Raw genomic sequence first — 43232 nt, forward strand, 5'->3', positions numbered from 1 at the left:
GCGCAAAAAAACATATCAGACTGGCAATGCCCCTCCGCATAGGGGGATTCACCACGCCAGAAATTTAACATCTTGATTATCTGATTTCAACACGCCCTTCCCGGGCGTGGCCTGCTGATTTGCAATCATTTGCAGGTCTTCAGTTGCCGCTATGTAGCGACATATCACCACATCTGATATGGTCAGATCGCCAGAAGTAACCACATCAAACTCGGTGATAAACATGGATAAATTCGACAGAAGCATTCAACGGGAAACGCTGCAACTTCTTTATGCTGTATACCCAAACGAACTAACTAACGAGCAGGTCAATGAAATCACCAATCTGTACCCTGACACTGATAGTTTCATGGCAAATTTACTTTACCTCCACCAGCAGCAGTTGATAGTGAGTGGTTTAAAACCAAGCTCAGAAGGCTACGTCCTGGTCAATAGGCCCGCCATCACTCACCGTGGTATTGATTTCATCCGCGACGATGGCGGACTAGGCGCTATTCTGAATGTGCAAACTGTTAAGCTGCACGACAGCACGATCATTGCCCTGGAAGACATAATCCGCGTTGCAAACATTCCTGAAGAGCAGCGGAAGGGACTGATTTCAAAACTTCGTGAGCTTCCGGCAGACGCCATAAAACATTTGACGCTTCAATTACTGACTCCGGCGGTTCTGCATCCGCAGGCCGTAATTCAGTCAATTGAAAAATTCCTCCAGACTTTGTGAACTCCTCGTCGGGGCGGATCATTGAGAAACGCCCCCAGCCTACCAACGGACTTAAAAGCACCCAAAAGTCAGCTTGATGGTCACATGTCAGGAAAAAGCCTTTCGGGTGAAAGTGGCATGCGCAGATTTTCATAGCTTCCCCCAGAAAAGCAAAAACCCCGCCGAGTGGCAGGGTTGATAGTCAGTTTCATTTGGATGTACGTATCTATGATTAGAAGCATACACGACAACTTCGGACAAAATCAAGTCTTATGCACCGAAAAAGCAAAATATTGTCGCCATTGTTTTAAAAATCGGTCGCTTTTTGAAATTCCTTATCAGCATGGCGCTCTTCCTTCCAGCATACGTCCACCAGCGCATCACAGAAGGGTTTCCAGTTACGGGTCCATGTTCTGACGTGCAGGTCTGGAATGAGCGTCAGAATCGCTTTGTACGCAGCCGTAGACGGCATCGTTGAAAAACCATTTCCCGAACAGCGCTCACAGGTTTTATAAACCGGCACCCCCTGCTCTTTGGTCTCTTTTCGATCCAGAACCTGTCCAGAGCCACCGCAGCGGCAGCGGGCGTTAATGGCCCCCTTCCCACCGCATACAACGCACTGCCGTAATACTATCTCCTGCCTGATAATCGGGGCGACAATTTCCTCGCCGTCGCTTTTGTATATTCCGGGGTGCTTAACAACCTCCTCAACTGATTTGGTTAAACCAGCCCCCTCGCATACCCTGCAGGCTCCCGTGGTTTCCGCTGAACGGGAATACTCTGCAAAGGCAAACTGCGCCAGAATCAGGCAGCAGCGCCCCAGTGATTTACCCGCGGCCTTCCGCACGTTCTTTGGTGCTGAATCTATGGCATACCGCGCCAGCGCCTGAACTGCCATCTGCTCATCGGACTTACTGATGCCGGCCTTACCGAAGAACGCCGCCAGCCCGAACCGCGCCCTGCTGCTGGTCACCCCGATCCCGGTCATAATATCTGTACCGTTCAGGCGATTCGGTGATGTGCTTTTCACGTCGTCGCTGATGTGCATGCCCTGAGGGCTGAAGTGTTTGAGTGCTGATTCCAGTTTCATTGGATGGTGTCTCCTTTTTCGGCTGTGCCGAACCAGCCAGGGTGCGCCCACTGAACATTAGTTAATTCTTCACCGTCATCCCACAAGGCCAGACTGCGCATCACCATGTAATGCATAAGGGGCTTTTCATGGTAAAGAAGGTTATCCGGTAGCCCCTCCAGAAATTCATCAATGGCGTCGATAATGAATCCAAAACATTCCAGGTGTTCGCTGTTACTCATTGCGATTTCATGCGCTCGCTCCTGGAGTTCCATAAACCGCTGCTTAGTAAAGAGATACGACATTTCACGAATCAGACGGTCCATTTTAATACCTCGCTGCATTGCCGGCTTCCCACTCAATATCGAGTTCGCTTTGTTGCTCGCCAGCCAGATAGTTATACGGGCCTTTATCGCCCTCCAGAAACTGGTGTGACCGGGAGTCAAAGGTTGCCCCGATGTCACCTATCCACCCTTCCCCTTCTCGCTGCTTCAGCAGGCGGATCATTGACGCTGGCATCTGAATAGCGGTTTGTTCGTCCTTGTCCAGGCTTTCATACCCCATGCGCTCAGCTTTGCGCTGCGCCAGTTCGCGGGGGATGTTACGCCAGACGGCCATCACGTTGTCGGGCATGTCGGTTAATGCGCCAGTGCCTTTGACGTCCATTTTCCCCGTTGGCGCCGCTTCGTTGGTTTTGCGGGCGTGGGTGACAAGCAGTACATGGCAGTTATGCTCGTTTTTGAAGTCGCACAGGGTGTCGATGAATTCTTTCTGGCCGCCGTAGTCTTCCTCGTCGAGTCCGCATTTCGCCAGGTTGTCGATCACAAACAGGTCAATCCCATACCGGCGGCGGGCGTAGGCAAAAATTTCCAGCAGGCGTCCGGACTTCGCGGTACCGGTGAGCTTGAACACCCACAGACGATCGGAGAACCACTCATTCGTCATGACGATTTCTGCACGTTCTGGGGATTTTCTGCAGATTGTTTGCCGGGTCAGGCGGGCCAGCATTTTTCCGGGCTTCAGCTCAAGCGATGCAATGCAAACGCGTACGCCCTGGCTCATGGCGTCTACGGCAATATGCCCCACCAGTTCAGTTTTTCCGTGTCCGTTTACCCCGTTAACGAGGGTCAATTCACCGGCGCGGAACTTAAAATTGCTGTTTAATGACGCCCATGGGCTGGTGAACAGGCCAACATCGCGATGCTCAAACGCGTCAATGGTTTCCTGGAGAAGATCGCCAGCAGAGCATAATTCGTCAGGGTCGAAGAATTTCGCCGTACCCAGGCATTGCCAGACATCATCCTCGCTCATCCCGGCCATCAGACATTCGTTGATATCTTTATGCGGCAGCTCAACCAGACGACAACGATGCTCACCCAGGCGCCGGGCGATTTCTTTCGCAGCTTCGCGTCCAACTTCGTCATTGTCCAGACTGAGCCAGATTTCGTCGAAGCGGTCCAGGTTGTGATACTCGTACTCGATCCACTGCTGTTTGGCTCCTTTCCCTCCGCCGAACGGCACCGACAGAGCACTAATGCCCAGTTGCGAGTAGGTCATACAGTCGATCTCCCCTTCGCACAACACGACAGCGCGGGCTTTGGCATCCATAGCCTGCCAGCCAAACAGGCTTGGCTCACAGTCAGCCTCAGCCATAATGAGCTTTTTCCCGCTAGGACGTTCGATACCGATCCGCTTCACCTGCAGCAGTTCGCCGTTGCGGATGTACGGGAACGCCACCGCCGCCACTTCGCGGTTTTCATCGTGATACCAAACCACCGCATCAGAAACGCGGAACTGGTCAGCAGTCTCGCGAGTGATTCCACGCGAGGCCAGATAGTCGTAGCAATGGTTCGCTTTTTTTACGCCCTTTTTCGTCGGCCGGGAGAATGTTTTTTTCTTGGCCTCGAAGTGATGATCGTCATCTTTCAGGCCCAAGAATTCTTTAGCCTCCCGCATGGCGTCATGCAGCTGGCAGTTGCGCACCAGCACCCATAAATCGAGCAGATCGCCGCTGTCACCGCTGGCAAAATCTGACCACGCCTTTTTCCCGCTCAGGTTAATTTTCAGGCTCTTGCCAGAATCGCCATTGGTGTTACCCGCGCACCACTCTTTCCCTTCCAGATGCCCGCGAGGCAGCAGATATTTCGCCACCCTTTCGGCGTTGTCCCACAGTTTTTCGGATAGTTCAGCCGGGCCCATTAGATACTCCGTAAATCGAATTTGATAAAACACCACGTCACGAATCCCTCGCGCAGAAAGCCGCGGTTAAAACCGGCAACCAGCATGCGTTTCAGGATGATTTTCATGGGCGGTTAGCTCCGCGCTTAAGGCGGTCAATAGCGGCCTGATTGATAAACACCTCTGCGGAACCGTCGTTGGACTGCGTGTACCAAGTATTTCCCGCGCCATTACCCACGCTGGTCGAAATGACCTCTGGCGCTGGCGGTTGATTGGGCACGCGTTCAGGAAAAAGCCCCTGCCATCCACCAGCAATAGAGCGACGGATCACCTCATCGGCGTTCTGGTGGCCAGCGAGTTGCTTAGCCTGGTATGTGCAGGTTGTTTCGGTCAGGGGTTTTCGGGTTTCCCGCCGGAACTTAACCCAGTCCTGCCAGACTTCATCACTGACGTTTTCAGGTTTTAGCCTTGCAGGGTCGAATGACGTTTTTTTCTGGCGCTTTGCGCGCGCTTCTTGTGGTTCATGATCTTTTACTTGTGGATCAGGTTTTAAACCTTGTGGATCATGTCCTCCAGATTCTGGAGGGTCAAAACGGTTGTTTTTGCCAGATTCCGAAGGGTCAAGTGCGCTTGAGCCTCTCATATCTGACGCGTCAGATTCTGACTGTTCAAAATCCGAAGCGTCAGATTCTGGAGGGTCAAACCGGTTGTTTTTGATACGTTCCAGCCGAAGGAACGCTCTTTGCTGAAGTGCGATTTCTTCCAGTTTCTCAACGTTGAGATGGTACATATTTGAAGTATTGCGGTTACCGTTTCGACGATTCTCTCGCCGCAGCCATCCCTCTGCTTCCAGCTCCGACAAGGCTGTTCGGATAGTGCTTTCTCCGGCGCCTATCTGACGTGATATTGTTTTGACGCCGGGATAAGACGTGCCTTCATCACTGGAATAATCCGCAAGGCGCACCATGACCATAAGGCGTGTACCTTTGACCCCCGAGACAGCACAGGCATCCCACACATACCCCTGAATTTTGCTGCTCATGAAATTAACCTCTTGAAGTACTGTTGAAACTTCCAGACAGGTTGCATGCACTCATGCGGGTATCCCTGCCTGGTGAAATACACCTGTTGCTTCTCCCGGTTCCACCCAGTGACGTGCACGACAACACCTCGCGGATCGCGATAATCGATATCGAGTGCCTTAATCGGATCTAGTGACGTGTTAGCGCGTGACATGTCACACCTCTTCCACACGTGGCATTCCATCCAGCTTGCTTGGGTACAAGTCAGGACGAACCTCGTGGGGAGTAATGGACCAACCTACAAATTCGCAAAGTTTCAATACAAATCGAGCAGGGATTACAGATTTAGCAAACCATTGATTCACCGCCTGAGGCGTTACACCCAAGCCTTTTGCAATGGCTCTTTGGGAAGTAATGGCACACAATTTCATGCGAATGTCTTCTTTCATACCCCACCATCAAGTTAAACTTTATTGAAGAAGTCTATATCAAGATTTAATTAACATGCAAGAAGCAAAAACATGCGTTAAACTTGAAATCAAGCATTGCTTTAGGTGTTAGCTTTCAGGCTGGATGAAACTTTGGAGAGATAGCGTGGCCACGGCAAACATGATTCAAGAACTTCTGAAGGAAAAAGGATGGAGTAAAGCTGAGTTAGCCCGCCAGTTAGGGGTTAGCACGCAGACGGTTGTTTACTGGACAAAAGGGACCACCGTCCCAAGGGGTAAGAGATTAGCCCAACTTTCTGAAATCAGTGGTTATTCGCAATCATGGTTTCTAGGGGAGGGGCAACCCGCGTCCTTCCCTTCATCCGTTCAAAAAGAAGACACGGATAGCGTAAAATTTAAAGTATTAGATATCGAATTTAGTTGCGGTGATGGTGCCAGTGTGAGGGGCGACTTCATTGATGTAGTGCGTTCCATAGAGTTAGATCCAGAGTATGCCCGTCAAGTTGTAGGTAATAGACCTTTTAAGAATATTGAAATAGGTAATGCCAGAGGTGACAGTATGTCACCGACGATAGCTCCGGGTGATTTGTTATTTTTAGATAAAACAATAACTTACTTTGATGGTGACGGGATTTACGCCTTTTGTTTCGAAGGTGAATGTTATGTAAAGAGACTGCAAAAAATAGGCATCAAAATTGTAGTGCTATCTGATAACACTAATTATCAATCCTGGAGCATTGAGAAAGATGCTTTAGATATGCTCTACATCCAGTCAAAAGTTATCTCATCGGTTCCATTTAACATTAACAGATTCGGTTAATTATTGATTTATAACGGGCATTCGCCCGTTCTCCTTTTAAGTAACTACCCTCAATAAAAAAATAATCAAGTTTAACTTGACTATAAAAACCTATAAAGCTAACCTCTTTGCATCAAGTTTAACTTGATTAAGTAAGCAATCAATACTTACGTGAGGTGATCAATGAAAACTCCAGTCCAAATGCTTGAAGTGTTCGTATCAGACATAATCGAAAACACCGTGCTACTTGAAAATATTTATAAAAAAAGTAACGAAAATTACGAAACAGATTGCTCCTTAAATAGCCTCATTCGTTCGATGCAAAAGACTGTAGATAATATGAATGAATATATTAAAACTTACAGCAACGAGACCATTCACCACAAGCGAGCTGAGATCAAAAATGATCTTGCCGATGATATATTCGATGCGGTTCTTACTGCTAAAAAACTTGAGACAGTTACACAAACTTATAGTGAGTCTTATTTTACTAGTTATGATAATGACAATCCTTCGTGCCATATGTCTGCTGTGATTTGTGACTACGCACATAAACTTTGTAGTGACTTAAAAAGTATCGAAGAAAAGTTAAATTAACCACAAAGAGTTTATTAACACCTTAATCGGTGTGGAATCATTCATCCTAAAATTAGCAATGGGCTTATTATGAGTTTCATCATCGACCACAATGCATATAAAACCGCCCTGCTCTATGCATCATGCGGACAGGAATTGATTGCGGGTCTTTATCTTCGTAAAGCGTACGGGAGGTAATTATGTGGGCCCCTGCAACAGATACCTGCATTGAAGATGCAGCGTTATCAGCAAATAACCTTAATGAATTATTAGATCTGATGCACATGAGTTTTGAAAGAATGAATTCTCTTCAATGCGAGGCATTGCTGGGTCTTGCTCTTAATTTATCAGCCGAAGTTGCTATTTGGTTAAAGGAGGAGGAAAAGCGCCGTGAAAACAAATCTGATTGAAACTCGTCGCCGTCACCTCGTTCGGGCAAAGTTAGATTCAATGATGCGTAGAACCGGAAGTTATTTCCAGATAGTCAAACTGGAAGACGGTACGAAATTACCTGTAGAGCTTGATGAGGACATTTTAACAAAAGCATTAATCAAGCTGTTTGAAGCAATGATTTATGACAACCACAAGCGCGAACGGGCGGAGCATTTAATTGCTGAGCATTATTCGAATTGCATGGGCGTTAATAAGTTAACACCGGATGGTGTGGACTTTATGAATGCACTTATTGCAACACTGGCTGAGCAGTCATTAAAAGCGGAGAAATTAACTAATGGCTAATTTACCCCCCCCCTATTACACACGAAAAAGTGCAGGTCGTTATGACGATTGAAAACGGCCAGGTAATAGATACCCGCAAAGTTCGCGATAACGAGTTGATTGCCAGCATGGATACCTTCTTCTGGATGGCAAAGAAAGCCGGGTATCAGGTAATCGCCCCTAATCAGGAGGAAGCAAGTGGCACTAACAGCAATACGAATTCCTGAGCGGGTACACCTGCAGGCGCTGCAGGTCCTGCTGCGGTACCGCCGGAAGCGCATCTATGCACGCCGTACGCACCGCACCGGCTATCTCAGCCTGAAGGTTAACCCACGCTGGCGGCTGTTATCGAAAGACGATGGCCGGAACTGGGAAGTAATGAGCCATGAACGTTACTCAGGAGAAATTAAACGATGAACGATAACCGCACCGCCAGCGCCATTGACCTGGCATTACAGAAGCACCACACGCCCGTTGGCGACCTTTACGCCGCTATTCGTCACGGACGCATGAAGCGTTGCTTTAGCCCCGGCACTGCCATTAGCTGGCTGGCTCACTTTTTGACGTCGCATGCCTTTGCTCTGTCCGGGTTTAAGCAGCGCCACCCTGATTACCTTGTGGAGCATGAAGGAAACGAAATGTGGCGCCGTGGCGAAACTACCGACGAATACCACCGCGCCCACCAGCGCACCGTTCGCCGGCTGCGTCGAATCCTCGCCCGCAAACGTGAAATGCAGAAGTGGTGTGAAAAGTGGGATGCCATGCACGACCGCTACGTGAAGGAGCGCGAAGAGCTCAAAGCCAGCAAACCAGCAGAGGTACGCAATGGATCACACAGCATTTAACCCGGAACCAACGTCTGCCGGCATCCGGTTATCTGGAAGCAGGATTATTGGTTACTCCGCCGCTATTCGTGAACTGGATAACGGTCACTACGACAAACGCCTTGCCGACGGCATGAATATTCTGGCCTGCATCATGGAGGCGGTAGAAAGCAGCTGGCTCACGCTCACTATCGAGCAGCAAATCATCGTCTGGCGCTGGTTGCTCGCCGCGGTATTCATTACCGAGGAGCTGGAGAAGAACGGGACTGTCGACGTTCCGAACGACGAAGGCGGCGTTGATATAGCCGTTATCTATTCCGGGCGGCATGGCGCGATTAGCGTCTATCCAGGACCAGAGCGCTTTGCGCTCGCTAACCATGTTGAGGCCGGCGCCATTGAGAAATACGGGCCTGACCTTGGTCAGAAGCTGGCGCTGCGGATGTATCAGGACATGGTTGTTGCTGACGATGATTCCGGATTCATGCTGTCCGCTATGGGCCGGGAAGGTTTCAACCTTCTGCATGACGGCTTTATCGAGCAAATCCAGACCGAAGGCATGCCTGGCGTGCCGGTTATGCACTGAGGGGAATGATGATGGCAAAGAAAGCACGCAGAAACAGCACATCACAAGGATACGCAGGAATGACGATGGCGCAGTTTTTCCACAGCCACATCCGGCCAGACAACAGCAATGCCAGTGACTATGCGAGTCTTCGGCATAGCCTCCACGGCGCAGTAACACCAGCCCCTGAAGGCATGGTCCGGATGCAGTTGACTCGCAATCAACGACGCCTTGCGAAAAAACTCGGAATTGATCTGATGGAGGCTAACTAACATGGCAATGAAAACTGAATTAGCAACTGTGGCGGCTTGCGATCTGCAAATTATCGAGTATCGCGGCCAGCGCGTTGTGACCACTGAGCAGTTGGCTGCGGGATATGGTACGGATGAGGTAAACATCCGTAAAAACCTGTCACGCAATCTGGAACGGTTCGAGGAGGGTAAGCATTACTTCCTTTTGACTGGCTCAGAGCTAAAGGGATTTAAGAACCTAGTACCCGAAAGTCACTTGGTTAATAAACATACAAGCCAGCTGATTCTCTGGACCGAACGCGGCGCGGCTCGCATGTCAAAAGTCGTCGATACCGATCAGGCGTGGGGATATCACGAAGAACTCGTGGAGTTCTACTTTACCCAGCGTGACGCTATCCCTGCTCCGTCAACCCAGGTTGCTATCAGCCGCAAAGAGCTAGCTTTGATGGTGATTGAGGCGGAAGAACGTGCCGAAGCTGCTGCGCTGGAAAATAAAACGCTCAGCGCCACCGTTCAAAGTCTGGAGAAACACTTTACCAAAGGCATGACCATCCCGGCATTCTGCAAGGCGCTAAACGGCGTCAACATCAACAAAATGATGTGGTGGGCCTTTGAGCGTGACTGGGTATTCAACGAACAGCGTGATCCAGAGAAAGACCCGCGCTGGCGTGTTGCCTCCTATGCCCGTGATAAGTACCTGACTGAAGACCAGACCCAGATCACCCCGCACGGGAAGGATGCTTTCACGAAATTTACACCCGTAATGCTGGAGAAAGGTTGCCATCGTCTGTACCAGTTGTACATGAAAGGTGAGCTACCGATGAAAAAGACATGGAACGGTGAATACAGCCACGATAAAGCGATTTATACGCCGGAGGATAGATCATGATCATTCAATCTAAGTTGATCCGCGCCGCTCTGGTCTGCGCTGCAAAGAACGATGTTCGCTATTACCTTTGCGGGCTTCACGTTACCCCGAAGCACATTGAGGCAACTAACGGGCATGTAGCGTTGCGCATGTAGCATGGCATCCGGACGAAGAAAAACATCATTGTTCAGTTTGAAGGTAACGTCCCGGCCAAAGCCGAAACAACAGAGCTGATTTTCAACAAAGAGCCGATAGCTATTCATCGTGACATGTTTCAGCGTCGCCTGTCCATTACCGGTATTAAATTGCTTGATGGCCGATTCCCGGATTTAGATCGCATCATCCCGAAGAAACTGGACCTCAGCATTCACCCACTGATCCAGGCGGAATATCTCGGCTATCCGGAAAAGATGTTTGGCCGGGAGCGAACCTTTATTCCCGTGCAGCTGCGGCCTTCAGGTGACGGCGGTGCGGTTAAATTTCAGTTCGATTCTGCCATTAACACCACTTACGGCAATCCGGAATTTGTCGTGATGCCCTGCCGAGATTCCACTTTTAAGGTGGTTGAGGAGCATCTTGGATGAAGAAGGTATCTGAACTGGCGATGTTTACGTTGTTTTTCTCCAGCCTTTCTGGGTTGGGGTTTGCGGCGGGTGTCTGCTGTTTCTTTGGTATTGCGCGATTACTGGCGAGGACTCTGGCATGAAAATCGAATATCAGGACTACGGATCCGTTGCAAACATTGTGGTCACCAGCACGGTGTTTGAATTCCGCCGGCACAACCGGGCGATAGATGTTGCTCTCTTTTTGGTTCCCGGCATGACCAGCAATAGCACCGGATTTTTCATCATGAAAACGGTACTGAGTGGCCAGACAAAGCACGCCCTCCGGGCCTACAAACATCTGATGCGGGAGGCTAAGCAATGAGTAAATCAACCATAACCAGAGAGCGCCTGCAGGAAATCGCCGAAGATGGATTCTTGAAGCATGGCGAAAGCAAAGAGCTGGCCCGCATGGCGCTGGCCGCAATAGACAGCGAGCCGGCGATGTTTTGCAGCGAAGAAACTTTAGCCGCTGCAAGAGATGGAGAGCACCTGTTGCGAACGCTTTCGTCTCCGTCCGGGGAGTGCGTCATCCCGCTCTATCGTCACGCTCAGCCAAATCAGGAATACCCTGAAACGCTCCCCTGCCCGGTCATTCTTGAACCCGGCTTCCGGTTTGGCAAAGGCGTTACCACTCACTTGGTTCTGCGAGCACTTAAGAACCGTGCCGAACGTTACGCAGAGCTGGATGCTATGGGTCCAGGGGCCCGCGCAGAGCATGATGCTGCTATCGCTGAACTCCGGGAAAAGCTGGGATTTGGTACGCCGGCAAAAACAGCCGTGCAGATTAAGTTGCCGGGGTTGCCGAAACTCGGTTCTGACGCTGAATGGTATCAGGGGTTTTCTGCTGGCGCAGGAAGCATGCGTGAAGCATGTGCGGCTGCGCTGATTTCTGCAGGTGTTGAGATTATTGGGGAGACGAAGTGATGGACTGGCCTACAGCGTTTTGCATCGTCGGTGTTGCGTTTGCCATTTCCTGGATGTTTCGGAGCCTTTGACATGAACAGAGAATTTGAATTGTGGCGCCACAGTCGTGGCCTGAATGTGGTGTGAGGTTGAAAATGGCAACTCGATATATTGGCATTAAAGAAATGTGCAAGCTGACCGGAAAGAGTAAGCCGACCTTGTGGAGGATGTACGCGAAGAGGAAAGAATTTCCGGCACCAGAGCGAACGCCCAGCGGGATTTTTCTCGGATGGCCCGAGACGGTTTACGAAGCCTGGGTAAACAAAACGAAAACCTAATACCTGACCCGTTACCTGACCTGCTCATGTAGCGGGTTTTCTTATTTTAATGGTTAACTTATTGATTTTAAATGGTACGCCCTACAGGGTTCGAACCTGTGACCTACGGCTTAGAAGGCCGTTGCTCTATCCAGCTGAGCTAAGGGCGCATTGAGAAGCGAGCTTCATGATGTGCAATCGCCGGAATTATACGGTCCACGCCTGATGAGTCAATGTATTTTGCCGCGAAACTGCGCTTGCCTGTGCAGGCTGGCGGCTTATGCCGCAAAAGCAGTATAAAGTTTATCCAACCTTATGTTTCTGCACGTTAACCTTTCTTCGGCTCCCGGGCTCCTTTTTGCGCCATTCGCAGCGCGGTCAGGCCCGTTTTTCAGCCTCTGCAACGCCTAAGAAAGATAAAATCTTAAACGAAGACTGACAGCGGGGCTGGCTTCTGACAAAATATCGCCATCCCCCTTTCGTAAAGATACAGATGGAATCCTCTCTCTGATGGCAGCAAAAATTATTGACGGTAAAACGATTGCGCAGCAGGTACGCTCTGAGGTTGCGGAAAAAGTGAAGGCGCGCGTTGCGGCCGGATTTCGTGCTCCAGGGTTAGCCGTCGTGCTGGTCGGCAGCAACCCGGCATCGCAGATTTATGTCGGCAGCAAGCGCAAAGCGTGTGAAGAGGTAGGCTTCGTCTCCCGCTCGTACGATCTCCCGGAAACCACCAGCGAAGCGGAGCTGCTGGAACTCATCGACACCCTGAATGCGGATAGCGCCATCGACGGCATCCTGGTTCAGCTGCCGCTGCCCGCCGGCATTGATAATGTCAAAGTGCTGGAGCGCATTTCGCCGGACAAAGACGTTGACGGTTTCCACCCGTATAACGTGGGCCGTCTGTGCCAGCGCGCGCCGCGTCTGCGTCCGTGCACGCCGCGTGGGATCGTCACGCTGCTTGAGCGTTACAACATTGATACCTACGGCCTGAACGCGGTGGTCATTGGCGCCTCCAATATTGTCGGACGCCCGATGAGCATGGAGCTGCTGCTGGCAGGCTGCACCACCACCGTCACCCACCGTTTTACCAAAAACCTGCGTCATCACGTCGAAAATGCCGACCTGCTGATCGTGGCTGTCGGTAAACCGGGCTTTATTCCGGGCGAATGGATTAAAGAAGGCGCGATCGTGATCGATGTCGGGATTAACCGCCTGGAAAGCGGCAAAGTGGTTGGCGATGTGGTCTATGAAGATGCCGCCGCGCGCGCGTCGTACATCACGCCGGTTCCCGGCGGCGTCGGCCCGATGACCGTAGCCACCCTCATTCAGAACACGCTGCAGGCGTGCGAAGAGTATCACGACATTCAGGAGGCCTGAGATGGCGAATTTTTCTTTAGGCAAACACCCGCACGTTGAACTGTGCGACCTGCTGAAGCTGGAAGGCTGGAGCGAAAGCGGCGCGCAGGCGAAAATCGCTATTGCCGACGGCCTGGTCAACGTTGACGGCGTGGTGGAAACCCGCAAGCGCTGCAAAATCGTCGCCGGTCAAACGGTGAGCTTTGAAGGTCAGAGCGTTACCGTTACCGAGTAAAACGTTCAGGCGCCGCAACCGGCGCCTGCCCCCCCACCCCGACAGATGATCTCTCGTTTTTCTGCACTTCAGTCAGCGCCGCCATCTTCCGATATCACGTCCTGTGTAGCACAGCCGCTCCCCTGGCTGCCTCCGGCAACCTGCACTTCCGCCTGATACCTCTTCTTCCCAACGAACGCTGCAGCCGCTGGCCGGGAACGTACGAAGGCGAAATCAGGACCGCGCTTCGTTTCTTAGCCTGAGTCAGGGCAAAAAAATGCCGGGGATGGCCCCGGCTAAAAAGAGAGAATGAGACTACTTACGGCGCCAGGTGGTGCCCTGCGGGCCATCTTCCAGCACGATGCCCATCTCGTTGAGACGGTCACGCGCGGCATCCGCCGCCGCCCAGTCTTTCGCTTTACGCGCGTCCAGACGCTGCTGGATCAACGACTCAATTTCCGCCACTTCCCCGTCGTCCGCCTGCGCGCCGCTCTGCAGGAAAGCATCCGGCTCCTGTTCCAGCAGCCCCAGCACAGAAGAGAGCTTGCGCATATGCGCCGCCATCGCGTTGGCCGCGGCGGCATCTTCGGTTTTCAGGCGGTTAACCTCACGCGCCATATCGAACAGCACGGAATAGGCTTCCGGAGTATTAAAATCGTCGTCCATCGCTTCGATAAAGCGCGCCTCAAACGCCTCGCCGCCGGCCGGCTCTGCGGTTTTGTCGGTTCCGCGCAGCGCGGTATACAGACGCTCCAGCGCGGAACGCGCCTGCTTTAAGTTCTCTTCGCTGTAGTTCAGCTGGCTGCGATAGTGGCCGGACATCAGGAAGTAGCGAATAGTTTCCGCGTCGTAGAACTTCAGCACGTCGCGCACGGTAAAGAAGTTGCCCAGCGATTTTGACATCTTCTCGCGGTCAACCATCACCATCCCGGAGTGCATCCAGTAATTGACGTACTCGCCGTCGTGGGCGCAGGTGGACTGGGCGATTTCGTTTTCATGGTGCGGGAACATCAGATCCGAACCACCGCCGTGAATATCAAAATGGTTGCCCAGCTGTTTGCAGTTCATCGCTGAACACTCAATGTGCCAGCCTGGACGGCCCGCGCCCCACGGCGACGGCCAGCTTGGCTCGCCCTCTTTCGACATCTTCCACAGCACAAAGTCCATCGGGTTATGCTTGACGTCAACGACATCAACGCGCGCGCCGGCCTGCAGCTGGTCGAGATCCTGACGCGACAGCTGGCCATAGTTCGGATCGGTCGGCACATCGAACATGACATCGCCGTTGTCGGCAACATACGCGTGGCCTTTAGCGATCAGCTGCTCGGTAATCTCAATAATTTCCGCAATGTGATGAGTCGCTCGCGGCTCCATATCCGGGCGCAGGATATTCAGCGCGTCGAAGTCTTTGTGCATCTCGGCAATCATGCGATCCACCAGCGCAACAAAGCTTTCGCCGTTTTCATTAGCACGCTTAATGATTTTGTCGTCGATATCGGTGATATTGCGCACGTACTTTAGCTTGTAGCCCAGGAAACGCAGGTAGCGCGCGACCACATCGAATGAGACGAAGGTACGGCCATGGCCGATGTGACAGAGGTCATAAACGGTAATACCACACACGTACATGCCAACTTCCCCGGCATGGATAGGTTTAAATTCTTCTTTTTGGCGCGTCAGTGTATTAAAAATTTTTAACATCGAAGATTCCGTGTAGACGTGTGTGGATATAAGTCGCGTATTCTAACCTTAATTCAACCCCGAAGCAGCACACATTGCAAGGTGATCCAACCCCGCGGTTATGCTATAACAGCCCCCTATATCTCACCCGACTCCGGGTGCAGGCACCACAATCATCGGAACAGGATGCAAAAATGGTTACTTTCCACACCAATCATGGCGATATCGTAATCAAGACGTTTGACGACAAAGCGCCGGAAACAGTTAAAAACTTCCTGGACTACTGTCGTGAAGGTTTCTACGACAACACTATTTTCCACCGTGTAATCAACGGTTTTATGATTCAGGGCGGCGGTTTTGAGCCGGGCATGAATCAGAAAACCACCAAATCTCCTATTCAGAACGAAGCGAACAACGGTCTGAAAAACACCCGCGGTACGCTGGCGATGGCCCGTACTCAGGCGCCCCACTCCGCCACCGCGCAGTTCTTCATCAACGTCGCCGATAACGACTTCCTGAACTTCTCCGGCGAAAGCCTGCAGGGTTGGGGCTACTGCGTATTCGCAGAAGTCGTTGAAGGGATGGACGTGGTCGACAAAATCAAAGCGGTCGCCACCGGCCGCAGCGGCATGCACCAGGATGTGCCGAAAGAAGATGTTGTGATCAAAAGCGTCACCGTTAGCGAATAATTCGTGGCGACACTTTTTATTGCGGATTTGCATCTGCAAACGGAAGAACCGGCGATTACCGCCGGTTTTCTGCGCTTTTTACAGGGGGAAGCCCGCAGGGCGGACGCCCTGTATATCCTCGGCGATCTCTTTGAAGCCTGGATCGGCGATGACGATCCTAACCCGCTGCATCGGCAAATCGCCTCAGCGCTCAAAGCGCTGGCCGATTCCGGCGTCCCCTGCTACTTCCTTCACGGCAACCGCGACTTTCTCGTCGGCAAGCGCTTTGCCCGCGAAAGCGCGATGACCCTGCTGCCGGAAGAGAAGCTTCTCGACCTCTACGGGCGCAAGGTGCTGATTATGCACGGCGACACCCTCTGCACCGACGATGCAGGCTATCTGGCGTTTCGCGCGAAAGTTCACAATCCCTGGATCCAGCGCCTGTTTCTGGCCCTGCCGCTGTTTATCCGCCGCCGTATCGCCGCCAGAATGCGCGCCGACAGCAAAGCGGCCAACAGCAGCAAGTCGATGGAAATTATGGATGTGAATCCCCAGGCGGTCGTTGACGTCATGGAGAAACATCGCGTTCAGTGGCTGATTCACGGGCATACGCACCGCCCCGCCGTCCACCCGCTAGAAGCCAACGGCCAGACCGCGTACCGCGTGGTGCTCGGCGCCTGGCATAGCCAGGGCTCTATGGTCAAAGTGACGCCAGAAGACGTTGAGCTGATTCATTTTCCTTTCTAGCCCCCGGCAAGGGCTGATTCTTTATTTTCCGCGATTTATCCGGGCCGCACGATGAGCGCGTTGTGCAAATCTACCTGCTGGTGATGGGCATTCTTATGCTGACCCGGGGACGGGGGCTGGTTTTACTTTTTGCCCGCTCATAACCGGCGCGTTTCATCGAATACCGACAACACAAAGGCGGCTGGCCATGCGCACGCAACCGTTTTCCTTGCCGGGAGTTCATGCTATTCTCTGTGGCCTCTAAAGCAGTGTGAAACACACCCACAGGAGTTTTAAGACGCATGTCTTCCCGCAATAATTCGGCGCGTATCGCCATCGTGATGGGGTCCAAAAGCGACTGGGCTACCATGCAGTTTACCGCAGAAATCCTTGATGCCCTGAACGTTCCGTACCATGTCGAAGTGGTCTCCGCCCACCGCACGCCCGATAAACTGTTCAGCTTCGCCGAAGGCGCGGAAGAAAACGGTTTTCAGGTGATTATTGCCGGTGCCGGCGGCGCGGCGCACCTGCCGGGCATGATTGCGGCGAAAACGCTGGTGCCGGTGTTAGGCGTGCCGGTTCAGAGCGCGGCGCTGAGCGGCGTAGACAGCCTCTACTCCATCGTCCAGATGCCGCGCGGCATCCCGGTGGGTACGCTGGCCATCGGCAAAGCCGGGGCCGCCAACGCCGCCCTGCTGGCGGCGCAGATCCTCGCCCAGCACGATGCGGAACTGCACCAGCGCCTCAGCGCCTGGCGTCAGGCGCAAACCGATGAAGTGCTGGATAACCCGGATCCGCGGGGTGCGGCATGAAGCAGGTTTGCGTTCTCGGCAACGGTCAGCTAGGCCGGATGCTGCGCCAGGCCGGCGAGCCGCTGGGTATTGCGGTCTGGCCGGTCGGTCTGGAAGCCGACCCGGAAGCGGTGCCGGTACAGCAAAGCGTGATTACCGCAGAGATTGAACGCTGGCCGGAAACGGCGCTGACCCGCGAGCTGGCGCGTCATTCCGCCTTCGTTAACCGCGACGTTTTCCCGATAATCGCCGACCGCCTGACGCAAAAGCAGCTGTTCGATAAGCTGGCGCTCGCCACCGCGCCGTGGCAGCTTCTGGCGGATAAAAGCGAATGGCCTGCGGTATTCGCCCGCCTCGGGGAGCTGGCTATCGTTAAGCGCCGCGTCGGCGGCTACGATGGCCGCGGCCAGTGGCGTTTGCGGGAAAATGAAACCGCGCAGTTGCCGGAGGATAACTACGGCGAGTGTATCGTTGAGCAGGGCATTAACTTCTCCGGCGAGGTGTCGCTGGTCGGCGCTCGCGCCCGGGACGGCAGCACGGTCTTCTATCCTCTGACCCGCAACCTGCATCAGGACGGTATTTTACGCGCCAGCGTCGCTTTTCCGCAGGCCAATGCCCGCCAGCAGGCGCAGGCGGAGCAGATGCTGTCGGCGATCATGCATGAGCTGGGCTACGTTGGCGTGATGGCGATGGAGTGTTTCGTCACCGCTGATGGCCTGCTGATTAACGAACTGGCGCCGCGCGTGCACAACAGCGGCCACTGGACGCAAAACGGCGCCTCCATTAGCCAGTTCGAGCTGCATCTGCGGGCGATTACCGATCTGCCGCTGCCGCCGCCGGTGGTGAACAGCCCGTCGGTGATGATCAACCTGATCGGTACCGATCTGAACTATGACTGGCTGAAGCTGCCGCTGGTGCATCTGCACTGGTACGACAAAGAGGTACGTCCGGGTCGTAAAGTCGGCCACCTGAACCTGACCGACAGCGATACCGACCGCCTGAGCGCGACGCTGGAAGCGCTGAAGCCGCTGCTGCTGCCGGAATATGCCAGCGGTATCTTCTGGGCGCAGGCGCAGCTGGCGTAATCCTCTCTCCTTTATCCCGGCTTGCGGCGCGCTGCGCCTTAGCCGGGCTACCCAACTTGCCAGCCCCACGGATGCTTAAATCCAGCCATTCCTGACGCTATTCAGCGATACACCGTGAAAAATCAATTCAGCCTGCCGCTCACCGCGTACAATAGAGGAATTATCGCGTCGAGCGACGCGTCTGAATGGCTTAACGGTTTAAATGATGGAATTAGTACCACAGAATATTCGGCAGATTCTCGCCAGCGATACGCCGCTGATTGACGTACGCGCCCCGGTTGAATTCAGGCAAAGCGCCATACCCGCGGCGATCAACCTGCCGCTGATGAACGATGACGAGCGCGCCGCCGTCGGCACCTGCTATAAGCGTCAGGGGCCGGACGCCGCCCTCGCGCTGGGCCATCAGCTGGTCAACGGCGAGATTCGCGCCCGCCGCCTCGCCGCCTGGAAAGAGGCCTGCGCGCGCTATCCCGAGGGCTACCTGTGCTGCGCTCGCGGCGGCCAGCGTTCGCATATCGTCCAGCAGTGGCTGAAGGAAGCGGGCGTGGATTACCCGCTGATCGTCGGCGGCTATAAGGCGCTGCGCCAGGCGGCGATACAGCTTACCGAAGAGCTGGTGCAGCGCCCTATCGTGCTGATCGGCGGCTGTACCGGTAACGGTAAAACCCAGTTGGTCGGCGCTCAACCGGACGGTATCGATCTCGAAGGGCTCGCCCATCATCGCGGCTCTTCATTTGGCCGAACCCTACAGAAGCAGCATCAGCAGGCAACCTTTGAAAATCACCTGGCCGTGGCAATGCTCAAAAAGTCAGGGCAGCAGACGCGCTGGGTGCTGGAGGATGAGGGGCATATGATTGGCGCCAATCACCTGCCGGAGTGCATGCGTCTTCGCATGGCGCAGTCGCCGCTGGCGGTGGTGGAAGATCCGTTCGCTGTCCGTCTTGAACGGCTGCGGGAAGAGTATTTTGCGCGCATGCATCATGATTTCCTGGCGGCCTACGGCGAAGAGCAAGGCTGGCAGGCGTATAGCGAATATCTGCATCATGGTCTGTTCGCAATCCGCCGCCGCCTCGGGTTACAGCGTTTTGCCCAGCTCACCGCCCGGCTTGATGAAGCCCTGCTTGAGCAGCAGCGAACCGCCAGCACCGAAGCCCACTTCAGCTGGCTGGTTCCCCTGCTGAACGAGTATTACGATCCGATGTACCGCTACCAGCTCGGCAAAAAAGCGGAGAAGATTATTTTTCGCGGCAGCTGGCAGGACGTCGCCGCCTGGCTGGCGGAGTAATCACATCCTCTCTTGTCCCGGCTTGCGGCGTAAATGCCTTAGCCGGGCTACGGGTCCGCAGACTGCGGTGAACCTGTAGCCCCGCTAAGCGCAGCGTCACCGGGGAAGTGTCAGCGCTTAGAAGTCGTAGCGCAGACGCACCAGGTTCATATCGCCCAGGTTGTCGGTGCTCGACGTGAAGACGTGTTCATAGTCAACGCGGAAACCATAATCCAGCTGGAAGCTCACGCCGACGCCGTTATCAATCCGCTGATAGTTGCGGCCGTTCACGTACTGCAGGCGGTCGCCCATAAAGTACGGCTGAATGGATTTCACCGCATACTGACCAATCGGGAATTTATAACCGGCAAAGTACTCAATACCCCAGGCATCGCCCGCGAAGTAGTTATGAACATCGGTTTTTTTGGTGGTCAGGAAGTTCTGATACCAGCCGCCGCCGAAGGAGAAGGTCCAGTTATCCGGCGTCCAGCTTAGCGCGGTACCGACGATATTCTGATCGTATGATTTGCTGTCTGAACTGGAGGGGTTACGCATATCGGCGCGGGTATAGTTCCACGCTGCGCCCCAGGTCAAATCCTTCATGATGTGGTAATCGGCGCCGATGGAGCCGCCGCCTTTACGCTTGTAGCGCAGGCCGTTTCCCGGCAGATATTCGCTGTCCTCAAACAGATAAGAGGCGTAAAGATCGACATCGCCAACGGTTTTCTTATATTTCAGCATATTGCGTGAGCGATAGGAGCCATCGTAGTCGCCGTTGATGCCGTTACCCGGCGCCTGGCCTATCATGTCGTAATCCCAGATATCGGTTTTTACCCCAACCACGTCGTAATAAACGCTGTTCTGCTGACCGTAGGTTAACGTCCCCCAGGTATCGCTTTTCAGACCGGTATAGAGCATACGGCGGCTGGTGTTATTCGCGCCTTCGGCGTAGTGGTTATCCCAGTCGAAAAGCGCCGGAATATTGACGCCCAGCTCGTAGTAGCTGATCCAGCTAATATCATCGAACAGATAGTAGTCGGCGGCGAAGCGGAAACGGGTACCGCCATCGAAACCGTTACGTTTATAAGAGCCTTTGTCTCCGTCGCCGGACATCATGTTGAACTGGGGACGGATGCTCCCGCCGACGGTGAAATTAAGCCGGCTTAACGGATCGCCCGCCTGCGGATCTTGTTTTAAAAGCGTAATTTCCGCCTGGGATGCAAAAGAGGTTAACGCCAGGGCTGCGCCGATCGTTATCGCCAGCGCTTTTATTTTATGTGCCATACTTTTTCCTTGATTAATAAGCAACCTTATATTTGCCAGTTGAATATTAACTGCGATCGAGTATGGCGTGTTGTTGAGTTTTTAATGTTTCGTGCGGTTAAAAATCAGTGACTTACCATTTTGTGCCGTTAAAAAAACTGTGGTTATCTTTTCATCGCCATGTCATTAAAATGGTCTATTACCGCGCAAACATCATCCATGGAGGAAGTATGTCGAAAAAACTACTGCAGCTGCACTTTGCCTTTAACGGTCCCTTCGGCAACGAGATGTCCCGTCAGCTCGTGGAGCTGGCCGAGTCCATCAATCAGGAGCCGGGGTTTATCTGGAAGGTCTGGACGGAAAGCGAAAAAAATCAGGAGGCGGGCGGGATCTATCTTTTTGCGAATGAAGAAACCGCGCTCGCTTATCTCAACAAGCACACCGCGCGTCTGAAATCTCTCGGCGTAAACGAGGTTATCTGCAAAATTTTCGATGTTAATGAGCCGCTCACCGCGCTGAACCACGGTCATCTGCAATAGCAACGCGCATCCGTACCGGGTAACCCCCCGGGTTGCGGCTGACGCCTTACCCGGGCTACTTTCCCGCATACAGTGAAACCCCCGGGTGGCGGATAACGCCTTACCCGGGCTACATAGCTAACCCTATCCCTGACTAAACTGGCGGAACAGCGCCTTACCTTTCAGCAGACGCAGCCCCAGCCAGCCGCCGCACAGCGACAGCAGTATCGCCCCGCACAGCGGCAGCATCACCCACAGCCGCCAGTCCGGAGACCACGGGAAGTCAAAGATTTTGCTTTGCAGCAGCGCCAGCGCCACCTCAGCGCCAATCGCCGCCACGACGCCGGACACCACGCCCAGCAGCGCGAACTCCGCCCACAGCGTGGTGCGCAGCAGAGACTTCCCGGCCCCCAGCGTGCGCCAGACCACCAGCTCCTGATAACGCTGACGCATCCCGACCTGTACCTGCGCCAGCAGCAGCAAAACGCCGCAGGCGGTGACCAGAATCACCATTACCTCAAGCGCGCGGCTTACCTGGGTCAGCACCTGGCCAATCTGCTGCAAAATCGCGCCGATATCCAGCAGGCTGACGGTGGGGAATTCGCGGTTGAGCTGCGTGAGCATCCCGTTGCCGTTATCCCAGCGGAAGCTGGTCAGCCAGCTTTGCGGCTGGCCGTCGAGCGCCCCCTGCGGGAAGATAAAGAAGAAGTTCGGCCGCAGGCTCTCCCAGTCGACTTTACGCACGCTGGACACCTTCGCGCTAAAGTCCTGAGTATCCCCGGTAAAGGTCACGCTATCGCCGAGCTTGACGCCCAGACGCTGCGCCAGCCCCTCTTCAATCGACACCTCGCCCGCCTTCGGCGGCCAGCTACCGGCAACCAGCGGATTATGATCCGGACGCTCGCGGCTCCAGGTGAGGTTAAGCTCCCGGTTCAGGGCTTCATCTTTATTGCCCTCCGTCACCTGACCGTTAATTTGCGTCAGACGGGCGCGCACGATGGGGTAGAACTCGGTGGCGCGGGTCTGATGTTCGGCGAGGAAGGTTTTCACCGGTACCACCTGCTCCGGCGCAATGTTAATCAGGAAATAGTTAGGACTTTCCGGCGGCAGCTGCTGCTGCCAGCGGTCAAGCAGATCGCCGCGCAGCACCAGCAGCAGCGCCAGCAGCATAAACGACAGCGAAAAGGCCGCCAGCTGGCTCAGGGTCGACCACGGCTGACGCAGCAGACGGTTCACCGCCAGGCGCAGCGGCAGCGCTTTTAACGTCAAACGCTTCAGTAGCCACAGAACGCCCCATCCCGCCAGGCCGCACAGCAGCGCCAGCACCACGGCGCCCGCCAGCACCGCCCATAGCAGGGGGCTGCCGCCCATCAGCAGCGCCAGCAGGGCTACCACCACCGCGCACACCACTGGAATATAGATCGTCAGCGGCCAGACGTTGGCGACGACATCCTGGCGCAGCACCCGCAGCGGCAGCGTCGCCAGCAGCAGTCTATAAGGACGCAGCCCGACCAGTAGGGAAATCACCACCATCGCGCCGATCGCCCACAGCCACGGCCAGCCGCTCGCCGCCGGCAGCGCCGCCGGGAGCACCGGCTTAAGCATCAGCAGCAGAATATGCTCCAGCCCGACGCCCATCGCCCCGCCGGCAACCACCGCCAGCGCCAGCAGCATCAGCCACTGGCCGACAATCAGCTTGCGCAGCTGCGCCCGCCCGGCGCCGAGGGTTTTAAGGATCGCCACCAGATCGTAACGACTACGGCAGTAATGACTCATCGCCACCGCCACCGCGGCGACCGCCAGCAGCAGCGTTAACAGCGCCGACAGCAGCAAAAACTGCTGCGAGCGCTCCAGCGATTTACCCAGCGCGCTGTCATCCTGCTCCAGGCCGATCCAGCGATGTTCAGGCCCCAGCTTCGGCAGCAGCCACTTTTCGTAGTCCGCCAGCTGCTGCGGGGTTCCGGCATACTTATAGCGCCAGGAGACGCGGCTCCCGGGCTGCACCGCGCCGGTTTTCGCCACGTCTGCGGTATTCATCATCAGCCGCGGCGCCATCTGGAAGGGGTTAAATCCGGCATCCGGCTCCTGTATCACCTCGCCGGCAATGCGCAGCGTGGCGTCGCCCACGTCGATGGTGTCGCCGGTTTTCAGATTCAGCAGCGCCATTAATCGCGGCGCCAGCAGCACGGTGCCGGCGTGCGGCTTCAGCCCCGGCGGCTGGGTCTGCAGCTGACCATATAGCGGATAGGTGTCGTCAACCGCTTTGACGTCCGCCAGCTGCGGCGTATCGCCGGAAAACGTCATAGTGGCGAAGCTCAGCTGTTCGCCGACGGTTAAACCAAGGCGACGCGCTTCGTCAATCCATGCGCCCGGGACTTCGCGCGAGCTGCGCAGCGTGCGGTCGCCGGCCATAAATTCCCGGCTCTGCTGGCTGAGTCCTTTCTCCATGCGGTCGCTTATCGAGCCCAGCGCCAGCACGCAGGCCACCGCCAGGCTCAGCGCCAGCCAGACGATCAGCAGCGACGGCGAGCGCCATTCGCGCCAGAACCAGCGGGCGATCATGCTTCCTCCTGCAGCTGGCCATCCACCAGCCTCAGCCGTCGGTCGCAGCGCGCCGCCAGCAGCGGGTCGTGGGTGACGAGGATCAGCGTGGTGCCGTGCTCGCGGTTCAGCGAGAACAGCAGGTCGGCGATTTTATCCCCGGTGTGACGGTCGAGGTTGCCGGTGGGTTCATCGGCGAACAGCAGCTCCGGGCGGCCGTTAAACGCGCGCGCCAGCGCGACCCGCTGCTGCTCGCCGCCGGAGAGCTGTACCGGCAGGTGATGCAGGCGTTTGCCCAGCCCCAGCTGCTCCAGCAGCGCCCGGGCGCTGCCGCGGCTCTGGCTATCGCTTTCGCCGCGCAGCAGCGCAGGAAGCTCAACGTTTTCCAGCGCATTGAGGGTGGGTATCAGCATAAAAGATTGAAACACAAAGCCGACATGCTTAGCGCGCAGCTTCGCCCGCGCCTCTTCGTCCATCTGGTGCAGCGGCTGTCCGAGCAGCGAAACCTCCCCGCTGCTGCCGTCGTCCAGCCCGGCGAGGATCGCCAGCAGCGTCGATTTACCGGACCCCGACTCGCCAATCAGGGCGATGGTCTGCCCCTGTTTGACAACCAGCTCAACTCCGGTAAGGATGGAAAGCTGATGCTCACCCTGACCGACGGATTTCTTAAGATGATGAACTTCAAGTATGTTTTCCGCTGGCATTTGCCTTTCCTGTTTCTGGTCCTGTTTACCTGCCGCGCGATGGCGGCCGACACGCTGTTGGTTCTCGGCGACAGTCTGAGCGCCGGTTATCGCATGGCGGGCAATACCGCCTGGCCTGCGCTGCTTAACGATAAGTGGCAGACCAAAACGCCGGTGGTTAACGCCAGCATCAGCGGCGATACCTCGCAGCAGGGGCTGGCAAGGCTGCCGGCTCTGCTTAAGCAGCATCAGCCGCGCTGGGTGCTGGTAGAGCTGGGCGGTAACGACGGGCTGCGCGGTTTCCCGCCGCAGCAGACGGAGCAGGCGCTGCGTACCATTATTGAGCATATCAAAGCGGCGAACGCCCAGCCGCTGCTGATGCAAATTCGCCTGCCCGCCAACTATGGCCGCCGTTATAATGAAGCCTTTAGCGCAATTTATCCGGCACTGGCCAAAGAGTTTGATATTCCTCTGCTGCCCTTTTTTATGGAAGAGGTTTATCTGAAACCGCAGTGGATGCAGGACGATGGAATTCACCCTAATCGCGACGCCCAGCCGTTTATCGCCGACTGGATGGCGACGCGTTTGGCTCCCTTAGTTAATCATGACTCCTGATAACAGCGAGTCATTTGCAGGTAAAGTTATGCAAAAATCGGTTTTAGTTACAGGATGTTCCAGCGGAATTGGTCTTGAAAGCGCCCTTGATTTAAAGCGCCAGGGCTTTAACGTGCTGGCCGCCTGCCGCAAAGCGGAAGATGTCGCACGGATGCAGGAGCTGGGGCTGACCGGTGTGTTGCTGGATCTTGACGATCCGCAGAGCGTTGAACGTGCCGCCGCCGAGGTGATTGCCCTGACCGACAACCGCCTGTACGGCCTGTTTAACAACGCGGGCTACGGCGTCTACGGCCCGCTGCCGACCATCAGCCGCCAGCAGATGGAGCAGCAGTTTTCCGCCAACTTTTTCGGCGTCCATCAGCTAACGATGCTGCTGCTTCCGGCGATGGAGCCGCACGGCGAAGGGCGTATTGTGATGACCTCATCGGTGATGGGAATTATCTCCAGCCCCGGCCGCGGCGCCTATGCCGCCAGCAAATTCGCGCTGGAAGCCTGGTCAGACGCGCTGCGCATGGAGCTGCGCCACAGCGGAATTAAGGTCATCCTGATTGAGCCGGGCCCGATCCACACCCGCTTCACCAACAACGTCAACCAGACCCAGACCGATAAGCCGGTGGAAAACCCCGGCATCGCCGCCCGCTTTACTCTCGGGCCGGAAGCGGTGGTGGAAAAAGTGCGCCATGCTTTTGTCAGCGATAAACCGAAGCTGCGCTACCGGGTCACTCTGGTGGCGCATGCGGTCGCCCTGCTGAAACGCCTGCTGCCGACCCGCGCGATGGACAAAATTATCCAGGGCTAAGTTGAAGCGCCTGCCGTCGCCCCCATATATCTATACAAATATCGATTAAAGAGACTTGCTCATGTCCGCACAGAATATTGTCAATATTACCGAAGCTAACCTACACCAGACGCTACAGCAGTCCGCGACAACGCCGGTGCTGTTCTATTTCTGGTCCGCGCGCAGCCAACATTGCGAGCAGTTGACGCCGGTACTGGAGAGCCTCGCCGTCCAGTACAACGGCCTGTTTACCCTCGCTAAAGTTGACTGCGATGCCGAACAAATGCTGGCTTCGCAGTTTGGCCTGCGCGCAATCCCTACGGTTTACCTGTTCCAGAACGGTCAGCCGGTCGACGGCTTCGAAGGCCCGCAGCCGGAAGAAGCGGTGCGCGCGCTGCTGGATAAGTTCCTGCCGCGCGAAGAGGAGCTCAAAGCGCAGCAGGCGCTGGCGCTGATGGAGGAAGAGAACTACGCCGAAGCGCTGCCGCTGCTGAAAGACGCCTGGCAACTGTCGAACCAGGAGAGCCAGATTGGCCTGCTGCTGGCGGAAACGCTGATTGCCCTCCACCGTTCCGATGAAGCGGAAACGGTGCTGAAAACCGTGCCGCTGCAGGATCAGGATACCCGCTATCAGGGACTGGTGGCGCAGATCGAGCTGCTGAAAAAAGCCGCCGACACGCCGGAAATTCAGCAGCTGCAGCAGCAGGTAGAGCAGAACCCGGAAGACGCGGCGCTGGCCTCCCAGCTGGCATTACAGCTGCATCAGGTGGGGCGTAACGAAGAGGCGCTGGCGCTGCTGTTCAGCCATCTGCAAAAAGATTTAGGCGCCGGAAACGGCGAGGTTCGCAAGCTGCTGCAGGAGATCCTCTCCGCCCTCGGCACCGGTGACGCGCTGGCCGCGAAGTACCGCCGCCAGCTCTACTCTCTGCTTTATTAATCGTAAAAAACCCGGCTCGCGCTGCGCTTAGCCGGGCTACAGGTTACCCGCCGTCAGCGGGACGGTAGCCCGGACAGGCGCGTTCAGCGCCGCCTCCGGGGAAAAAACTTACGCGCGTTTTTTCAGTTGCGTCACCACCAGCTGATGGCGAGCATTAAAGAACTTCAGGTAGGTCAGATACCCGGCGATAATCGTTGACAGGCTGGCAGTCGACAGCAGCATAAACGTCACCATAATCTGGTACTTAATCGCTTTTACCGGATCAATCCCGGCGAAAATCAGCCCCGACATCATCCCCGGCAGGCTCACCAGCCCCACCGTTTTCGCCGAATCTACCGTCGGGATCAGCGCGGCGCGAATGCTATCGCGGATAAGCCTTGCGGAAGCCATCTTCGGCGTCGCGCCCAGGCTCAGCTTCTCCTGGATCTGCTGCTGCTCGCTGCTGAAACGCTGCCCCATGTTGTTGTAGCACAGCCCGACCGCCACCATCGCGTTACCGGCCACCATCCCGGCAATCGGAATCACCTGCATCGGCACAAACGCAATCGATCCGGAAAAAACCAGCACCGCCAGGGTTAATCCGGCGCCGGTGGTTATCGCGATAAACGAAGAAACAAAGGCTTTATCGATATATTTGCTGCGCTTTTTCGCATTCCACGCCGCGTTAAAGCAGATAAACAGCACCATCAGCAGCGTCAGCACGGCGTGATTAACGTTAAAGATATATTTCAGCACATAGCCGACGATAATCAGTTGCACAATCGCCCGGCAGATACTCCAGATAATATCTTTTTCCAGCGCCAGCTTTTCCCGGTAGCTGACCACGATCGCCACCAGCACCAGAACCATGGAGAGCGCCAGCGATTCGTTAGTAATATTATGCCCGTTCATTTTTTTTCTCCTCCTGCGCTTTTCCGCCGGCAGGCTTTAGGGTAATCACTTCATCCGCATGGGCAATTTCATTGCTATCGTGAGTGACCCACAGAACGGCGATATTTTTTTCGGTCGTGTAGCGATGGATAATCTCATTCACGTTTTTTTTATTGCTCTCGTCCAGCGCGCTGGTAATTTCATCGAGCAGCAGCACCTGCGGTAAAAACTGCAGATTGCGAATCAACGAAACTCGCTGCTTTTCCCCGCCCGAAAGTTCATTGATTGACTTTTCCAGCGTATTCTTCGCCAGACCGAAGCGGGCAAGATCGGCCACCAGCGCCTTAGGATCCGGCTGTTGATGACGGATCTGCCACGGGAAGACCAGGTTGTCATACACTGAATCGCCGAACAGCGCCGGGGTTTGCGCGCAGTAGGAAACCTGCTGACGATAGGTTTCCGGCGTTAAGTCATTAATGTTTTTACCGGCGAAGAAAATGCTTCCCGCAGTGGGGCTCAGCAGCGAAGCGATTATTTTTAATAACGTGCTTTTTCCGCAGCCGGAAGGGCCGGTAATCAGCTTAAATTCCCCTGCCCTGAGCTGAAAACTCATCTCATTAAGGATGGTCACTCCATCGGCCTGAAAACCCACATTGTCCAGGCGCAAAATAGCGTTACTTTCGGTCATTATTATTCCCAGTTTTTCGACAACGCCTCTAGTTTACTCCACTTTTCTTTCACCCGGATGCGCGGAAAGATATACTCTGGTTAAACGCGCGCCACTCTCCCGGCGCATCAACAGGCAACAAGACAGGAGGTTTTTGATGCTGATTTTTATCCCCATTCTTATTTTCGTCGCGCTGGTTATCGTCGGAGCGGCGGTAAAAATCGTTCCTCAGGGCTACCAGTGGACGGTAGAGCGCTTTGGCCGCTATACGCAAACGCTGCAGCCGGGGATGAGCCTGGTGGTGCCCTTTATGGATCGTATCGGGCGCAAAATTAATATGATGGAGCAGGTGCTCGATATCCCTTCGCAGGAGGTGATTTCGCGCGATAACGCCAACGTCACCATTGATGCGGTGTGCTTTATTCAGGTTATCGACGCGCCGAAAGCCGCCTATGAAGTCAGCAACCTCGAGCTGGCGATTATCAACCTGACCATGACCAACATTCGTACCGTGCTGGGCTCCATGGAGCTGGACGAAATGCTCTCCCAGCGCGACAGCATCAACACCCGCCTGCTGCATATTGTCGATGAAGCGACCAACCCGTGGGGCATCAAAATCACCCGCGTTGAGATCCGCGACGTACGCCCGCCGGCGGAGCTTATCGCCTCAATGAACGCCCAGATGAAAGCCGAGCGCACCAAGCGCGCCTATATTCTTGAGGCCGAAGGGATACGTCAGGCGGAAATTTTAAAAGCCGAGGGCGAGAAGCAGTCGCAGATCCTCAAAGCCGAAGGCGAGCGTCAGTCGGCGTTTTTACAGGCAGAGGCGCGCGAACGTTCCGCGGAAGCGGAAGCGCGCGCTACGCAGATGGTCTCATCCGCTATCGCTTCCGGCGACATTCAGGCCATCAACTACTTCGTCGCGCAGAAATATACCGATGCGCTGCAGCAAATTGGCGCGGCCAACAACAGTAAAGTGGTGCTGATGCCGCTCGATGCCAGCAGCCTGATGGGCTCCATCGCCGGGATCGGCGAGCTGCTTAAAGAAGGCGCTGGCGCGCAGAAAAAATCATGATCGCGCTGATTCTCGCCCACCCGCATATTTTCTGGCTCAGCCTCGGCGGGCTGCTGCTGGCGGCGGAAATGCTCGGCGGCAACGGTTATCTGCTGTGGAGCGGCATTGCCGGCGTCGTGACCGGGCTGCTGGTCTGGATGCTGCCGCTGAGCTGGGAGTGGCAGGGCACGCTGTTCGCCGTGCTGACCCTGCTGGCGGCCTGGCTGTGGTCGCGCTGGCTGCGTAACCGCGTTAAGCGCCAGAAGCCGGCGGACGCTCAGCTTAATCAGCGCGGGCAGCAGCTGCTTGGCCGCCGCTTTACGCTGGAAGCGGCGCTGGTTAACGGCCGCGGACACGTCCGCGTGGGCGACAGTTCATGGCCGGTTATTGCCGATGACGACCTCGCGGCGGGCAGCAAGGTTGAAGTGGTCGCCATCGAAGGCATAACCCTACATATAAGAGTCGTATCACAATAATCACGCCACAGGACATCCGTCATGGTCAGGAAGACAACGTTTACCCTTTCGCTCTGCGCCCTGCTCGCGGCAGCCGCTCAGGCATATGCTTCTGCTGATATCGAAGATTGCTCGTGGAGCGACCCGCTATGCCTGCTAAAAGGCGAACCTGTACTGACACCGGGAAATGACTCGCGGGACAACTTGCTGCGCCTGCTGAGCGAAGCGAAATCTTTCGCCCTGCCCGTTCAGGCCATTCCCGCTGATGTCAGCCGTACCCGCGATGTTTACTTCGCCTGGCATCCTGAGTGGGATAGCGCGCCGCCGCCTCCCGCGCCGCCGGCGCAACGCGAAGATGAAACCTTCATCCAACAAATGGCGGCGCTGAATATCGATCCGGCGCAGATCATGCCGGCCAATTCGGCTGAACGGCTGGGAACATCCGACTATGAACTGGAAAACCGCTTTGTCAGCAACACCCTTGCCGCCGTCAGCCAGTTCAACGCCGCCCTGCTCGCCGCGCCCTCTGTGACCCCGCAGCAGCGTCATGACCTGGCGCTGGCGCGGCTGAAACTGTTTTATGGCGCCAATATCACCGCAGTCGCTGATATCCTCAATAGCTTCCCGGCAGATGCGGACGCCGACTTATTCGCTTATTACCTTTCCGGCATCGCCCACTTCTATGGCGGCAATTACACCGCCGCGACCCACGATTTCACCCTGTTGCTGGAGAGTCAGCAGCCCTGGCTGACCGAGACCGCGCAATATATGCTGATGCGCACGGCGCTCAACAAAAGTAGCCAGAACAGCATCGGGCAGTACGGCGATTTTGATATTGCGCGCATCAATCGTGATGATGCCGCACAGGCGCAAAAAGAAGCACAAACCTATTTGCAACGCTGGCCCGCAGGGCTTTATGCCGACTCCGCGCGCAATATGCTGCGCCGCATTAACTGGTATCTGCAGGCGTGGCCGCAGCTGGCCGGACTCTATGAGCAGGCCTTCCGGCAGGCTGCCGACGCCGGGGAACTGCGTAAACTGGTGAGTGAATATGATAATGTCTTCGGCATGCCGTTCTACGCGCAGCCCGTTCTGGCAGCATTCCCGGACGCGCCGCAGGTCAGCTATGTCGAACTTCTCCGCGCCCTGCGCCTGAATGCTGACAATAAGCCAACCTTAACCCAGGCACAGCTTGACGCCAGCAAAGCGGCGTTTGAGAAGAGCGGAGATCTGCCGCTGTGGCGCGACCTGCAGCTGCAGCTGTGGAGCGCGACGGGCAACAATGCCGCCATCCTGCAGGCTGTCACGCCGGCAAAAACGCTGCCGGCGAATGATATTCTCGCCTTCAGCGAACAGGTCCTCTACGGCGAAGCGCTAATGGGACAAACACAGTGGCCCGCGGCGCGCGATTTTTGGCAGCAGCTGCTACAACTTAGCCAAAACCCCGAGCAACAGCAGTATATCCAGGCAAAACTGGCGGCAACGCTGGTCTACAGCGGTAACGCGGCGGCTATCTTTGCCGCCGATAGCCCGGTGACCAATCTACGCTTTCGCTCCCGAGTGCTGAAAACCCAGGCCTCGCCTGAACTGCTACGCCAACAGGCGGCCAACGGTCCCAATAATGAAGAACGTACTATCGCTCTGCATACGCTGCTGGTGCGGGATCTCACGGAAAATCGTTTCGGCGACTGGCTGAACGACAAAAAGCTCGCCACCGCCATTACCCAGCCGGTAATCAGCGAGGCCTTTGACGACGTCAACCTTAGCAGCTTCGACTGGGATGGCGAGGCGACCGAAGCCGGTTATGCCTGCCGCAGCCTGGATGACACCGTCACCGTGCTCAGTAAAAACGCCGATGATGCCCACGGGCTTAACTGCCTGGGCGAGTTCTTCCGCACCACGCAGACGCATGTTGATCTGTGGAAAGACCACGCCGGCAACGATATGCTCGAGCCCGCCACCAACCGCCAGCAGCCTCTGGGACAGTACGATCGCCAAAGCTATTACCAGCAGATTATCACCTCGCCGAAAGCGGAGCCGGAAGATAAAAGCTATGCGCTCTATCGGGCGATTCTCTGTTACGCCCCCTCCGGTAGCAACGAATGCGGCGGCGAAGATGTCGAAAAACTGCAGCGTAAGGGCTGGTTCACGCAGTTGAAAACGCAGTATCCGGGAAGCCCGTGGGCGCAAAAACTCAAATATTACTGGTAATCGCGCTGCTGTCCGGGTCAGCGCAGGCGGCGGAGCGCGTTGATGCGCGCCAGCATTCCGCCTTCTGGCTGTGGTCCGGGGTGAAAGCCAGCAACGATCTGCAGAACGCGCAGACGGTATATCTGCATCAGGGCGAGGTGCTGACGCGCGCTGGCGAGGTCATATTCCAGCGCCTCGGCCTGCCGGTCAGCCGCCTGACGTTTCCCGCAATCTGGCTTACCGTCCGGTTTACCACACTTGATGTACCACAGACGATTGTGCCGCGGATCGTACGCCTGATGCAGCGCTGGCGGGCGGCTGGCAATCAGGTGGTTGGTCTGCAGGTTGATTTTGACGCAGCCACATATCAGCTCGCCGACTACGCCCAGTTTTTGCAACAGCTACGCCAGCAGCTGCCGCCAGAGTTCGCGCTGGGGGTAACGGGCCTGCTGGACTGGGCTAAAACCGGCGATATTGCCACACTGAACGCGCTTGCGGTTGATGAACTGGTGGTGCAAAGCTATCAAGGACGCCACACGGTGGCGAATTATCAGGACTATCTCCCCGCGCTCAGCCGGCTGCGTATCCCGTTCAAACTCGGGCTGGTGCAAAACGGCAGACGCGATCGGCAGGCGGAAATGCAGCTGAATGACTCCCCCTACTACCGCGGCACGGTGGTCTTTATGCTCAACCCGGCGCGGCGTTAAACCTGCGCCTTGCGGTGACAGCAGCCTGAGAGATTATCGATGATCGGGCAATCCGCGCTGTCATCGCCGGGGCAGGAGTCCGCCAGCGCCAGCAGCTGCGTACGCATGCCCTGCAGCTCGCTGATATGCCGCTCAATTTCCGCGACTTTCTCCAGCGTCCGGCGTTTCACGTCGGCGCTGTGCCGCGAGGGATCGTTGAACAGGAATATCAGCTCGCGACACTCTTCCAGATTAAACCCCACCTGGCGCGCCTGGCGCAGCAGGGTCAGTTCATCCAGATGCTGCTGGCTGTAGCTGCGGTAGCCGTTTTCGCTACGCAGCGGCGGCGTCACCAGCCCCTTCTCCTCGTAAAAACGGATCGCTTTGCTGGTTAAGCCGGTCTTTTTCGCCACATCGCTAATATTCATCTTTCCCCCTTGACCTTCCCCTTGCTGGAAGGTTTAACCTTGTTAATACTCGATGAAAGAGTGTGTTCGGTCAATCATTAACCGGAAATTTATTCAGGAGTTATGTATGTCTACCACTATCGACCTCGCGCTTGATGGCCTCTCCTGCGGCCACTGCGTTAAACGGGTGAAAGAGAGTCTGGAGCAGCGTCCCGACGTTGAGCAGGCGGAAGTCACCGTTACCGAAGCCCACGTCACGGGCAGCGCCAGCGCGGAAGCGCTGATTGAGACCATTAAACAGGCCGGATACGGCGCGGAGCTCAGCCACCCAAAGGCTAAACCGCTGGCAGAATCATCAATCCCGCCGGAAGCGCTGACAGCGGCCACCTCTGAGCTTCCGGCAGCCCGTGACGAAGATGACAGCCAGCAGCTGTTAATCAACGGCATGAGCTGCGCCAGCTGCGTATCCCGGGTACAACACGCGCTCGCCGCGGTGCCTGGCGTCTCGCAGGCGCGGGTCAACCTGGCGGAACGCACTGCGCTGGTGATGGGCAGCGCGTCCGCCGCAGAATTAGTCCAGGCCGTAGAGAAAGCGGGCTACGGCGCGGAAGCTATCGAAGACGACCTCGAACGCCGCGAGCGCCAGCAGGAAACCGCCGTCGCCACAATGAAGCGCTTCCGCTGGCAGGCTATCGTCGCCCTGCTGGTCGGTATCCCGGTCATGGGCTGGGGAATGATCGGCGACAATATGATGGTCAGCGATGATAACCGCTCCCTGTGGCTGACTATCGGTGTTGTCACCCTGGCGGTGATGGTCTTTGCCGGCGGCCATTTCTACCGCAGCGCGTGGAAAAGCCTGAAAAACGGCACCGCGACCATGGATACTCTGGTGGCGCTGGGTACCGGCGTCGCCTGGCTCTATTCAATGAGCGTCAACCTGTGGCCGCAGTGGTTTCCGATGGAAGCCCGCCACCTTTATTATGAAGCCAGCGCGATGATTATCGGTCTGATTAACCTCGGCCATATGCTGGAAGCCCGCGCGCGCCAGCGCTCTTCGAAAGCGCTGGAAAAACTGCTCGATTTAACCCCGCCGTCAGCGAGGGTGGTCACCGACGAAGGCGAAAAAGATCTGCCGCTGGCTGAGGTTCAGGCGGGAATGGTCCTGCGTCTGACCACCGGCGATCGCGTACCGGTCGACGGCGTCATTAGCCAGGGCGAAGCCTGGTTCGATGAAGCGATGCTCACCGGCGAGCCAGTGCCGCAGCAAAAAGGCGACGGTGACGCCGTTCATGCAGGGACCGTAGTGCAGGACGGCAGCGTACTGTTTACCGCCAGCGCCGTCGGCAGTCAAACCACCCTGGCGCGCATTATCCGCATGGTGCGCCAGGCGCAGAGCAGTAAACCTGAAATCGGCCAGCTGGCGGACAAAATCTCCGCCGTGTTCGTCCCGGCGGTTGTGGCGATAGCCCTGTTCAGCGCCGCGATCTGGTACTTTTTTGGCCCGGCGCCGCAAATTGTCTATACCCTGGTGATCGCCACCACGGTGCTGATTATCGCCTGTCCGTGCGCCCTGGGGCTGGCAACGCCGATGTCGATTATCTCCGGCGTGGGCCGCGCGGCGGAGTACGGCGTACTGGTGCGCGACGCCGATGCGCTGCAGCGCGCCAGCACTCTCGATACGCTGGTCTTTGATAAAACCGGTACCCTGACCGAGGGTAAACCGCAGGTGGTGGCGATAAAAACCTTTACCGCCATGGATGAGTCCACCGCTCTGCGTCTGGCGGCGTCTCTGGAGCAAGGTTCCAGCCACCCGCTGGCGCGCGCCATTCTCGACAAAGCCGCGGACCAACGCCTGCCTGCGGTAGAAAACTTCCGCACGCTGCGCGGGCTGGGGGTCAGCGGCGAAGCCGAAGGCCGCCGTCTGCTGCTCGGCAACCAGGCGCTGCTTAATGAGCACAAGATTGCAACGGCTGAAATAGAAGACGACATGACCGCCCAGGCGTCACAGGGTGCCACGCCGGTGCTGCTGGCGGTAGATGGTCAGGCGGCGGCGCTGTTCGCCATCCGCGATCCGCTGCGCGAAGATAGCGTGGCGGCATTAGCCAGGCTGCACCGCCAGGGCTATCGTCTGGTGATGCTGACCGGAGATAACCCCACCACCGCCAAAGCTATCGCCAAAGAGGCGGGCATTGATGAGGTGATTGCCGGGGTGCTGCCGGACGGGAAAGCCGATGCGATTAAGCGCCTGCAAAGCGAAGGGCATCAGGTGGCGATGATCGGCGACGGTATCAACGACGCGCCCGCGCTGGCGCAGGCCGATGTGGGGATCGCCATGGGCGGCGGCAGCGATGTCGCCATTGAGACGGCGGCGATTACCCTGATGCGCCATAGCCTGAACGGCGTTGCCGATGCGCTGGACATCGCCAAAGCCACGCTGCGTAATATGAAGCAGAACCTGCTGGGGGCATTTGTTTATAACTCGCTGGGCATTCCGATTGCCGCCGGGATCCTGTGGCCGCTGACCGGCACGCTGCTCAACCCGGTGGTGGCGGGCGCGGCCATGGCGCTCTCTTCGATTACCGTTGTGAGCAACGCCAACCGCCTGCTGCGCTATAAGCCCAAAGCATAAAGCAGCCTCTGGCGAGGGCGAAAACAGGCTTCCCCTCGCCCCCTTCGGGAGAGGGGAAGCCTCAGCCGATTTATCTATTCGAACTCGCGGCCAGGATGCGGAACCGGATAATCAAAATCAACCTTGATCGGCGCCGCATAGCGGCTATTCCACAGCTGGCTGTAAAGCGCGTCCACGCGCGCGGCCATCGACGCATTATTCAGCACCAGCTCAAGGTTGCGTGAGTTATCGAAATAGCCTCCGCTCCAGTTGCTGGTTCCGACCCACGCCGTCGTACCGTCGATGGTCATCAGCTTACTGTGTACCACCCTGGCAAAGGGGATAAACCCTCGGCTGGCGGGAGGTATGGTCACCACTTTTAGCTGAACGTTTGGCACCAGAGAGAGACTCTTCAGCCAGAATACCTCCGGCTTTTTCAGGTTCCAGTTCGCCACCATCAGCTCCACCTGTACGCCGCGGGCCGCCGCGCTGCGCAGGGCGTTATCAATGGGCGCATAAAAGGGCCGGCTCCCCTTTTCTCCCCACGCCAGCGGCGCATAGTCCATCACCTGCACCCGGATCCGCGATTTGGCGCTCGCCAGCAGCCGCGGCAGCGCCACCTGCGAATCAATCACCCCGCCCGGGTTATAATCGCGCGGGCTGGCAACCAGATAATTGCCCTGCGGGGCCGACGCTACCGCCTGCCGCGCCGGCTTCGGTACCGGCTTACTCTCCGCCAGCAGAGCTTGCGCCTGCCAGTCCTGATCGAAAATAGCCTGAATCTGCTGCACCGTTTGCGGATCGCTGATGCGCAGACCGGTCTCCTGGATCTGTTCCAGCGCGCGCCAGTCAAAATTCTGGCTACCGACAAAAGCCTCTTTGCCATCCACCAGCAGATACTTGGCGTGAACAATACCGCCGGTCAGCCGATGGAACGGAATCACCCGCAGCTCCAGGTTGGGGAGCGCTTTCAGGGCCGTCAGCGTTTCCGGCGTTGAAAGGCCCACGCCCTTCTCCTCCATCAGAAAACGAATTTTTACTCCACGCTCCCCGGCGGCCCGCAGACGTGCCAGAACCCCATCCAGCAGAGAGCCTTTTTCATTCGCCACGTAAAACTGCGCCAGATCGATATGGCTGCGCGCCGCATCGAACATCTGCTGCCAGACTTCGGCGGCATGACGTAAATCGTTATCCTGTAAGGTGGTTTCCTGCGGCGCGTTATACACCAGCTCGTAGCCGGGTATAGAGAACGCCGCCCATACCGGCTGGCTTAACAACATCCAGCTCCCCGCCAGCGCGCTCATCAGGCGGCCTGCCGGCCACCCGCATTGACCATGTTCAGGCATAGCGCTGCGCCTCGTGACCTTCCCAGCGTTTGCCGCCCTGCTCCGGACGGCTGACCGGGCTGCCGGCGCGGATCAGCAGCACCTTCAGCAGTTCGTTGATTCGCTCCATGCGGCTTTGCAAATAGTTATTGCCCACCAGGCACAGCAGCGCAATAGCAATGCCCAGGCCGGTGGCATACAGGGCGGTCCCCATACCCGCAGAAACCATGCTGGCATCGGAGACGCCTGAGGCGGAAAGGGCCTTAAAGGTATCCATAATACCGAGGATCGTCCCCAGCAGGCCCAGCAGCGGCGCGGCGGTGACAACGGTTTCAAGCATCCACAGCCCACGCGACATCTGCGGTTTGCTGAGCAGATACTGAGCGTCGATCAGATCGCTCATCGCCTCACGGTCTTCCGCCGTCTGCTTTTTCTCCAGCACCGGCAGAATGAGGGTCAGCGGGAGGCTACTGCGGCCGGTCAGCGATTCCGGCAGATCCGACGCGCGGCGAACGTCCGGCGTCAGCGCCTTTTCAAAGCGCAAAGCCTGACGCTGGGCCCACGAAAAATAGAGGCCGCGTTCAACCAGTATCACCACGGCGATCGCCAGCGCGGCGTACATAACGTAGAAAATAATATCGTGAATCAGATTGGCATCCATCAGAGTGCCCTCCGGTTAATTAAAAGGTTGCTTCCAGCGAGACGCTAAAGGTGCGCTCTTCGCCAACGTTGTAGTACGGGGTACTGGCCTTCACGCCGTCGTAAGCCGCCGCGTTAAAAGTCGTCGAGCGGACGGAGGTCAGGTACTGTTTATCGAACAGGTTATCGATGCCAAAGCGCAGGGTGGCGCTTTTGACAATCTTTTTATCCACCGGCAGATGCACGCCCGCGGCGACATCAAAGACCGTGCGCCCGCCGATTTTTTCGTCGTTGGTCAAATCGCCGTAGAACGAACTGACGTATTTGCCGCCGAAGCTGCCGTAGTAGAGACCATCGTCATAGCCCAGCGACGCGTTAAGCATGTTTTTCGGTACGTTTGGCACCGTTTTGCCCGCCGTTGGCAGCGGATGTCCGCCGTTGCTCACAATGTCGTCTTTTTGTTCGGAATGGGTGTAGGTATAAGAGGTGTAGTAGTTGAAGTTGTACGGCAGCTTACCGCTCCACTCCAGCTCCAGACCTTTACTCTCCACGCTGCCGATGTTCATCATTTCGTAGTCACCATCCGCATTGGTGGTCGAAATCTGCCGGTCGGTATAGCGCATATAGAAGAGCGTCGCGCTCAGCAGCATATCTTCGCGCTGAAAACGCCAGCCCAGCTCGTGGTTCCAGCTCAGCTCAGGTTTGGTGCTGATCGAATCGCCGACGTTGTAGAGCACGTAGTTGGGAGGCGTACGCATGTTGCGCGTCAGGTTATAGAACAGCTGATTTTCGCTATCCGGCTTATAGCTGATGCTAAAGTTCGGCAGGAATTCATGGTAGGTCGCCTGGCGTTTTTCCGCAGCGCTATACAGGCTGCCTTTATTATCGCCTTTACGTTCAACATACTGATAAGCCAGCCCGCCCACCAGCGTCCAGTCCGGCGTCACGAACCAGCTGTCCTGAAGCCATACTTTGTGCGCAGGAGTCACCGTGTACTGGTTACGCCCCTGTACCGTATTGCCGTTCGCATCTTTAACCTGATCGGAACCGCCCGGTTTGCCGGAAACGTTCGCCGGGTTGCCATCGTCCTGAATGCTAATAAACGGCTGGGTCTGCGACTGACGCGCGCGCTCGTACCAGTAGCCAATATCCAGGCTGTGTTCGTCGTTAATATCCCACTTCAATTTCGTGGTAACGCCCGGCCGCCAGGTCTGGGTCCACGAAGGCCGGTAATAGGTATTAGAAGTCAGGTTGCTGAGATCGTACTGTCCGGCGGTATCAGACGTATTGGACAGCACCGAGGCCGTTTGTCCGGTAAAGCTGCCGCCGTTACCCCAGTAGTAATAGGGCTGAACGGTCAACGCGAGGTTATCGCGCAGCTGTAAGCGCTGGGCAAAAGAGAGGGTGAAGGTTTCAAACGGATTACGGTTCAGCTTGTAATATTTGCTCAGTTGACCTTTGCTGTTGTAGACCGGGGTGGTCGAGTAGTCCTGACGCGGGTCTTCTTCGAACTGCGCTTTACTCAGGGTGTTATAGTTGCTGTTATCCTGACGGTTATACTTCATGATCAGGTTGCTGCTGTTGCCGTTGCCATCCTCGTACAGCGAGTTCATTTCGAACTTATCGGAATAATTACGCCCCTCCCCGCGCCATTTTTTGGCTTCAGTATGCGAGTACGAGAGCCAGTTGCTAAAACCGTTGTACTCCCCGGTCTCCAGACGAGCGAAAGTTTTGCTGAGGTTATGGCTGCCGAGCGTTTGTTTGACGAAGCCGCCAAACTCCTTTGAGGGACGCTTTGTCACAAGGCCAATATTACCGCCGCTGGAACCAATATGCGGGCCGTCAGCCTCGGAAGAGCCCTGGGTGACAAAGATCTGCTCAAGGTTTTCCGCGTCGCCCAGCAGGTTGGGGTAGACCGCATAGTTGCCCGAGTCGTTAATCGGGATGCCGTCCATCGACAGGCCGATCTGATCCGAGTTCATCCCGCGCATGGTGTAGTCGATACCGCTCAGGCCGCTGGCGTCATTGCTGTTGACGTTCATTCCCGGCGTATATTTCAGCATGTCGATAGCATTGCTGGCGCCGGGGGCTTTTTCCATCGCCTCTTTGGTCAGGGTGGAACGCGCTTTGCCGCTGTCTTCCTGCACCATCAGACCGCCGCCGAGCGATTGCCCCTTAACGTTAATCTCCCCCACGTCGCTGCTTTCCGCCGCCAGTGAGGCCCCCGATAACAGGGCCGACACCACGGCTAACGCAATCCCAGAATAATTAAAGTTTTTCATTTCTTTTCCTGTAAAAACAAATGATTAATTAGGCTTATGGCGCCTGGTAATTAAACGTCGCGGTAAATTTTTTGCTGCTTTGTCCGGCAAAAGCCTCTTCAGGAAAGGGCTTCAGCTGGCTGATGCTTTGCAGGGAACTAAGCGCAGCGCGATTGAGCAGCATGTTCGGCGCCCTGCTGGCAATACCGGAAGCCAGCACTCTGCCGCTGCGGTCAACCTCCAGCCAGACCTCCACGTTGCCCTGCGGACGTTCCAGCGAAGCCTGACGGCCGCTCGGGTAGCGCTTGCGCTGCTCCAGCTCCCGGCGCAGCGCCTGCAGATAGCCGTTTTCCACCGCCTGCGCGTTCGCCTTCGGCGCCGGGGGAGAAGGCGGCGGGGCCGGTTTACTCACCGGACTACGAACGGCGGCGGGCTGCGGAGCCGCGATCGCCTGCGGTTTCGGCGCTTTTTCCTTCACAACCGGTTTGGGCCTGGGTTTGGCTTTCGGTTTAACAACCGGTTTGGCCTGGATAATGGGTTCTGGCGCAGGAACGACGGGTTCAGCGACCGCCTCCGGTTCCGGCTCAGGTTGAATTTGCGGCGGTATTTCCGGCTGCGGTTCCGGGACAGGCTCCGGCTGCGGCGGTTCGGGTTCAGCCAGCGACAGTTCCATGACCGTATCGTCGTAATGCGGTTTGACCTGCAGCACTGCCTGCTGGCTGACAAACAGTAAACATCCGGCGACGACAAGGGCGGGTAGCCAGCTAACAACGTGACGTGAGCGATAAAGCAGATACATATCACTGCTTCCGTGTGGCAATGGAAATGGAGAAGAAACCACCCTGACGCAGGGTATCCATCACGGCGATCAGGCGTTCCACCGCAACCTCTTTATCGCTGTTCACGATAATGGTGGTGGTTTGGTTTTCCTGCTGCTGTTGCTTCAGGGTATTGACCAGCGCATTCAGGGGCAGCGGCTGGCCATCAAGCTGCAGCTGGTCGCCGGCGCCGAGGGTGATAATGGCTTTTTTTTGCGGTTTAAGCTGTTGGGCGCTGCCGGCCGACGGCAGCTGCGTTTTCAAGCCCAGAGCCGGGATCACATTCAGGCTAATCAGGACAAAGAAAACCAGTAGAAACATCATCACATCGATCATCGGGATCAGCTCGATATGGGCTTTATTCTTTTTAGGCTCACTCCAGTTACGCATGTCACTCCCCCCAAAAATTGAAGGGGCCAATATAGAAGCGTTTTGTTTATTTTTTGTTACAGATTTTTTATTTTATTATCACAATAGAGGAATATTTGAGAAAAAAACACCATGGTCATTCACGTTATAAATAGTCACTCCATTGTTTTTTAAGTGATAATTAATTTCAAAACGCCATTACAGAAATGACAAAGAAGAGAACATCAAATTTTTTTGTTATTTTCGTGACATTGCAAAACGCCTCTTCCGTCGCGCACGTTGAGTCCCCTTGCGCCCCAGCCCCCCGCGCGCTAGCATGGCTTCCTCACACTACGGAGCACGTATGGGCCTGTTAAACCGAATAAAAATGCTGTGGCAAGCCGCCGTCGGCTCGTCTTATTCCTGGCCCGCGCTGGATATCACGCTTCCCGGCGAGCGCTATCTGCACCTGGTCGGCAGTATTCATATGGGCACCCGCGACATGTCGCCGCCGCCCGCCAGGTTATTAAAAAAGATCCGCCAGGCCGATGCGCTGATTGTGGAAGCGGATATTAGCGGCAGCGAAACGCCGTTCAGCAACCTCCCCTCCTATCCGCCGCTGGCGGAACGCCTGAGCGCCTCCCAGCTTGCTGAACTGCAAGAGCGGGCAGGAGAAATGGGGCTGTCCATCGCGCTGTTCGACAGCCAGCCGCTGTGGCAGGTGGCGATGGTATTGCAGGCGACACAGGCGCAAAAACTGGGCCTAAGGGCGGATTACGGCATTGATTATCAACTGCTGATGGCGGCGCGCGAGAGCAATATCCGCGTGATGGAGCTGGAGGGAGCCGACAGCCAGATAGCGCTGCTGCGGGATCTGCCCGACGGCGGCCTGGCGCTGCTGGAGGATACCCTCACCCACTGGCGCACGAATGCGCGTCTGCTGCAGGTGATGATCGGCTGGTGGCTGGAGCAGCCGCCGTCAACGGGCGCAACCTCGCTGCCGACAACGTTTAGCCAGTCGCTGTATGATGTGCTGATGCATCAGCGCAATCTCGCCTGGCGCGAAACGCTGCTGGCGCTGCCGCCGGGGCGCTACGTGGTTGCCGTAGGGGCGCTTCATTTGTACGGGGAAGGAAATCTGCCGGACATGCTGACGTAAAAAAATGGCCAATATTGCTATTGGCCCGTCAAAGAGGAATTTCATCATTATTATTATTCCGGGGTTCGCGCCCCGGATCGTCTGATTGTCGCTCAAAGTGACCATCACTGCCAATACTATTGCGCAAGATGATACTATTTTTTAGACAGCCGTCGGGCGTATGCTTATGTCACATTAAATCGGTTGGTAAGAAGGATAACGATGACTCCCGCCGTAAAATTACTCGAAAAAAACAAAATTAGTTTTCACATTCACAGCTACGATCACGATCCGAACGAAACCAATTTTGGCGATGAGGTGGTGCGTAAGCTGGGGCTCAACGCGGACCAGGTCTATAAAACGCTGCTGGTCGCCGTCAACGGCGACATGAAGCATCTGGCCGTCGCGGTGACGCCGGTAGCGGGTCAGCTGGATTTGAAAAAGGTGGCGAGGGCTTTAGGCGCTAAGAAAGTCGATATGGCAGACCCGATGGTCGCACAGCGGGTCACCGGCTATCTGGTGGGCGGGATCAGCCCGCTTGGACAGAAAAAACGCCTGCCGACGGTGATTGACGCGCCGGCCCAGTCGTTTGCCACCATCTATATTTCCGGCGGCAAACGCGGGCTGGATATTGAGCTGGCGGCCAGCGATCTGGCGAAGATCCTTGAGGCAAAATTCGCCGATATCGCGCGTCGCGATTAATTGACGGTTTTTCGTCAGGGAACACTCCCGGAGGCGGCGCTGACGCGCCTTGTCCGGGCTTGTATGATTACTCCGTCAGAAAGAACCGGCCAGTTCTCTCTGATG

Annotated in this window: 51 protein-coding genes, 1 tRNA gene and 2 pseudogenes; 34 read left to right on the forward strand and 20 right to left on the reverse strand. The window is 56.1% G+C overall.

Annotated elements, in window-relative coordinates; all coding sequences use genetic code 11:
- Positions 1–48 precede the first annotated feature (48 nt).
- Positions 49–225: a hypothetical protein gene (locus ABLU87_RS24025; RefSeq protein WP_158414542.1), complete on the reverse strand. Its 177-nt coding sequence runs from the start codon at positions 223–225 to the stop codon at positions 49–51.
- On the opposite strand from ABLU87_RS24025, the gene ABLU87_RS24030 reads away from it, so the two are divergent.
- Positions 224–721 carry a hypothetical protein gene (locus tag ABLU87_RS24030; protein ID WP_114260557.1) on the forward strand — a complete coding sequence of 166 codons (498 nt, stop codon included), beginning with the start codon at positions 224–226 and terminating at the stop codon, positions 719–721. The two genes, ABLU87_RS24025 and ABLU87_RS24030, sit on opposite strands and share 2 nt — an antisense overlap.
- Positions 722–1007: 286 nt before the next feature.
- Here the strand turns inward: ABLU87_RS24030 and ABLU87_RS24035 are convergent, their stop codons facing one another.
- From ABLU87_RS24035 to ABLU87_RS24060, 6 genes are all read right to left on the reverse strand, one after another.
- The gene (locus tag ABLU87_RS24035; protein ID WP_185776576.1) at positions 1008–1790 is read right to left on the reverse strand and encodes an antitermination protein; all 783 of its coding nucleotides are present in this window, start codon (positions 1788–1790) and stop codon (positions 1008–1010) included.
- Complete coding sequence (locus tag ABLU87_RS24040) at positions 1787–2095, reverse strand: hypothetical protein (RefSeq protein ID WP_042944964.1); 309 nt, start codon at positions 2093–2095, stop codon at positions 1787–1789. The genes ABLU87_RS24035 and ABLU87_RS24040 overlap by 4 nt, the downstream gene beginning before the upstream one ends.
- A gap of 1 nt (position 2096) precedes the next feature.
- Positions 2097–3968, reverse strand: coding sequence for a toprim domain-containing protein (locus ABLU87_RS24045; protein WP_042944963.1), 1872 nt, complete (start codon positions 3966–3968; stop codon positions 2097–2099).
- Between the two features lie 103 nt (positions 3969–4071).
- Positions 4072–4989, reverse strand: a complete 918-nt coding sequence (locus ABLU87_RS24050; protein WP_042944962.1) for a helix-turn-helix domain-containing protein — start codon at positions 4987–4989, stop codon at positions 4072–4074.
- Positions 4986–5183, reverse strand: a complete 198-nt coding sequence (locus ABLU87_RS24055; protein WP_042946196.1) for a DUF4222 domain-containing protein — start codon at positions 5181–5183, stop codon at positions 4986–4988. The genes ABLU87_RS24050 and ABLU87_RS24055 overlap by 4 nt, the downstream gene beginning before the upstream one ends.
- Before the next feature lies 1 nt (position 5184).
- Positions 5185–5418 carry a YdaS family helix-turn-helix protein gene (locus tag ABLU87_RS24060; RefSeq protein WP_071889436.1) on the reverse strand — a complete coding sequence of 78 codons (234 nt, stop codon included), beginning with the start codon at positions 5416–5418 and terminating at the stop codon, positions 5185–5187.
- A 145-nt stretch (positions 5419–5563) separates the two neighbouring features.
- Here ABLU87_RS24060 and ABLU87_RS24065 point away from each other — a divergent pair, with 145 nt between their 5' ends.
- The 14 genes and pseudogenes from ABLU87_RS24065 (at position 5564) to ABLU87_RS24130 (ending at position 11544) form a co-directional block, all read left to right on the forward strand.
- Positions 5564–6238 (forward strand): LexA family transcriptional regulator, encoded by a 675-nt coding sequence (locus ABLU87_RS24065; protein WP_320108882.1) that lies wholly within the window; start codon positions 5564–5566, stop codon positions 6236–6238.
- A gap of 162 nt (positions 6239–6400) precedes the next feature.
- Positions 6401–6814, forward strand: coding sequence for a hypothetical protein (locus ABLU87_RS24070; protein ID WP_032692699.1), 414 nt, complete (start codon positions 6401–6403; stop codon positions 6812–6814).
- A gap of 179 nt (positions 6815–6993) precedes the next feature.
- Complete coding sequence (locus ABLU87_RS24075) at positions 6994–7203, forward strand: hypothetical protein (RefSeq protein WP_071993356.1); 210 nt, start codon at positions 6994–6996, stop codon at positions 7201–7203.
- Positions 7184–7531 (forward strand): hypothetical protein, encoded by a 348-nt coding sequence (locus ABLU87_RS24080; RefSeq protein ID WP_320158336.1) that lies wholly within the window; start codon positions 7184–7186, stop codon positions 7529–7531. The genes ABLU87_RS24075 and ABLU87_RS24080 overlap by 20 nt, the downstream gene beginning before the upstream one ends.
- A 41-nt stretch (positions 7532–7572) precedes the next feature.
- Complete coding sequence (locus ABLU87_RS24085) at positions 7573–7737, forward strand: hypothetical protein (RefSeq protein WP_176372916.1); 165 nt, start codon at positions 7573–7575, stop codon at positions 7735–7737.
- Positions 7709–7927 carry a hypothetical protein gene (locus ABLU87_RS24090; RefSeq protein WP_064757943.1) on the forward strand — a complete coding sequence of 73 codons (219 nt, stop codon included), beginning with the start codon at positions 7709–7711 and terminating at the stop codon, positions 7925–7927. The genes ABLU87_RS24085 and ABLU87_RS24090 overlap by 29 nt, the downstream gene beginning before the upstream one ends.
- The gene (locus tag ABLU87_RS24095; RefSeq protein WP_102802778.1) at positions 7924–8355 is read left to right on the forward strand and encodes a hypothetical protein; all 432 of its coding nucleotides are present in this window, start codon (positions 7924–7926) and stop codon (positions 8353–8355) included. Before ABLU87_RS24090 ends, ABLU87_RS24095 begins: the two co-directional genes overlap by 4 nt.
- A 43-nt stretch (positions 8356–8398) precedes the next feature.
- Positions 8399–8917 carry a hypothetical protein gene (locus ABLU87_RS24100; RefSeq protein ID WP_196547517.1) on the forward strand — a complete coding sequence of 173 codons (519 nt, stop codon included), beginning with the start codon at positions 8399–8401 and terminating at the stop codon, positions 8915–8917.
- A 59-nt stretch (positions 8918–8976) separates the two neighbouring features.
- Entirely contained in the window at positions 8977–9168 is a 192-nt protein-coding gene (locus ABLU87_RS24105; protein WP_196547512.1) for a hypothetical protein, read from the forward strand.
- A gap of 1 nt (position 9169) precedes the next feature.
- On the forward strand, positions 9170–10036 hold the full coding sequence (locus tag ABLU87_RS24110; RefSeq protein WP_196547513.1) for an ORF6N domain-containing protein: 867 nt from the start codon (positions 9170–9172) through the stop codon (positions 10034–10036).
- Positions 10033–10599 (forward strand): annotated as a pseudogene (locus ABLU87_RS24115) (hypothetical protein). The gene ABLU87_RS24110 and the pseudogene ABLU87_RS24115 overlap by 4 nt, the downstream one beginning before the upstream one ends.
- Positions 10596–10721: a sodium:solute symporter gene (locus tag ABLU87_RS24120; RefSeq protein ID WP_085397480.1), complete on the forward strand. Its 126-nt coding sequence runs from the start codon at positions 10596–10598 to the stop codon at positions 10719–10721. The pseudogene ABLU87_RS24115 and the gene ABLU87_RS24120 overlap by 4 nt, the downstream one beginning before the upstream one ends.
- Positions 10718–10942: a hypothetical protein gene (locus ABLU87_RS24125; RefSeq protein ID WP_196547515.1), complete on the forward strand. Its 225-nt coding sequence runs from the start codon at positions 10718–10720 to the stop codon at positions 10940–10942. Before ABLU87_RS24120 ends, ABLU87_RS24125 begins: the two co-directional genes overlap by 4 nt.
- Positions 10943–11310: 368 nt before the next feature.
- The gene (locus ABLU87_RS24130; RefSeq protein ID WP_196547518.1) at positions 11311–11544 is read left to right on the forward strand and encodes a hypothetical protein; all 234 of its coding nucleotides are present in this window, start codon (positions 11311–11313) and stop codon (positions 11542–11544) included.
- A 389-nt stretch (positions 11545–11933) separates the two neighbouring features.
- On the opposite strand, the gene ABLU87_RS24135 is transcribed toward ABLU87_RS24130, so the two are convergent.
- Positions 11934–12010, reverse strand: a tRNA-Arg gene (locus tag ABLU87_RS24135).
- Between the two features lie 340 nt (positions 12011–12350).
- Here ABLU87_RS24135 and folD point away from each other — a divergent pair.
- Together folD and ybcJ are read left to right on the forward strand one after the other, a co-directional pair.
- The gene (folD, locus tag ABLU87_RS24140) at positions 12351–13217 is read left to right on the forward strand and encodes a bifunctional methylenetetrahydrofolate dehydrogenase/methenyltetrahydrofolate cyclohydrolase FolD (protein WP_004099791.1); all 867 of its coding nucleotides are present in this window, start codon (positions 12351–12353) and stop codon (positions 13215–13217) included.
- Between the two features lies 1 nt (position 13218).
- Positions 13219–13431 (forward strand): ribosome-associated protein YbcJ, encoded by a 213-nt coding sequence (gene ybcJ, locus ABLU87_RS24145; RefSeq protein ID WP_025107125.1) that lies wholly within the window; start codon positions 13219–13221, stop codon positions 13429–13431.
- 294 nt (positions 13432–13725) lie between these two features.
- Here the strand turns inward: ybcJ and cysS are convergent, their stop codons facing one another.
- On the reverse strand, positions 13726–15111 hold the full coding sequence (gene cysS, locus ABLU87_RS24150; RefSeq protein WP_004848430.1) for a cysteine--tRNA ligase: 1386 nt from the start codon (positions 15109–15111) through the stop codon (positions 13726–13728).
- Between the two features lie 173 nt (positions 15112–15284).
- Here cysS and ppiB point away from each other — a divergent pair, with 173 nt between their 5' ends.
- The 6 genes and pseudogenes from ppiB to mnmH all read left to right on the forward strand — a co-directional run bounded on the left by ppiB (position 15285) and on the right by mnmH (position 19645).
- A complete protein-coding gene (ppiB, locus tag ABLU87_RS24155; protein ID WP_004099775.1) occupies positions 15285–15779 on the forward strand; it encodes a peptidylprolyl isomerase B in 495 nt (164 codons plus the stop codon).
- Positions 15780–15782: 3 nt separating this feature from the next.
- The gene (gene lpxH / locus ABLU87_RS24160; RefSeq protein ID WP_025107126.1) at positions 15783–16505 is read left to right on the forward strand and encodes a UDP-2,3-diacylglucosamine diphosphatase; all 723 of its coding nucleotides are present in this window, start codon (positions 15783–15785) and stop codon (positions 16503–16505) included.
- Positions 16506–16543: 38 nt separating this feature from the next.
- Positions 16544–16633, forward strand: a pseudogene (locus tag ABLU87_RS24165) (hypothetical protein); the annotation flags it as partial.
- 153 nt (positions 16634–16786) lie between these two features.
- Entirely contained in the window at positions 16787–17296 is a 510-nt protein-coding gene (purE, locus tag ABLU87_RS24170; RefSeq protein WP_004848424.1) for a 5-(carboxyamino)imidazole ribonucleotide mutase, read from the forward strand.
- Positions 17293–18360 carry a 5-(carboxyamino)imidazole ribonucleotide synthase gene (purK, locus tag ABLU87_RS24175; protein WP_122117294.1) on the forward strand — a complete coding sequence of 356 codons (1068 nt, stop codon included), beginning with the start codon at positions 17293–17295 and terminating at the stop codon, positions 18358–18360. The genes purE and purK overlap by 4 nt, the downstream gene beginning before the upstream one ends.
- A 205-nt stretch (positions 18361–18565) precedes the next feature.
- Positions 18566–19645 carry a tRNA 2-selenouridine(34) synthase MnmH gene (gene mnmH / locus ABLU87_RS24180; RefSeq protein WP_122117293.1) on the forward strand — a complete coding sequence of 360 codons (1080 nt, stop codon included), beginning with the start codon at positions 18566–18568 and terminating at the stop codon, positions 19643–19645.
- Between the two features lie 117 nt (positions 19646–19762).
- Here the strand turns inward: mnmH and ABLU87_RS24185 are convergent, their stop codons facing one another.
- Positions 19763–20908: a porin gene (locus tag ABLU87_RS24185; RefSeq protein WP_004130005.1), complete on the reverse strand. Its 1146-nt coding sequence runs from the start codon at positions 20906–20908 to the stop codon at positions 19763–19765.
- Positions 20909–21117: 209 nt separating this feature from the next.
- Here ABLU87_RS24185 and ABLU87_RS24190 point away from each other — a divergent pair, with 209 nt between their 5' ends.
- Positions 21118–21426 (forward strand): monooxygenase, encoded by a 309-nt coding sequence (locus tag ABLU87_RS24190; protein ID WP_048261487.1) that lies wholly within the window; start codon positions 21118–21120, stop codon positions 21424–21426.
- A gap of 123 nt (positions 21427–21549) precedes the next feature.
- Here ABLU87_RS24190 and ybbP read toward each other — a convergent pair whose 3' ends face one another.
- Together ybbP and ybbA are read right to left on the reverse strand one after the other, a co-directional pair.
- Entirely contained in the window at positions 21550–23967 is a 2418-nt protein-coding gene (gene ybbP / locus ABLU87_RS24195) for a putative ABC transporter permease subunit YbbP (protein ID WP_046876967.1), read from the reverse strand.
- Positions 23964–24650 (reverse strand): putative ABC transporter ATP-binding protein YbbA, encoded by a 687-nt coding sequence (ybbA, locus tag ABLU87_RS24200; protein ID WP_048261560.1) that lies wholly within the window; start codon positions 24648–24650, stop codon positions 23964–23966. Before ybbA ends, ybbP begins: the two co-directional genes overlap by 4 nt.
- On the opposite strand from ybbA, the gene tesA reads away from it, so the two are divergent.
- The 3 genes from tesA (at position 24621) to ABLU87_RS24215 (ending at position 26959) form a co-directional block, all read left to right on the forward strand.
- On the forward strand, positions 24621–25244 hold the full coding sequence (gene tesA, locus ABLU87_RS24205) for a multifunctional acyl-CoA thioesterase I/protease I/lysophospholipase L1 (protein WP_049079717.1): 624 nt from the start codon (positions 24621–24623) through the stop codon (positions 25242–25244). The genes ybbA and tesA overlap by 30 nt on opposite strands.
- A complete protein-coding gene (locus ABLU87_RS24210) occupies positions 25234–26043 on the forward strand; it encodes an SDR family oxidoreductase (RefSeq protein WP_162557615.1) in 810 nt (269 codons plus the stop codon). The genes tesA and ABLU87_RS24210 overlap by 11 nt, the downstream gene beginning before the upstream one ends.
- Positions 26044–26104: 61 nt before the next feature.
- On the forward strand, positions 26105–26959 hold the full coding sequence (locus tag ABLU87_RS24215) for a co-chaperone YbbN (protein ID WP_048261482.1): 855 nt from the start codon (positions 26105–26107) through the stop codon (positions 26957–26959).
- 108 nt (positions 26960–27067) lie between these two features.
- Here the strand turns inward: ABLU87_RS24215 and fetB are convergent, their stop codons facing one another.
- Together fetB and fetA are read right to left on the reverse strand one after the other, a co-directional pair.
- A complete protein-coding gene (fetB, locus tag ABLU87_RS24220) occupies positions 27068–27850 on the reverse strand; it encodes an iron export ABC transporter permease subunit FetB (protein ID WP_004129987.1) in 783 nt (260 codons plus the stop codon).
- Positions 27837–28517, reverse strand: coding sequence for an iron ABC transporter ATP-binding protein FetA (fetA, locus tag ABLU87_RS24225; RefSeq protein WP_048261480.1), 681 nt, complete (start codon positions 28515–28517; stop codon positions 27837–27839). Before fetA ends, fetB begins: the two co-directional genes overlap by 14 nt.
- A gap of 136 nt (positions 28518–28653) precedes the next feature.
- On the opposite strand from fetA, the gene ABLU87_RS24230 reads away from it, so the two are divergent.
- From ABLU87_RS24230 to ABLU87_RS24245, 4 genes are read left to right on the forward strand one after another with little or no spacing between them, the layout of a single operon-like run.
- Positions 28654–29571: an SPFH domain-containing protein gene (locus ABLU87_RS24230; protein WP_004129981.1), complete on the forward strand. Its 918-nt coding sequence runs from the start codon at positions 28654–28656 to the stop codon at positions 29569–29571.
- Entirely contained in the window at positions 29568–30026 is a 459-nt protein-coding gene (locus ABLU87_RS24235; protein ID WP_122117292.1) for an NfeD family protein, read from the forward strand. The genes ABLU87_RS24230 and ABLU87_RS24235 overlap by 4 nt, the downstream gene beginning before the upstream one ends.
- 21 nt (positions 30027–30047) lie before the next feature.
- Positions 30048–32216, forward strand: coding sequence for a hypothetical protein (locus ABLU87_RS24240; RefSeq protein ID WP_122117291.1), 2169 nt, complete (start codon positions 30048–30050; stop codon positions 32214–32216).
- Positions 32186–32902: a DUF3142 domain-containing protein gene (locus ABLU87_RS24245; RefSeq protein ID WP_025107133.1), complete on the forward strand. Its 717-nt coding sequence runs from the start codon at positions 32186–32188 to the stop codon at positions 32900–32902. The genes ABLU87_RS24240 and ABLU87_RS24245 overlap by 31 nt, the downstream gene beginning before the upstream one ends.
- On the opposite strand, the gene cueR is transcribed toward ABLU87_RS24245, so the two are convergent.
- Positions 32899–33309 carry a Cu(I)-responsive transcriptional regulator gene (cueR, locus tag ABLU87_RS24250; RefSeq protein WP_122117290.1) on the reverse strand — a complete coding sequence of 137 codons (411 nt, stop codon included), beginning with the start codon at positions 33307–33309 and terminating at the stop codon, positions 32899–32901. The genes ABLU87_RS24245 and cueR overlap by 4 nt on opposite strands.
- Before the next feature lie 106 nt (positions 33310–33415).
- Between cueR and copA the strand changes: the two genes are divergently transcribed.
- Entirely contained in the window at positions 33416–35917 is a 2502-nt protein-coding gene (gene copA, locus ABLU87_RS24255; RefSeq protein WP_122117289.1) for a copper-exporting P-type ATPase CopA, read from the forward strand.
- Between the two features lie 74 nt (positions 35918–35991).
- Here the strand turns inward: copA and ABLU87_RS24260 are convergent, their stop codons facing one another.
- The 5 genes from ABLU87_RS24260 to ABLU87_RS24280 are packed head-to-tail and all read right to left on the reverse strand — an operon-like array spanning position 35992 to position 41329.
- The gene (locus ABLU87_RS24260) at positions 35992–37242 is read right to left on the reverse strand and encodes a phospholipase D-like domain-containing protein (RefSeq protein ID WP_064358003.1); all 1251 of its coding nucleotides are present in this window, start codon (positions 37240–37242) and stop codon (positions 35992–35994) included.
- Positions 37235–37882, reverse strand: a complete 648-nt coding sequence (locus ABLU87_RS24265; protein WP_004137930.1) for a MotA/TolQ/ExbB proton channel family protein — start codon at positions 37880–37882, stop codon at positions 37235–37237. Before ABLU87_RS24265 ends, ABLU87_RS24260 begins: the two co-directional genes overlap by 8 nt.
- A gap of 19 nt (positions 37883–37901) precedes the next feature.
- A complete protein-coding gene (locus ABLU87_RS24270; protein WP_004848383.1) occupies positions 37902–40142 on the reverse strand; it encodes a TonB-dependent receptor in 2241 nt (746 codons plus the stop codon).
- 34 nt (positions 40143–40176) lie between these two features.
- On the reverse strand, positions 40177–40920 hold the full coding sequence (locus tag ABLU87_RS24275) for a TonB family protein (RefSeq protein WP_064358002.1): 744 nt from the start codon (positions 40918–40920) through the stop codon (positions 40177–40179).
- 1 nt (position 40921) lies between these two features.
- Entirely contained in the window at positions 40922–41329 is a 408-nt protein-coding gene (locus ABLU87_RS24280; RefSeq protein ID WP_004848379.1) for a biopolymer transporter ExbD, read from the reverse strand.
- A gap of 322 nt (positions 41330–41651) precedes the next feature.
- On the opposite strand from ABLU87_RS24280, the gene ABLU87_RS24285 reads away from it, so the two are divergent.
- Positions 41652–42446 carry a TraB/GumN family protein gene (locus tag ABLU87_RS24285; protein WP_046876973.1) on the forward strand — a complete coding sequence of 265 codons (795 nt, stop codon included), beginning with the start codon at positions 41652–41654 and terminating at the stop codon, positions 42444–42446.
- Positions 42447–42647: 201 nt separating this feature from the next.
- Complete coding sequence (ybaK, locus tag ABLU87_RS24290) at positions 42648–43127, forward strand: Cys-tRNA(Pro)/Cys-tRNA(Cys) deacylase YbaK (protein WP_025107139.1); 480 nt, start codon at positions 42648–42650, stop codon at positions 43125–43127.
- Positions 43128–43232 lie beyond the last annotated feature (105 nt).

It is taken from the genome of Klebsiella sp. CB_Kp196, from assembly GCF_040061575.1.
Classification (GTDB): domain Bacteria; phylum Pseudomonadota; class Gammaproteobacteria; order Enterobacterales; family Enterobacteriaceae; genus Klebsiella; species Klebsiella michiganensis.

Bases quoted from the DNA above. Each gene is read 5' to 3' on its own strand.
- ABLU87_RS24030 (WP_114260557.1), top strand. From the start codon at position 224: ATGGATAAATTCGACAGAAGCATTCAACGGGAAACGCTGCAACTTCTT.
- ABLU87_RS24025 (WP_158414542.1), bottom strand. From the start codon at position 225: ATGTTTATCACCGAGTTTGATGTGGTTACTTCTGGCGATCTGACCATA.
- ABLU87_RS24035 (WP_185776576.1), bottom strand. From the start codon at position 1,790: ATGAAACTGGAATCAGCACTCAAACACTTCAGCCCTCAGGGCATGCAC.
- ABLU87_RS24040 (WP_042944964.1), bottom strand. From the start codon at position 2,095: ATGGACCGTCTGATTCGTGAAATGTCGTATCTCTTTACTAAGCAGCGG.
- ABLU87_RS24045 (WP_042944963.1), bottom strand. From the start codon at position 3,968: ATGGGCCCGGCTGAACTATCCGAAAAACTGTGGGACAACGCCGAAAGG.
- ABLU87_RS24050 (WP_042944962.1), bottom strand. From the start codon at position 4,989: ATGAGCAGCAAAATTCAGGGGTATGTGTGGGATGCCTGTGCTGTCTCG.
- ABLU87_RS24055 (WP_042946196.1), bottom strand. From the start codon at position 5,183: ATGTCACGCGCTAACACGTCACTAGATCCGATTAAGGCACTCGATATC.
- ABLU87_RS24060 (WP_071889436.1), bottom strand. From the start codon at position 5,418: ATGAAAGAAGACATTCGCATGAAATTGTGTGCCATTACTTCCCAAAGA.
- ABLU87_RS24070 (WP_032692699.1), top strand. From the start codon at position 6,401: ATGAAAACTCCAGTCCAAATGCTTGAAGTGTTCGTATCAGACATAATC.
- ABLU87_RS24075 (WP_071993356.1), top strand. From the start codon at position 6,994: ATGTGGGCCCCTGCAACAGATACCTGCATTGAAGATGCAGCGTTATCA.
- ABLU87_RS24085 (WP_176372916.1), top strand. From the start codon at position 7,573: ATGACGATTGAAAACGGCCAGGTAATAGATACCCGCAAAGTTCGCGAT.
- ABLU87_RS24095 (WP_102802778.1), top strand. From the start codon at position 7,924: ATGAACGATAACCGCACCGCCAGCGCCATTGACCTGGCATTACAGAAG.
- ABLU87_RS24105 (WP_196547512.1), top strand. From the start codon at position 8,977: ATGACGATGGCGCAGTTTTTCCACAGCCACATCCGGCCAGACAACAGC.
- ABLU87_RS24110 (WP_196547513.1), top strand. From the start codon at position 9,170: ATGGCAATGAAAACTGAATTAGCAACTGTGGCGGCTTGCGATCTGCAA.
- ABLU87_RS24120 (WP_085397480.1), top strand. From the start codon at position 10,596: ATGAAGAAGGTATCTGAACTGGCGATGTTTACGTTGTTTTTCTCCAGC.
- ABLU87_RS24125 (WP_196547515.1), top strand. From the start codon at position 10,718: ATGAAAATCGAATATCAGGACTACGGATCCGTTGCAAACATTGTGGTC.
- ABLU87_RS24130 (WP_196547518.1), top strand. From the start codon at position 11,311: ATGGGTCCAGGGGCCCGCGCAGAGCATGATGCTGCTATCGCTGAACTC.
- folD (WP_004099791.1), top strand. From the start codon at position 12,351: ATGGCAGCAAAAATTATTGACGGTAAAACGATTGCGCAGCAGGTACGC.
- ybcJ (WP_025107125.1), top strand. From the start codon at position 13,219: ATGGCGAATTTTTCTTTAGGCAAACACCCGCACGTTGAACTGTGCGAC.
- cysS (WP_004848430.1), bottom strand. From the start codon at position 15,111: ATGTTAAAAATTTTTAATACACTGACGCGCCAAAAAGAAGAATTTAAA.
- ppiB (WP_004099775.1), top strand. From the start codon at position 15,285: ATGGTTACTTTCCACACCAATCATGGCGATATCGTAATCAAGACGTTT.
- purE (WP_004848424.1), top strand. From the start codon at position 16,787: ATGTCTTCCCGCAATAATTCGGCGCGTATCGCCATCGTGATGGGGTCC.
- purK (WP_122117294.1), top strand. From the start codon at position 17,293: ATGAAGCAGGTTTGCGTTCTCGGCAACGGTCAGCTAGGCCGGATGCTG.
- mnmH (WP_122117293.1), top strand. From the start codon at position 18,566: ATGGAATTAGTACCACAGAATATTCGGCAGATTCTCGCCAGCGATACG.
- ABLU87_RS24185 (WP_004130005.1), bottom strand. From the start codon at position 20,908: ATGGCACATAAAATAAAAGCGCTGGCGATAACGATCGGCGCAGCCCTG.
- ABLU87_RS24190 (WP_048261487.1), top strand. From the start codon at position 21,118: ATGTCGAAAAAACTACTGCAGCTGCACTTTGCCTTTAACGGTCCCTTC.
- ybbP (WP_046876967.1), bottom strand. From the start codon at position 23,967: ATGATCGCCCGCTGGTTCTGGCGCGAATGGCGCTCGCCGTCGCTGCTG.
- tesA (WP_049079717.1), top strand. From the start codon at position 24,621: ATGAACTTCAAGTATGTTTTCCGCTGGCATTTGCCTTTCCTGTTTCTG.
- ybbA (WP_048261560.1), bottom strand. From the start codon at position 24,650: ATGCCAGCGGAAAACATACTTGAAGTTCATCATCTTAAGAAATCCGTC.
- ABLU87_RS24210 (WP_162557615.1), top strand. From the start codon at position 25,234: ATGACTCCTGATAACAGCGAGTCATTTGCAGGTAAAGTTATGCAAAAA.
- ABLU87_RS24215 (WP_048261482.1), top strand. From the start codon at position 26,105: ATGTCCGCACAGAATATTGTCAATATTACCGAAGCTAACCTACACCAG.
- fetB (WP_004129987.1), bottom strand. From the start codon at position 27,850: ATGAACGGGCATAATATTACTAACGAATCGCTGGCGCTCTCCATGGTT.
- fetA (WP_048261480.1), bottom strand. From the start codon at position 28,517: ATGACCGAAAGTAACGCTATTTTGCGCCTGGACAATGTGGGTTTTCAG.
- ABLU87_RS24230 (WP_004129981.1), top strand. From the start codon at position 28,654: ATGCTGATTTTTATCCCCATTCTTATTTTCGTCGCGCTGGTTATCGTC.
- ABLU87_RS24235 (WP_122117292.1), top strand. From the start codon at position 29,568: ATGATCGCGCTGATTCTCGCCCACCCGCATATTTTCTGGCTCAGCCTC.
- ABLU87_RS24240 (WP_122117291.1), top strand. From the start codon at position 30,048: ATGGTCAGGAAGACAACGTTTACCCTTTCGCTCTGCGCCCTGCTCGCG.
- cueR (WP_122117290.1), bottom strand. From the start codon at position 33,309: ATGAATATTAGCGATGTGGCGAAAAAGACCGGCTTAACCAGCAAAGCG.
- copA (WP_122117289.1), top strand. From the start codon at position 33,416: ATGTCTACCACTATCGACCTCGCGCTTGATGGCCTCTCCTGCGGCCAC.
- ABLU87_RS24260 (WP_064358003.1), bottom strand. From the start codon at position 37,242: ATGCCTGAACATGGTCAATGCGGGTGGCCGGCAGGCCGCCTGATGAGC.
- ABLU87_RS24265 (WP_004137930.1), bottom strand. From the start codon at position 37,882: ATGGATGCCAATCTGATTCACGATATTATTTTCTACGTTATGTACGCC.
- ABLU87_RS24270 (WP_004848383.1), bottom strand. From the start codon at position 40,142: ATGAAAAACTTTAATTATTCTGGGATTGCGTTAGCCGTGGTGTCGGCC.
- ABLU87_RS24275 (WP_064358002.1), bottom strand. From the start codon at position 40,920: ATGTATCTGCTTTATCGCTCACGTCACGTTGTTAGCTGGCTACCCGCC.
- ABLU87_RS24280 (WP_004848379.1), bottom strand. From the start codon at position 41,329: ATGCGTAACTGGAGTGAGCCTAAAAAGAATAAAGCCCATATCGAGCTG.
- ABLU87_RS24285 (WP_046876973.1), top strand. From the start codon at position 41,652: ATGGGCCTGTTAAACCGAATAAAAATGCTGTGGCAAGCCGCCGTCGGC.
- ybaK (WP_025107139.1), top strand. From the start codon at position 42,648: ATGACTCCCGCCGTAAAATTACTCGAAAAAAACAAAATTAGTTTTCAC.